General features: G+C 53.4%; 45 protein-coding genes, 5 tRNA genes and 3 rRNA genes (1 of these 53 cut by a window edge). 11 read left to right on the forward strand and 42 right to left on the reverse strand.

The window, feature by feature from the left end; genetic code table 11:
- Positions 1–24: 24 nt before the first annotated feature.
- The 14 genes from MY052_RS22780 to MY052_RS22845 all read right to left on the reverse strand — a co-directional run bounded on the left by MY052_RS22780 (position 25) and on the right by MY052_RS22845 (position 15,248).
- On the reverse strand, positions 25–975 hold the full coding sequence (locus MY052_RS22780; protein ID WP_248537912.1) for a sugar ABC transporter substrate-binding protein: 951 nt from the start codon (positions 973–975) through the stop codon (positions 25–27).
- Between the two features lie 211 nt (positions 976–1,186).
- A complete protein-coding gene (gene rpoC / locus MY052_RS22785) occupies positions 1,187–5,410 on the reverse strand; it encodes a DNA-directed RNA polymerase subunit beta' (RefSeq protein ID WP_123652729.1) in 4,224 nt (1,407 codons plus the stop codon).
- Between the two features lie 76 nt (positions 5,411–5,486).
- Entirely contained in the window at positions 5,487–9,515 is a 4,029-nt protein-coding gene (gene rpoB / locus MY052_RS22790; RefSeq protein WP_035895917.1) for a DNA-directed RNA polymerase subunit beta, read from the reverse strand.
- 318 nt (positions 9,516–9,833) lie between these two features.
- Positions 9,834–10,199: a 50S ribosomal protein L7/L12 gene (gene rplL, locus MY052_RS22795; protein ID WP_006176746.1), complete on the reverse strand. Its 366-nt coding sequence runs from the start codon at positions 10,197–10,199 to the stop codon at positions 9,834–9,836.
- A 66-nt stretch (positions 10,200–10,265) separates the two neighbouring features.
- Complete coding sequence (rplJ, locus tag MY052_RS22800) at positions 10,266–10,763, reverse strand: 50S ribosomal protein L10 (RefSeq protein WP_001207203.1); 498 nt, start codon at positions 10,761–10,763, stop codon at positions 10,266–10,268.
- Between the two features lie 289 nt (positions 10,764–11,052).
- Positions 11,053–11,757 carry a 50S ribosomal protein L1 gene (rplA, locus tag MY052_RS22805; protein ID WP_035895924.1) on the reverse strand — a complete coding sequence of 235 codons (705 nt, stop codon included), beginning with the start codon at positions 11,755–11,757 and terminating at the stop codon, positions 11,053–11,055.
- A 3-nt stretch (positions 11,758–11,760) separates the two neighbouring features.
- A complete protein-coding gene (gene rplK / locus MY052_RS22810; protein ID WP_012133815.1) occupies positions 11,761–12,189 on the reverse strand; it encodes a 50S ribosomal protein L11 in 429 nt (142 codons plus the stop codon).
- Between the two features lie 159 nt (positions 12,190–12,348).
- Complete coding sequence (nusG, locus tag MY052_RS22815; protein WP_002438628.1) at positions 12,349–12,894, reverse strand: transcription termination/antitermination protein NusG; 546 nt, start codon at positions 12,892–12,894, stop codon at positions 12,349–12,351.
- Between the two features lies 1 nt (position 12,895).
- Complete coding sequence (secE, locus tag MY052_RS22820; RefSeq protein ID WP_035895925.1) at positions 12,896–13,279, reverse strand: preprotein translocase subunit SecE; 384 nt, start codon at positions 13,277–13,279, stop codon at positions 12,896–12,898.
- A 222-nt stretch (positions 13,280–13,501) separates the two neighbouring features.
- Positions 13,502–14,686 carry an elongation factor Tu gene (gene tuf / locus MY052_RS22825; RefSeq protein ID WP_046491013.1) on the reverse strand — a complete coding sequence of 395 codons (1,185 nt, stop codon included), beginning with the start codon at positions 14,684–14,686 and terminating at the stop codon, positions 13,502–13,504.
- Positions 14,687–14,802: 116 nt separating this feature from the next.
- A tRNA-Thr gene (locus tag MY052_RS22830) sits at positions 14,803–14,878 on the reverse strand.
- 5 nt (positions 14,879–14,883) lie between these two features.
- Positions 14,884–14,958, reverse strand: a tRNA-Gly gene (locus MY052_RS22835).
- Between the two features lie 119 nt (positions 14,959–15,077).
- A tRNA-Tyr gene (locus MY052_RS22840) sits at positions 15,078–15,162 on the reverse strand.
- Between the two features lie 10 nt (positions 15,163–15,172).
- Positions 15,173–15,248, reverse strand: a tRNA-Thr gene (locus MY052_RS22845).
- A 413-nt stretch (positions 15,249–15,661) separates the two neighbouring features.
- Between MY052_RS22845 and coaA the strand changes: the two genes are divergently transcribed.
- A complete protein-coding gene (gene coaA / locus MY052_RS22850) occupies positions 15,662–16,612 on the forward strand; it encodes a type I pantothenate kinase (RefSeq protein ID WP_035897768.1) in 951 nt (316 codons plus the stop codon).
- 37 nt (positions 16,613–16,649) lie between these two features.
- Here coaA and birA read toward each other — a convergent pair whose 3' ends face one another.
- The 10 genes from birA to pepQ all read right to left on the reverse strand — a co-directional run bounded on the left by birA (position 16,650) and on the right by pepQ (position 28,342).
- Entirely contained in the window at positions 16,650–17,612 is a 963-nt protein-coding gene (gene birA / locus MY052_RS22855) for a bifunctional biotin--[acetyl-CoA-carboxylase] ligase/biotin operon repressor BirA (protein WP_035897764.1), read from the reverse strand.
- Positions 17,609–18,637 (reverse strand): UDP-N-acetylmuramate dehydrogenase, encoded by a 1,029-nt coding sequence (gene murB, locus MY052_RS22860; RefSeq protein ID WP_248537913.1) that lies wholly within the window; start codon positions 18,635–18,637, stop codon positions 17,609–17,611. Before murB ends, birA begins: the two co-directional genes overlap by 4 nt.
- A gap of 294 nt (positions 18,638–18,931) precedes the next feature.
- Positions 18,932–19,047: ribosomal RNA gene (gene rrf, locus MY052_RS22865) — 5S ribosomal RNA — on the reverse strand.
- Between the two features lie 94 nt (positions 19,048–19,141).
- Positions 19,142–22,049, reverse strand: a 23S ribosomal RNA gene (locus MY052_RS22870).
- A 219-nt stretch (positions 22,050–22,268) separates the two neighbouring features.
- Positions 22,269–22,344 (reverse strand) — tRNA-Glu (locus tag MY052_RS22875).
- An 85-nt stretch (positions 22,345–22,429) separates the two neighbouring features.
- A 16S ribosomal RNA gene (locus tag MY052_RS22880) occupies positions 22,430–23,969 on the reverse strand.
- The 16S, 23S and 5S rRNA genes sit together here with 1 tRNA gene alongside, the layout of an rRNA operon.
- A gap of 387 nt (positions 23,970–24,356) precedes the next feature.
- Complete coding sequence (gene hemG / locus MY052_RS22885) at positions 24,357–24,890, reverse strand: menaquinone-dependent protoporphyrinogen IX dehydrogenase (protein ID WP_248537914.1); 534 nt, start codon at positions 24,888–24,890, stop codon at positions 24,357–24,359.
- Positions 24,891–24,902: 12 nt separating this feature from the next.
- On the reverse strand, positions 24,903–26,354 hold the full coding sequence (gene trkH / locus MY052_RS22890) for a Trk system potassium transporter TrkH (RefSeq protein WP_035894436.1): 1,452 nt from the start codon (positions 26,352–26,354) through the stop codon (positions 24,903–24,905).
- A gap of 42 nt (positions 26,355–26,396) precedes the next feature.
- A complete protein-coding gene (locus MY052_RS22895) occupies positions 26,397–27,011 on the reverse strand; it encodes an IMPACT family protein (RefSeq protein WP_035894435.1) in 615 nt (204 codons plus the stop codon).
- A complete protein-coding gene (pepQ, locus tag MY052_RS22900) occupies positions 27,011–28,342 on the reverse strand; it encodes a Xaa-Pro dipeptidase (protein ID WP_248537915.1) in 1,332 nt (443 codons plus the stop codon). Before pepQ ends, MY052_RS22895 begins: the two co-directional genes overlap by 1 nt.
- Positions 28,343–28,533: 191 nt before the next feature.
- On the opposite strand from pepQ, the gene fadB reads away from it, so the two are divergent.
- Both fadB and fadA read left to right on the forward strand, forming a co-directional pair.
- Positions 28,534–30,723 (forward strand): fatty acid oxidation complex subunit alpha FadB, encoded by a 2,190-nt coding sequence (gene fadB, locus MY052_RS22905; protein ID WP_248537916.1) that lies wholly within the window; start codon positions 28,534–28,536, stop codon positions 30,721–30,723.
- A gap of 9 nt (positions 30,724–30,732) precedes the next feature.
- The gene (gene fadA / locus MY052_RS22910; protein WP_248537917.1) at positions 30,733–31,896 is read left to right on the forward strand and encodes an acetyl-CoA C-acyltransferase FadA; all 1,164 of its coding nucleotides are present in this window, start codon (positions 30,733–30,735) and stop codon (positions 31,894–31,896) included.
- A gap of 172 nt (positions 31,897–32,068) precedes the next feature.
- Here the strand turns inward: fadA and fre are convergent, their stop codons facing one another.
- Positions 32,069–32,770 carry an NAD(P)H-flavin reductase gene (gene fre / locus MY052_RS22915; protein ID WP_248537918.1) on the reverse strand — a complete coding sequence of 234 codons (702 nt, stop codon included), beginning with the start codon at positions 32,768–32,770 and terminating at the stop codon, positions 32,069–32,071.
- Between the two features lie 87 nt (positions 32,771–32,857).
- On the reverse strand, positions 32,858–34,336 hold the full coding sequence (gene ubiD / locus MY052_RS22920) for a 4-hydroxy-3-polyprenylbenzoate decarboxylase (RefSeq protein ID WP_035894430.1): 1,479 nt from the start codon (positions 34,334–34,336) through the stop codon (positions 32,858–32,860).
- Positions 34,337–34,499: 163 nt separating this feature from the next.
- Here ubiD and rfaH point away from each other — a divergent pair, with 163 nt between their 5' ends.
- Complete coding sequence (gene rfaH / locus MY052_RS22925) at positions 34,500–34,988, forward strand: transcription/translation regulatory transformer protein RfaH (protein ID WP_035894429.1); 489 nt, start codon at positions 34,500–34,502, stop codon at positions 34,986–34,988.
- Between the two features lies 1 nt (position 34,989).
- On the opposite strand, the gene tatD is transcribed toward rfaH, so the two are convergent.
- The 8 genes from tatD to rmuC form a co-directional block, all read right to left on the reverse strand.
- On the reverse strand, positions 34,990–35,784 hold the full coding sequence (gene tatD / locus MY052_RS22930; RefSeq protein WP_167540414.1) for a 3'-5' ssDNA/RNA exonuclease TatD: 795 nt from the start codon (positions 35,782–35,784) through the stop codon (positions 34,990–34,992).
- Between the two features lie 30 nt (positions 35,785–35,814).
- A complete protein-coding gene (gene tatC, locus MY052_RS22935) occupies positions 35,815–36,579 on the reverse strand; it encodes a Sec-independent protein translocase subunit TatC (protein WP_035894427.1) in 765 nt (254 codons plus the stop codon).
- A gap of 2 nt (positions 36,580–36,581) precedes the next feature.
- Complete coding sequence (gene tatB, locus MY052_RS22940) at positions 36,582–37,103, reverse strand: Sec-independent protein translocase protein TatB (RefSeq protein ID WP_035894426.1); 522 nt, start codon at positions 37,101–37,103, stop codon at positions 36,582–36,584.
- Between the two features lie 3 nt (positions 37,104–37,106).
- Entirely contained in the window at positions 37,107–37,361 is a 255-nt protein-coding gene (tatA, locus tag MY052_RS22945; RefSeq protein ID WP_035894425.1) for a Sec-independent protein translocase subunit TatA, read from the reverse strand.
- A gap of 201 nt (positions 37,362–37,562) precedes the next feature.
- Complete coding sequence (gene ubiB / locus MY052_RS22950) at positions 37,563–39,203, reverse strand: ubiquinone biosynthesis regulatory protein kinase UbiB (protein ID WP_202216786.1); 1,641 nt, start codon at positions 39,201–39,203, stop codon at positions 37,563–37,565.
- Complete coding sequence (gene ubiJ / locus MY052_RS22955; RefSeq protein ID WP_248537919.1) at positions 39,200–39,805, reverse strand: ubiquinone biosynthesis protein UbiJ; 606 nt, start codon at positions 39,803–39,805, stop codon at positions 39,200–39,202. Before ubiJ ends, ubiB begins: the two co-directional genes overlap by 4 nt.
- Positions 39,806–39,819: 14 nt before the next feature.
- Complete coding sequence (gene ubiE, locus MY052_RS22960) at positions 39,820–40,575, reverse strand: bifunctional demethylmenaquinone methyltransferase/2-methoxy-6-polyprenyl-1,4-benzoquinol methylase UbiE (protein WP_035894422.1); 756 nt, start codon at positions 40,573–40,575, stop codon at positions 39,820–39,822.
- A gap of 100 nt (positions 40,576–40,675) precedes the next feature.
- On the reverse strand, positions 40,676–42,085 hold the full coding sequence (gene rmuC / locus MY052_RS22965; RefSeq protein WP_035894421.1) for a DNA recombination protein RmuC: 1,410 nt from the start codon (positions 42,083–42,085) through the stop codon (positions 40,676–40,678).
- Between the two features lie 419 nt (positions 42,086–42,504).
- Here rmuC and MY052_RS22970 point away from each other — a divergent pair, with 419 nt between their 5' ends.
- Complete coding sequence (locus tag MY052_RS22970) at positions 42,505–42,942, forward strand: CZB domain-containing protein (RefSeq protein ID WP_248537920.1); 438 nt, start codon at positions 42,505–42,507, stop codon at positions 42,940–42,942.
- Positions 42,943–42,989: 47 nt separating this feature from the next.
- Here the strand turns inward: MY052_RS22970 and udp are convergent, their stop codons facing one another.
- Positions 42,990–43,751 carry a uridine phosphorylase gene (gene udp, locus MY052_RS22975; RefSeq protein ID WP_035894418.1) on the reverse strand — a complete coding sequence of 254 codons (762 nt, stop codon included), beginning with the start codon at positions 43,749–43,751 and terminating at the stop codon, positions 42,990–42,992.
- Positions 43,752–43,988: 237 nt separating this feature from the next.
- On the opposite strand from udp, the gene MY052_RS22980 reads away from it, so the two are divergent.
- Entirely contained in the window at positions 43,989–44,801 is an 813-nt protein-coding gene (locus MY052_RS22980; protein ID WP_248537921.1) for a dienelactone hydrolase family protein, read from the forward strand.
- A gap of 45 nt (positions 44,802–44,846) precedes the next feature.
- Here MY052_RS22980 and metE read toward each other — a convergent pair whose 3' ends face one another.
- Positions 44,847–47,108 (reverse strand): 5-methyltetrahydropteroyltriglutamate--homocysteine S-methyltransferase, encoded by a 2,262-nt coding sequence (metE, locus tag MY052_RS22985; protein ID WP_115074968.1) that lies wholly within the window; start codon positions 47,106–47,108, stop codon positions 44,847–44,849.
- A 235-nt stretch (positions 47,109–47,343) separates the two neighbouring features.
- Here metE and metR point away from each other — a divergent pair, with 235 nt between their 5' ends.
- Positions 47,344–48,297 (forward strand): HTH-type transcriptional regulator MetR, encoded by a 954-nt coding sequence (gene metR, locus MY052_RS22990; protein WP_035894415.1) that lies wholly within the window; start codon positions 47,344–47,346, stop codon positions 48,295–48,297.
- On the opposite strand, the gene MY052_RS22995 is transcribed toward metR, so the two are convergent.
- The 3 genes from MY052_RS22995 to pldB form a co-directional block, all read right to left on the reverse strand.
- Entirely contained in the window at positions 48,185–49,084 is a 900-nt protein-coding gene (locus MY052_RS22995; protein WP_248537922.1) for a carboxylate/amino acid/amine transporter, read from the reverse strand. The two genes, metR and MY052_RS22995, sit on opposite strands and share 113 nt — an antisense overlap.
- A gap of 85 nt (positions 49,085–49,169) precedes the next feature.
- Positions 49,170–49,970, reverse strand: a complete 801-nt coding sequence (gene yigL, locus MY052_RS23000; protein WP_035894413.1) for a sugar/pyridoxal phosphate phosphatase YigL — start codon at positions 49,968–49,970, stop codon at positions 49,170–49,172.
- A gap of 41 nt (positions 49,971–50,011) precedes the next feature.
- Complete coding sequence (gene pldB, locus MY052_RS23005; RefSeq protein ID WP_115074752.1) at positions 50,012–51,004, reverse strand: lysophospholipase L2; 993 nt, start codon at positions 51,002–51,004, stop codon at positions 50,012–50,014.
- Between the two features lie 109 nt (positions 51,005–51,113).
- On the opposite strand from pldB, the gene rhtB reads away from it, so the two are divergent.
- Both rhtB and MY052_RS23015 read left to right on the forward strand, forming a co-directional pair.
- Positions 51,114–51,734 carry a homoserine/homoserine lactone efflux protein gene (gene rhtB / locus MY052_RS23010; protein WP_035894409.1) on the forward strand — a complete coding sequence of 207 codons (621 nt, stop codon included), beginning with the start codon at positions 51,114–51,116 and terminating at the stop codon, positions 51,732–51,734.
- 153 nt (positions 51,735–51,887) lie between these two features.
- Positions 51,888–52,670 carry an Rpn family recombination-promoting nuclease/putative transposase gene (locus MY052_RS23015; protein ID WP_248537923.1) on the forward strand — a complete coding sequence of 261 codons (783 nt, stop codon included), beginning with the start codon at positions 51,888–51,890 and terminating at the stop codon, positions 52,668–52,670.
- A gap of 45 nt (positions 52,671–52,715) precedes the next feature.
- Here MY052_RS23015 and rhtC read toward each other — a convergent pair whose 3' ends face one another.
- The 3 genes from rhtC to pldA all read right to left on the reverse strand — a co-directional run bounded on the left by rhtC (position 52,716) and on the right by pldA (position 56,234).
- The gene (rhtC, locus tag MY052_RS23020; RefSeq protein WP_035894405.1) at positions 52,716–53,339 is read right to left on the reverse strand and encodes a threonine export protein RhtC; all 624 of its coding nucleotides are present in this window, start codon (positions 53,337–53,339) and stop codon (positions 52,716–52,718) included.
- Between the two features lie 81 nt (positions 53,340–53,420).
- A complete protein-coding gene (gene recQ / locus MY052_RS23025) occupies positions 53,421–55,250 on the reverse strand; it encodes an ATP-dependent DNA helicase RecQ (protein ID WP_248537924.1) in 1,830 nt (609 codons plus the stop codon).
- A 117-nt stretch (positions 55,251–55,367) separates the two neighbouring features.
- Positions 55,368–56,234 (reverse strand): phospholipase A, encoded by an 867-nt coding sequence (pldA, locus tag MY052_RS23030; protein ID WP_123651770.1) that lies wholly within the window; start codon positions 56,232–56,234, stop codon positions 55,368–55,370.
- A gap of 161 nt (positions 56,235–56,395) precedes the next feature.
- Between pldA and yigI the strand changes: the two genes are divergently transcribed.
- Together yigI and rarD are read left to right on the forward strand one after the other, a co-directional pair.
- Positions 56,396–56,863, forward strand: a complete 468-nt coding sequence (gene yigI / locus MY052_RS23035; protein ID WP_035894400.1) for an acyl-CoA thioesterase YigI — start codon at positions 56,396–56,398, stop codon at positions 56,861–56,863.
- Between the two features lie 50 nt (positions 56,864–56,913).
- Positions 56,914–57,671, forward strand: partial view of an EamA family transporter RarD gene (rarD, locus tag MY052_RS23040; protein WP_248537925.1) — the 5' portion only. It continues 136 nt past the right edge of the window; 758 of the gene's 894 nt are visible here — the first part of the coding sequence; the start codon lies at positions 56,914–56,916; the stop codon falls past the right edge of the window.

A 57,671-nucleotide genomic window follows, 5' to 3' on the forward strand; every position in this document is an offset into this window, starting at 1 on the left:
GCGCCCCGGGGAATAAGCGCCGGGTTACTGTTTCACAATCAGTTTGACCGGGGTTTCTACGCTGCCGGAAAGTTCGCTCTGTTTTTTACCGGCTTTCAGCGCATCCAGTGCAGTGTTGATACCAAAGACCGCCTGTTGAGAAGCAAACTGATCGGCGGTCGCCAGCACGCGGCCATCCTGCAGCATCGGCTTAATGGCTTCGATATTGTCATAGCCAACTACCTGAACCTGTCCACGTTTACCCGCGGCGCGAATGGCAGAGACCGCACCTAATGCCATGTTATCGTTGTCCGCCAGCAGCGCTTTGATATTTGGATATTCACTCAGCATGGCAGCGGCAATAGTGTTGGCGTTGTTCATCTCCCACTGACCGGACTGGACGGAAACCACCTTCATGCCACCAGCAGACATCGCGTCCTGGAAGCCTAGCGTACGCTGCTGGGAGTTGGTCGAGGTAGGGATCCCTTCGATAATACCCACCTCATCGCCCACCTTCAGGTGTTTTGCCAGATAGTCGCCGATATCTTTCGCACCTTTACGGTTGTTCGGCCCAACGAACGGCACGTTCAGCCCTTTATCTTTCAGCACCGTGGGGTCAAATTGGTTGTCGATATTAATCACCAGAATCCCGGCATCTACCGCCTTTTTCACCACCGGTACCAGTGCTTTAGAGTCAGAAGGCGCGATGATAATGGCGTCGGCTTTGGAGACAATCATCTGCTCTACAATCTGAATCTGATTCGCAGTATCCGTCTCATTTTTAATACCGTTGGACACGAGATCGAACTTGTCCGCGTTTTTCTTTTGGTAATCCTTGGCCCCGTTTTCCATGGTCAGGAAAAACTCATTCGCCAGTGACTTCATCACCAGCGCGACTTTCGGCTTATGCGCTGGCACATCAGCGGCAAAAGCAGGGGTAACGATCGCTGCCGACAGCGCTATGGCGATAGCGGTACCAACGAAGCGTGAAAACACTTTTTATTCATAATGTTATCCATTTTTATAGGTAGGGTTAGACGCACTACCCGATGGAGTATAGTCAAGCAAAATGCGGGTCAGAGTGAGGCACTGCACAATATTCCGGAGAGGTTTCCGGACGCAGTAAAGGTGGGGCAGTCGTAAAAACAGCAATAAAAAAGGCCAGTCCGAAGACTGGCCTTTCAACTTATCGCACTAGCGTGAACGATTAGTCGTTATCAGAACCACCCAGACCTGCGTTCAGCAGTTCTGCCAGGCTCGCGGTCGCTTCTTCTGCACTCACCTGAGGTGCTGCAGAAACTTCGCCCGCCGCACGGCGACGGATGCGATCCTGATGGTACGCATAACCGGTACCAGCCGGGATCAGACGACCCACGATAACGTTCTCTTTCAGGCCGCGCAGTTCGTCGCGTTTGCCTGCAACGGCTGCTTCGGTCAGGACACGCGTGGTCTCCTGGAACGATGCTGCAGAGATGAACGACTCGGTTGCCAGAGACGCTTTGGTGATACCCAGCAGATCGCGAGCGAAGGTTGCGCCCACTTTGCCGTTCGCTTCCAGATCGCGGTTAGCAATCTTAACGCGGGAGTATTCAACCTGTTCGCCTTCCAGGAAGTCGGAGCTACCAGCGCTTTCGATGGTGGCTTTACGCAGCATCTGACGAACGATAACTTCGATGTGTTTATCGTTAATCTTAACGCCCTGCAGACGGTATACGTCCTGAACTTCGTTAACAATGTAACGAGTTACAGCATGCACACCACGCAGACGCAGGATGTCGTGCGGCGCTTCTGGACCATCGGAAACCACATCACCACGTTCTACACGTTCACCTTCGAACACGTTGAGCTGACGCCATTTTGGAATCATCTCTTCGTACGGATCGCTACCGTCTACCGGGGTGATAACCAGACGACGTTTCCCTTTGGTTTCTTTACCGAAGGAAATGATGCCGCTGATTTCAGCCAGGATTGCTGGCTCTTTCGGACGACGAGCTTCGAACAGATCCGCAACGCGTGGCAGACCACCGGTGATGTCCTTGGTACCGCCGGATTCCTGAGGAACACGGGCCAGGGTGTCACCAGAACTGATCTGAACGCCATCTTCCAGCTGAACAATCGCTTTACCCGGCAGGAAGTACTGAGCAGGCATATCGGTGCCAGGGATCAGAACGTCGTTGCCCTGAGCATCAACAATTTTCAGTGCTGGACGCAGGTCTTTACCACCCGCGGTACGTTCAGCAGAATCCAGAACGACCAGAGAAGACAGACCGGTCAGTTCGTCAGTTTGACGAGTAATGGTCTGGCCGTCGATCATGTCAGTGAAGCGGATGAAACCACTTACTTCGGTGATAACCGGCATGGTGTGTGGATCCCAGTTTGCTACGGTTTCACCGCCGGCAACCTGCTCGCCATCACCTTTAGCCATAACGGAGCCGTAAGGCACTTTATAGCTTTCTTTGGTACGACCGAATTCGTCGATCAGTTTCAGCTCGGTGTTACGGGAAGTGATAACCAGTTTACCGCTGGAGTTCACAACCGACTTCGCGTTGCTGAGCTTGATGCTACCTTTGTTCTTAACCTGGATGCTGGATTCAGCAGCCGCACGAGATGCCGCACCACCGATGTGGAACGTACGCATCGTCAGCTGTGTACCAGGTTCACCGATGGACTGTGCAGCGATAACGCCGATAGCCTCACCTTTGTTGATGATGTGGCCACGCGCCAGGTCACGACCGTAGCAGTGCGCACATACACCAAAGTCGGTGTCACAGGATACAACGGAACGCACTTTGACGGAGTCAACGGAGTTCTCTTCCAACAGATCACACCACTGCTCGTTCAGCAGCGTGTTACGTGGAACCAGAATGTCCGCGGTGCCCGGCTTCAGAACGTCTTCAGCAGTCACACGACCCAGTACGCGATCGCGCAGTGGCTCTTTAACGTCACCACCCTCGATAACCGGGGTCATGGTGATGCCTTCCAGGGTGCCACAGTCGTCTTCAGTAACGACCAGGTCCTGTGCCACGTCAACCAGACGACGAGTCAGGTAACCGGAGTTCGCTGTTTTCAGTGCGGTATCCGCCAGACCTTTACGAGCACCGTGAGTGGAGATGAAGTACTGGAGTACGTTCAGACCTTCACGGAAGTTCGCGGTGATTGGCGTTTCGATGATGGAGCCATCTGGCTTAGCCATCAGACCACGCATACCAGCCAGCTGACGAATCTGTGCTGCAGAACCACGCGCACCGGAGTCGGCCATCATGTAGATGCTGTTGAAGGAAACCTGCTGCTCTTCTTTACCTTCACGGTTAATGACGGTTTCAGTTTGCAGGTTATCCATCATCGCTTTGGATACACGATCGTTCGCCGCAGCCCAGATATCGATAACTTTGTTGTAGCGTTCGCCAGCGGTTACCAGACCAGACTGGAACTGCTCCTGGATCTCAGCAACTTCAGCTTCCGCTTCGCTGATGATTTCGTATTTCTTCTCTGGGATAACCATGTCGTCGATACCAACAGAGGCGCCTGAGCGCGCTGCATAGGCAAAGCCGGTGTACATGGTCTGGTCAGCGAAGATTACGGTCGGCTTCAGGCCCAGAATGCGGTAACAGGTGTTCAGCATTTTGGAGATAGCTTTCTTGCCCAGCGCCTGGTTGACGATGGAGAAAGGCAGACCTTTCGGTACGATCATCCACAGAATAGCACGGCCAACGGTCGTGTCTTTCAGGCTGGTGTGCGCAACGAATTCGCCGTTTTCATCTTTTTCGTATTCGGTGATACGCACTTTAACGCGCGCATGCAGAGAGGCCAGACCTGCGCGATAGATACGCTCAGCTTCTTTAGGGCCAGTCAGCACCATGCCTTCGCCTTTGGCGTTAACACAGTCACGGGTCATGTAGTACAGACCCAATACAACGTCCTGAGAAGGAACGATGATTGGCTCGCCGTTCGCTGGTGACAGGATGTTGTTGGTAGACATCATCAGCGCACGCGCTTCCAGCTGGGCTTCCAGCGTCAGCGGTACGTGAACAGCCATCTGGTCACCATCGAAGTCGGCGTTATATGCCGCACAAACCAGCGGGTGCAGCTGAATAGCTTTACCTTCGATCAGTACTGGCTCAAACGCCTGGATGCCCAGACGGTGCAGTGTTGGTGCACGGTTCAGCATGACCGGGTGTTCGCGGATAACTTCGTCCAGGATATCCCAAACGACAGCTTCTTCGCGCTCAACCATTTTCTTAGCGGCTTTGATGGTGGTGGCCAGGCCACGCAGTTCCAGTTTGCCGTAGATGAATGGTTTGAACAGCTCCAATGCCATTTTCTTAGGCAGACCGCACTGATGCAGACGCAGGTATGGACCTACGGTGATTACAGAACGACCGGAGTAGTCAACACGCTTACCGAGCAGGTTCTGACGGAAACGACCCTGTTTACCTTTGATCATATCAGCCAAAGATTTCAGAGGACGTTTGTTAGAACCGGTGATTGCACGACCGCGACGACCGTTATCCAGCAGGGCGTCAACCGCTTCCTGCAGCATACGTTTTTCGTTGCGTACGATGATATCTGGCGCAGCCAGATCCAGCAGGCGCTTCAGACGGTTGTTACGGTTAATGACGCGACGATACAGATCGTTCAGGTCAGAAGTCGCGAAACGACCACCATCCAGCGGAACCAGCGGACGCAGATCTGGCGGCAGAACCGGCAGAACGGTCAGGATCATCCACTCTGGCTTGTTGCCAGACTGTACGAACGCTTCCAGCAGCTTGATACGCTTGGTCAGCTTTTTACGCTTGGTTTCGGAGTTGGTTTCGTTCAGCTCTTCGCGCAGAGTTTCACACTCTTGCTCCAGATCCATGCTCTTCAGCAGGGCCTGGATAGCTTCCGCACCCATCTTCGCGTCGAATTCGTCACCGAACTCTTCCAGCGCGTCCAGATACTGCTCTTCAGTCAGGATCTGTTGACGTTCCAGGTTGGTCATACCGCCTTCGATAACAACATAAGATTCGAAGTACAGTACGCGTTCGATATCGCGCAGTGGCATATCGAGCAGCAGACCGATACGGGACGGCAGCGATTTCAGGAACCAGATGTGGGCAGTTGGACATGCCAGCTCGATGTGGCCCATGCGCTCACGACGCACTTTGGTCTGGGTCACTTCAACGCCGCACTTCTCACAGATCACACCGCGGTGTTTCAGGCGCTTGTACTTACCGCACAGGCACTCGTAGTCTTTTACTGGCCCAAAGATACGGGCGCAGAAAAGGCCGTCACGCTCAGGTTTGAACGTACGGTAGTTAATGGTTTCCGGCTTTTTAACTTCACCGAAAGACCATGAACGGATCATGTCTGGCGAAGCCAGAGCAATTTTGATCGCATCAAACTCTTCGGTTTTAGTCTGCGCTTTCAGAAACTTTAATAAATCTTTCACGGATTTGCTCCCGTCGGAGTTAGCACAATCCACTGCCGGGAATGACCCCGGCAGCAGTGACCTGTTTGAGCGAGGATTACTCGTCTTCCAGTTCGATGTTGATGCCCAGCGAGCGGATTTCTTTCAACAGTACGTTGAAGGATTCCGGCATGCCCGGTTCCATCTGATGGTTGCCATCTACGATGTTCTTATACATCTTAGTACGGCCGTTCACGTCATCAGACTTAACGGTGAGCATTTCCTGCAGGGTGTAGGCGGCGCCGTATGCTTCCAGCGCCCACACTTCCATCTCCCCGAAGCGCTGACCACCGAACTGAGCCTTACCACCCAGCGGCTGCTGAGTAACCAGGCTGTAAGAACCGGTAGAACGCGCGTGCATCTTGTCGTCGACCAGGTGGTTCAGTTTCAGCATGTACATGTAACCTACGGTTACCTGACGCTCGAACTGTTCACCCGTACGGCCGTCGAACAGGGTAATCTGACCAGAAGATGGCAGACCGCCCAGTTGCAGCAGTTCTTTAATTTCCGCTTCTTTTGCACCGTCGAATACTGGCGTTGCGATTGGCATACCTTTCTTCAGGTTTTCAGCCAGACGCAGCACTTCATCATCGGTGAAGGTGTTCAGGTCAACTTTCTGACGAACATCAGAGCCCAGATCGTAAGCACGCTGGATGAACTCGCGCAGTTTCGCGACTTCTTGCTGCTGTTTCAGCATGGCGTTGATCTTATCGCCGATACCTTTCGCAGCCATACCCAGGTGAGTTTCAAGGATCTGACCGATGTTCATACGCGATGGTACGCCCAGCGGGTTCAGTACGATATCTACCGGCGTACCGTTAGCATCGTGTGGCATATCTTCGATCGGGTTGATCTTAGAAATTACACCCTTGTTACCGTGACGACCTGCCATTTTGTCACCAGGCTGGATACGGCGTTTAACGGCCAGGTATACCTTAACAATCTTCAGCACACCCGGTGCCAGATCGTCGCCTTGGGTGATTTTGCGGCGTTTCGCTTCGAGTTTTTTCTCGAACTCGTGTTTCAGCTCGTCGTACTGTTCAGCAAGCTGTTCCAGCTGATTCTGTTTCTCTTCGTCGGTCAGACCGAGTTCCAGCCAGCGATCGCGAGGCAGTTTGTCCAGCTTCTCAGCTTCGACACCACCGGCAACCAGCACAGCGTAGATACGGCTGAACAGGCCAGCTTCGAGGATCTGCAGTTCTTCAGACAGGTCTTTCTTAGCCTGCTTCAGCTGCATCTCTTCGATTTCCAGCGCACGTTTGTCTTTTTCTACGCCATCGCGAGTAAAGACCTGAACGTCGATAACAGTACCGGAAACGCTGTTTGGTACGCGCAGGGAAGAGTCTTTAACGTCAGACGCTTTCTCACCGAAGATAGCACGCAGCAGCTTCTCTTCTGGCGTCAGCTGGGTTTCACCTTTCGGCGTTACCTTACCAACCAGAATGTCGCCACCGGTGACTTCTGCACCAATGTAAACGATACCGGATTCATCCAGTTTGGAGAGCGCAGCTTCACCCACGTTAGGGATGTCAGCGGTGATCTCTTCAGGCCCCAGCTTGGTGTCACGGGACACACATGCCAGTTCCTGAATGTGGATGGTGGTGAAACGGTCTTCCTGAACAACACGCTCGGATACGAGGATGGAGTCTTCGAAGTTGTAACCGTTCCATGGCATGAATGCCACGCGCATGTTCTGACCCAGCGCCAGTTCACCCAGGTCGGTAGACGGGCCATCTGCCAGCACGTCGCCGCGCTCGATTGGCTCACCCAGAGACACGCAAGGCATCTGGTTAATACAGGTGTTCTGGTTAGAACGGGTGTATTTGGTCAGGTTGTAGATGTCGATACCCGCTTCGCCCGGATACATCTCGTCTTCGTTAACTTTGATAACGATACGGGATGCGTCGACGTACTGAACGGTACCGCCACGCTTAGCAACTGCAGTAACACCGGAGTCAACGGCAACAGCACGTTCCATACCGGTACCAACCAGCGGCTTATCAGCACGCAGAGTTGGAACGGCCTGACGTTGCATGTTCGCACCCATCAATGCACGGTTGGCGTCATCGTGTTCCAGGAACGGGATCAGGGACGCACCGACGGATACCACCTGCTGGGTGGATACGTCCATGTAGTCAACCTGGTCGCGGCTGAACAAGCTGGATTCGCCTTTGCTACGGCAAGTTACCAGGTCTTCTACAAAGTGGCCTTCGTCATCCAGGTTGGAGTTCGCCTGAGCGATAACGTAGTTGCCTTCTTCGATAGCAGACAGGTAATGAATTTCGTCGGTTACAACACCGTCGGTCACTTTACGGTACGGAGTCTCAAGGAAGCCGTATTCGTTAGTCTGTGCGTACACGGACAGGGAGTTGATCAGACCGATGTTTGGACCTTCAGGCGTTTCGATTGGACATACGCGACCGTAGTGAGTCGGGTGTACGTCTCGAACTTCGAAGCCTGCACGTTCACGGGTCAGACCGCCCGGGCCGAGTGCGGAGATACGACGTTTGTGCGTAATCTCAGACAGCGGGTTGTTCTGGTCCATAAACTGAGACAGCTGGCTGGAACCAAAGAACTCTTTCACTGCTGCAGAAATCGGCTTGGCGTTGATCATGTCCTGAGGCATCAGGGTATCCAGATCGCCCAGAGACAGACGCTCTTTCACCGCACGCTCAACACGAACCAGGCCAACGCGGAATTGGTTTTCCGCCATTTCGCCTACGGAACGGATACGACGGTTGCCGAGGTGGTCGATATCATCGACTTCGCCTTTACCGTTACGGATATCGATGAGCTTCTTCATCACTTCGATGATGTCGTCTTTGCTCAGGATACCGGAACCTTCGATCTCGTCACGCAGCAGAGAACGGTTGAACTTCATACGACCAACCGCAGACAGGTCATAGCGGTCTTCGGAGAAGAACAGGTTCTCGAACAGGCTTTCAGCAGCTTCACGAGTTGGCGGCTCACCAGGGCGCATCATGCGGTAGATTTCTACCAGCGCACTCAGACGATCGTTAGTTGGGTCGACGCGTACAGTTTCAGAAATGTATGCACCGTGGTCCAGATCGTTAGTGAACAGCGTTTCGATACGCTTGTGGCCAGACTGGCTCAGCTTAGCCAGCAGATCCAGGCTCAGCTCCATGTTGGCTGGGCAGATCAGCTCGCCAGTAGATTCGTCAACGTAGTCTTTAGAAGCGACTTTGCCAGCGATGTACTCAACCGGAACTTCGATATGTTTGATATCGTCTTTTTCCAGCTGGCGAATGTGGCGCGCAGTAATACGGCGGCCTTTTTCAACGTACACTTTACCGTTCGCTTCGATGTCGAAGGACGCGGTTTCGCCACGCAGACGTTCTGGAATCAGTTCCATCTGCAGCTTGTTGTCACGAATTTCGAAGACAACTTTCTCAAAGAACAGGTCAAGGATCTGCTCAGTGGTGTAGTTCAGCGCACGCAGAATAATGGTCGCAGGCAGTTTACGGCGACGGTCGATACGTACGAACAGGTTGTCCTTCGGATCGAATTCGAAGTCCAGCCAGGAACCACGGTAAGGAATGATGCGCGCGTTATACAGCACTTTACCCGAAGAGTGGGTTTTGCCTTTATCGGAGTCAAAGAAGACGCCTGGGCTACGGTGCAGCTGAGAAACGATAACACGCTCAGTACCGTTGATGACAAAGGTACCGTTGTCGGTCATGAGCGGAATTTCGCCCATGTAGACTTCTTGTTCTTTAATGTCTTTTACGGTGCCTTCCGGCGCTTCGCGCTCGTAGATCACCAGACGCAGTTTTACGCGCAGCGGTGCGGAATAGGTCACGCCACGGATCTGACATTCCTGAACGTCAAAGACAGGCTCGCCCAGACGGTAGCTGACGTATTGCAGCTCGGAGTTACCGCTGTAGCTTTTGATAGGGAATACGGAACGGAAAGCAGCTTCCAGACCATACTGACCTTCAGGATCTTGCTCGATAAACTTCTGGAACGAGTCAAGCTGGATAGAAAGGAGATATGGGACATCCAGAACTTGTGGACGTTTACCAAAATCCTTACGAATACGTTTTTTCTCGGTATAGGAGTAAACCATAGGGTTCCTCAGCTCGCTGACAAGTCGACGCATCTGTCCATTGGCAGACAGTTTGTGCAACACTATTTTGTTGACCGGAAAATGGAACACTTTCCGCAATACCTGTTGCTATCACGCTTAAACCATTTCATTGCGATTTACACAGAGCGAGCACCCTGTCGCAATATATTAAGTCGTCGATAGAAACGTGCATTGTCAGGACAACCAGTAGTCAAACAGTGTGAAATGCTACTGGCGCCATACAGCGCAAAATGGCTGGTGACTAAAAAGTCACCAGCCATCGGCCTGATTTCTCAGGCTTCAACTAGAAAAGTTGGCTTATTTAACTTCAACTTCAGCGCCAGCTTCTTCCAGAGATTTTTTCAGTGCTTCAGCGTCATCTTTGCTCACGCCTTCTTTCAGAGCGGCTGGAGCAGATTCTACTAGGTCTTTAGCTTCTTTCAGACCCAGGCCAGTTGCGCCACGTACTGCTTTGATTACAGCAACTTTGTTAGCGCCAGCAGCTTTCAGAATTACGTCGAATTCAGTTTTTTCTTCAGCAGCTTCAGCCGGGCCAGCAGCTACAGCTACAGCAGCAGCAGCGGAAACACCGAATTTTTCTTCCATTGCAGAAATCAGTTCTACAACGTCCATTACGGACATAGCTGCAACTGCTTCAATGATTTGATCTTTAGTGATAGACATTTAAATTGTTCCTGAAAATCAGAATAAGTTTATACGTAAGCAGATACTTTACAAAGAGGACTGCGATTAAGCAGCTTCTTTCGCATCGCGTACAGCAGCCAGAGTGCGAACCAGTTTGCCAGCCGAAGCTTCTTTCATGGTTGCCATCAGGCGTGCAATTGCTTCTTCGTAGGTCGGCAGAGTTGCCAGGCGATCGATCTGCGATGCCGGGATTAACTCACCTTCAAAGGCTGCGGCTTTGACCTCAAATTTTGCATTCGCTTTCGCGAACTCTTTGAACAGACGAGCAGCAGCGCCCGGGTGTTCCATAGAGTATGCAATCAGGGTCGGACCAACAAACGTGTCTTTCAGGCATTCAAACTGAGTACCTTCAACGACGCGGCGCAGCAGGGTGTTACGAACAACACGCATGTATACGCCAGCTTCACGACCTGCTTTACGCAGTTCAGTCATTTTATCTACAGTAACGCCACGGGAATCCGCAACTACTGCAGACAGCGCGCCTTTGGCTACTTCGCTGACTTCAGCAACAATCGCTTGTTTGTCTTGAAGATTTAAAGCCATTAGCTTTGCTCCTGGATGTTTGCCGGAACTCATGTCCCGGAACTCACTTCACTCTCCCCAATAGAGAGAGCGTCTTAATACGGTGAGCAGAAACAAGCCAGAGTATTAAAAATAATCTTAGCGTTCTGTCACCGTCTACGCAGGGCATTAAGTTTCTTACGAAACACCTGCGGTCTTCGACGGAGGCCTGGATAGGCCAGGCTCCAACGAACAAATCTTTTAGCCGCTAACTATTGTTAGCAAACGTGGGGGTAAGATTGTAGACAAAATCACCGCCCACGTAAAGGCATTAGTTTGCAGCAGCGCTCAGGCCAGCCTGGTCAACTGCAACACCTGCACCCATGGTGGTGGAGATGCTAACTTTCTTGATGTACACGCCTTTAGCCTGAGTTGGTTTTGCTTTTTTCAGCGCAACCAGCAGAGATTCCAGGTTTTCTTTCAGTTTGTCAGCGTCAAAGTCCACTTTACCGATGGTGGTGTGGATGATGCCGTTTTTGTCGTTACGGTAACGAACCTGACCAGCTTTAGCGTTCTTAACCGCTTCAGCAACGTTAGGAGTTACAGTACCAACTTTCGGGTTTGGCATCAGACCACGTGGGCCCAGAACCTGACCCAGCTGGCCAACAACGCGCATTGCATCTGGAGATGCGATAACAACGTCGAAGTTCATTTCGCCTTTTTTGATCAGGTCAGCCAGATCTTCCATACCTACCAGCTCTGCGCCAGCAGCTTTAGCTGCTTCAGCGTTAGGGCCCTGGGTAAATACGGCAACGCGAACGGAACGGCCAGTACCGTGCGGCAGTACAGTTGCACCACGTACGTTCTGGTCAGATTTACGAGCGTCGATACCGAGGTTAACGGCAACGTCAACGCTTTCGTTGAACTTAGCAGTGGCCAGCTCTTTCAGCAGAGCAATAGCTTCGTTGATGTCGTACTGCTTAGTAGCATCAACTTTGTCACGGATCACGCGCATACGCTTGGTCAGTTTAGCCATTTCTTAATCCTCCACTACCAGGCCCATGGAACGTGCAGTACCTTCGATTGAGCGAGTCATCGCTTCAATGTCGGCGCCAGTCATGTCGGCAGCTTTGGTCTGCGCGATTTCCTGCAGCTGAGCGCGGGAAATTTTACCAACTTTGTCTTTGTTCGGCTTACCGGAACCAGACTTAATACCAGCTGCTTTTTTCAGCAGAACTGCTGCTGGAGGCGTTTTGGTAATGAAGGTGAAAGAACGGTCAGCGTAAACGGTGATAACAACCGGAATTGGCAGACCTTTTTCGATGGAATCAGTTTTTGCGTTGAACGCTTTGCAGAATTCCATGATGTTCACACCCTGCTGACCCAGAGCTGGACCAACTGGTGGACTTGGGTTTGCCATACCAGCTGCAACCTGCAGCTTAACGTAGGCTTGGACTTTCTTAGCCATTCTAAAATCCTCTATGTGGGTGATAGCGCCTCTAAGAGGCTCCCCGTGATATAAAAATTCGTTTTACAGGCATGTGCCCATAAAAACAAAAGGCGCGAAATTGTATGTCAATTTCGCGCCCTATGCAACGATTAGATCGATGCTTTTTTGATCGCAGCCTTACGCTTTCTCTACCTGAGCAAAGTCCAGTTCTACCGGGGTCGCACGACCGAAGATAGAGACGGATACTTTCAGACGAGACTTCTCGTAATCCACTTCTTCAACTACACCGTTGAAGTCAGCGAATGGACCGTCGCTAACGCGAACCATTTCACCCGGTTCAAACAGCGTTTTAGGACGCGGCTTATCACCAACCTGCTGCAGGCGGTTCATAATCGCATCAACTTCTTTGTCGCTGATTGGTGCCGGACGGTCAGAGGTACCGCCGATAAAGCCCATTACGCGCGGAACGCTACGCACCAGGTGCCAGCTGGCGTCGTTCATCACCATCTGAACTAACACGTAGCCTGGGAAGAATTTGCGCTCGCTCTTGCGACGCTGGCCGCCACGAATTTCGACCACTTCTTCGGTCGGAACCATGACTTCGCCAAACAGCTCTTCCATATTGTGTAATTTGATATGCTCGCGCAGCGAAGTCGCTACACGGCCTTCAAAACCGGAAAACGCCTGAACGACGTACCAACGCTTTTTAGGTGCTTCAGACATCTTAGAACCTCAGGCCAGTGATAAAGGATACCAGGCGAACCAGAATACCATCCAGTCCCCACAGGATCAGTGACATTACCGCAGTGACCGCAGCAACGATCAGCGTAGTGTGCAGTGTTTCCTGGCGAGTCGGCCAAATCACCTTACGAACTTCCGTTCTCGCTTCACGCGCAAACGCAACGGTCGCTTTGCCTTTCGTCGTCAACAGCGCGACACCACCCGCTGCAGCAATAATAATTACTACGGCCAGCGCACGCAGCGGCAGCATCATGTCGCGATAGAGGTAGTTGCCCACGATTGCCACGATAAGCAATACGGCAACAGCTACCCACTTCATCGCTTCCAGGCCGCGCCCGCTCCCTTGAGCTTCGGTATTCGCACTCATAAACCAACCTGTCAGAAGTATTCTACAAACATTTCCACCCCGCGAGAGCGAGGCGATCCAAACCGAAAGTAAGTTTCGGACTAAACGCCCTCTACAGAGCCTGTCTCAGCAATGATTATGGCAAAAATAATCACTGATGAGCCAGGTTCTGGTTCGACAGCGTACAAAAAGGGCATCAAATGATGCCCTTTTATTGCGCATTGCGTCAAATGTTATCAGCAATTAGCTCATTACTTTGGCAACAACGCCCGCGCCAACGGTACGACCGCCTTCACGGATTGCGAAACGCAGACCGTCGTCCATCGCGATTGGGTGGATCAGAGTCACAACCATCTTGATGTTGTCGCCTGGCATTACCATCTCAACGCCTTCTGGCAGTTCGATGGTACCGGTCACGTCAGTAGTACGGAAGTAGAACTGTGGACGGTAGCCTTTGAAGAACGGAGTATGACGGCCGCCTTCGTCTTTGGACAGAATGTACACTTCAGATTCGAACTTGGTGTGCGGCTTGATAGAGCCTGGCTTAGCCAGAACCTGACCACGTTCGATTTCTTCACGTTTGATACCACGCAGCAGAACACCAACGTTCTCACCAGCACGGCCTTCGTCCAGCAGTTTGCGGAACATTTCAACGCCGGTACAGGTAGACTTAGCAGTCTCTTTGATACCAACGATTTCAACTTCTTCACCAACTTTGATGATACCGCGCTCTACACGACCGGTAACAACGGTACCACGACCGGAGATGGAGAATACGTCTTCGATTGGCAGCAGGAACGGCTTATCGATAGCACGTTCTGGTTCTGGGATGTAAGAATCCAGGAAGCCAGCCAGTTCGATGATTTTCGCTTCCCACTCTGCTTCGCCTTCCAGCGCTTTCAGAGCAGAACCACGGATGATTGGGGTATCATCACCTGGGAAGTCGTACTGGGACAGAAGTTCACGAACTTCCATTTCAACCAGTTCCAGCAGCTCTTCGTCATCAACCATGTCACATTTGTTCAGGAACACGATGATGTAAGGAACGCCTACCTGACGACCCAGCAGGATGTGCTCACGAGTCTGTGGCATAGGGCCATCAGTCGCAGCAACAACCAGGATCGCGCCGTCCATCTGCGCAGCACCGGTGATCATGTTTTTAACATAGTCGGCGTGGCCTGGGCAGTCTACGTGTGCGTAGTGGCGAGTCGGGGTGTCATATTCAACGTGGGAAGTGTTGATGGTGATACCACGAGCTTTTTCTTCTGGTGCGTTATCGATCTGGTCGAAAGCACGAGCAGCACCGCCGTAGGTTTTAGCCAGTACGGTAGTGATTGCAGCAGTCAGGGTAGTTTTACCATGGTCAACGTGGCCGATAGTACCGACGTTGACGTGCGGTTTGGTACGTTCAAATTTTTCTTTAGACATCGATAGTCCCTCTAATACACGGATAAATCGGTGATATCACCACATCAACCAGACTAAAAGCCTGACATGTTGAATGCATTAATTTAAACAGAGAGAAACGGGAGGGAGAAGAGAAGTGGTGCTGATACCCAGAGTCGAACTGGGGACCTCACCCTTACCAAGGGTGCGCTCTACCAACTGAGCCATATCAGCACGTCTGGAGCGGGCAGCGGGAATCGAACCCGCATCATCAGCTTGGAAGGCTGAGGTAATAGCCATTATACGATGCCCGCATCCTAAAACTCGGCTACCCAGTTCTTTCTGTGCCAAAAAAAAGAGATTGCTCTCTTTTCTTTGTTTGAGTTCGTCATTTTACCGACCAACTCTGGCTTCGCAATGCTTAGCCGGAAAGTGGTGGTGGGGGAAGGATTCGAACCTTCGAAGTCTGTGACGGCAGATTTACAGTCTGCTCCCTTTGGCCGCTCGGGAACCCCACCAGGTACTTGATGGTGCCGACTACCGGAATCGAACTGGTGACCTACTGATTACAAGTCAGTTGCTCTACCTACTGAGCTAAGTCGGCATCAAGTAGCGCGCATTCTATGGAGACCTGCGGCGACATGCAACTAAAAATTTGCATAAAATGTTCTATTGCTCATGTTTTGTGCGTTCACGCGTAAAAACTCAGCAAAATGGTATTTTCGTGAACAAAAATAGCGCAATTCTCTCTATTCTCTGCGGCTTGCTGTTGCCATTTCAGGTCTAGTAGCTCCCGACTAGCTGTCGTCATTAGCGGCTTCGCTTCTTTACTATTCCCTATCACTTACGCTCGCTGGTTGCATTGGCAACAAACTCTGGGGTTTTCTCACGAAAGCACCACTCATTTGGATTTTTTCTTCTTTTTATAATCCATCTGGTGTTAACCTCCTGCCCATTGTCCTGATTAACTGAATGTGAAGCGTCGCGTGTTATCAGCGCGGCAGCCAGAACATGCTTATGAGAAAACAAGAGCAAACGTTAATGACACCTTATCTACAGTTCGATCGTAGCCAGTGGGCGGCGCTTCGCGATTCCGTGCCAATGACCCTGACTGAAGGCGAAATTACACGCTTAAAAGGTATCAACGAAGATCTGTCGCTAGAGGAAGTGGCGGAGATCTATTTGCCTTTGTCCCGTTTACTGAACTTCTATATTAGTTCTAACCTGCGTCGCCAGGCGGTACTGGAACAGTTCCTTGGCACCAACGGCCAGCGTATTCCTTATATCATCAGCATCGCCGGCAGCGTGGCGGTAGGTAAAAGTACAACCGCTCGTGTTCTCCAGGCGCTTCTCAGCCGCTGGCCAGAGCATCGCCGCGTTGAGCTCATTACCACCGATGGCTTCCTGCACCCTAATGAGGTGTTGAAAGAGCGCGGGTTGATGAAGAAGAAAGGCTTCCCACAGTCTTATGATATGCATCGACTGGTGAAGTTTGTCTCTGACCTGAAGTCAGGAGTACCGGACGTGACGGCACCGGTTTATTCCCATCTTATTTATGATGTTATTCCTGATGGCGATAAAACGGTCACCCACCCAGATATACTCATTCTGGAGGGGCTCAATGTACTACAAAGCGGAATGGATTATCCTCACGACCCACACCATGTATTTGTATCCGATTTCGTTGATTTCTCTATTTATGTCGATGCTCCGGAGCAGTTATTACAATCCTGGTATATCAATCGTTTCCTGAAATTCCGCGAAGGTGCCTTCACCGATCCAGATTCTTATTTCCATAACTATGCACAGCTTTCTAAAGAAGAGGCAATTAACGTTGCGACTTCATTGTGGAATGAGATTAACCTCAGGAATTTAAACGAAAATATCCTACCAACGCGTGAGCGCGCAAGTCTGATCCTGACAAAAAGCGCCAACCACTCTGTTGAGCAAGTTCGTCTTCGGAAATAATCGAGATAAAAGAAAAGGGAGCCGCGGCTCCCTTTTTTTATTCTGCGCTACGTAGCGAAATTTCGCCGCCCATCCAGGGTTTAATCACCCCTTCCTGCTCCAGTAATAAAGCACCTTGAGTATCGATCCCACGGGAAATACCAAATATCTCTTTATCACCGATAATTAATTTCACTGGACGGTTAATAAAGTTATCTAATTTATCCCAACGGGACAGATATGGGGCTAATCCCTCCTGTTCAAAGAGGTGCAGCGCGTCATGTAATTCATTGATCAACCTCGCCGCCAGGACATTGCGATCGATAACGATCCCCGCCTCCTGTAGGTTAATCCACCCCTGATTAATGACATCGTTTTCGACGCGACGCATCACAAGGTTAATCCCAGCACCAATGACAATTTGCGCAGCATCACCGGTTTTACCGGTCAGTTCCACCAGAATGCCGGCCAGTTTGCGGTCGTTGAGATAGAGGTCATTTGGCCACTTCACCCGAACCTTCTCGGCGCCCAAACTTTGTAATACTTCGGCCATGACAATACCGATAACCAAACTTAGGCCAATCGCTGCGGCAGGCCCCTGCTCTAAGCGCCAGTACATGGACAAATAGAGGTTAGCGCCGAACGGTGAGAACCACTTACGACCGCGGCGGCCTCGGCCAGCCTGCTGATATTCAGCCACACAGGCATCACCGGATTTCAATTCACCAATGCGATCGAGCAAATATTGGTTGGTAGAGTCAATCACCGGCAGTACGGCCACATCCCCATAATCCACAGCACGTTGAATCCGCTCCGCTTCCAATAGCTGGATTGGCTCCGGCAGGCAGTAGCCCTTACCGGGAACGGTAAAGACATCAACACCCCAGTCGCGTAACGTCTGGATATGTTTGTTGATCGCCGCGCGGCTCATGCCAAGCTTCTCCCCCAGCTGCTCTCCGGAGTGGAAATCACCATCGGCTAGCAAGGAAATGAGCGTTAATGGCACCGTATTATCTTTCATTTGATTACCTCAACCGCATTTACTTCACCTGTTTGTCCAATAAAGCGGACTTCAGGCTCAAGCCAGACGTTAAATTTGTCGCCCACCTGCTGGCGGACATGGTGTGCTAGCTTGACCACATCGCAGCTCTGCGCGCTGCCGACGTTGACCAGTACCAGCGCTTGCTGTTGATGCACCGCAGCACCTCCCTCAATATGGCCTTTCAACTGGCACTGATCGATAAGCCAGCCAGCTGCTAGCTTAACGCTGCCATCGGCCTGAGGATAATGTGGCGCTTTCGGAAAGTTTACCAGCAGCGCTTGCGCATACTCAGCACTAACGACTGGATTCTTAAAGAAGCTGCCTGCGTTGCCGTTGACCTTGGGGTCGGGCAATTTAGTCATACGCATATGGCAAACAGAGTCGAATACTTCACGCGGGGTCACCGTTTCAGGGTCAAGACGCGTAAGATCTCCGTACGTTAACACGGGTTTCCACACTTTCGTGAGCCGGAATCCAACGGCAACAATAGCAAAGCGGTCCTGATAGGCGTGTTTGAAGATGCTGTCGCGGTAGCCGAATTGACAGTCCTTCGCACTAAGTCGTTTACGTTCACCGGTAGCAAGTTCGATGCAATCGACATATTCGCAGACTTGCTGCAGCTCAACACCATAGGCACCGATATTCTGAATCGGGGATGACCCGGCACAGCCAGGAATAAGCGCCAGATTTTCGAGGCCAGGCATGTTGTTATCCAGTGCATAGCGAACCAGATTATGCCAGTTCTCTCCCGCACCAACGTGCAGATGCCATGCATCAGCCGTTTCACTAACCTCAATACCCTTCAAGCGGTTAAGGATCACTGTCCCGGAATAATCTTCCAGAAACAGGACGTTACTTCCTTCACCCAGGATCATAACTGGCAGCCCTTCACGGGTAGATTGCTGCCAGGCGCTCAGTAATTGTTGTTCGTTTTCAGCGCATACGATGTGCTTTGCACAGTGGTCAATGCCGAAGGTATTCAAGGGTTTTAGGGAATGGGTCATAGCTGCTTTCCTGATGCTAAATCGCCGATAGTTTACCGTATCTGCTCGGGGAAGGCTTGCTGTTATATAGAGGGAGAAAATATCAACGTAGGTACAAACAATAGGTAGGATAAGGTGTTTTTCGCCGCCATCCGGCAGCGTGCATCCCCGGAGTCGGCGTGAACGCCTCGTCCGGGCTACCAGACGTGTTGCAGACCGGGCGAGCGCAGCGATCCCGGAAGCCTCACCGCGCTTTCCTTTTCCACACACGCAAAAAAGCCCATCCGTCAGGATGGGCTTCTTCACTTAATTGATGCCTGGCAGTTCCCTACTCTCGCATGGGGAGACCCCACACTACCATCGGCGCTACGGCGTTTCACTTCTGAGTTCGGCATGGGGTCAGGTGGGACCACCGCGCTACAGCCGCCAGGCAAATTCTGTTATCAGACCGCTTTTTGCGTTCTGATGTAATCTGTAATCAAGCTGAAATCAATGTCTCTTTCGCCAAAACATCTTCGGCGTTGTAAGGTTAAGCCTCACGGTTCATTAGTACTGGTTAGCTCAATGTATCGCTACACTTACACACCCAGCCTATCAACGTCGTCGTCTTCAACGTTCCTTCAGGACTCTTAAAGAGTCAGGGAGAACTCATCTTGGGGCAAGTTTCGTGCTTAGATGCTTTCAGCACTTATCTTTTCCGCATTTAGCTACCGGGCAATGCCATTGGCATGACAACCCGAACACCAGTGATGCGTCCACTCCGGTCCTCTCGTACTAGGAGCAGCCCCCCTCAATTCTCCAGCGCCCACGGCAGATAGGGACCGAACTGTCTCACGACGTTCTAAACCCAGCTCGCGTACCACTTTAAATGGCGAACAGCCATACCCTTGGGACCTACTTCAGCCCCAGGATGTGATGAGCCGACATCGAGGTGCCAAACACCGCCGTCGATATGAACTCTTGGGCGGTATCAGCCTGTTATCCCCGGAGTACCTTTTATCCGTTGAGCGATGGCCCTTCCATACAGAACCACCGGATCACTAAGACCTGCTTTCGCACCTGCTCGAGCCGTCACTCTCGCAGTCAAGCTAGCTTATGCCTTTGCACTAACCTCCTGATGTCCGACCAGGATTAGCTAACCTTCGTGCTCCTCCGTTACTCTTTAGGAGGAGACCGCCCCAGTCAAACTACCCACCAGACACTGTCCGCAACCCGGATTACGGGTCTACGTTAGAACACCAGCCATTAAAGGGTGGTATTTCAAGGTTGGCTCCACACGAACTGGCGTCCGCGCTTCAAAGCCTCCCACCTATCCTACACATCAAGGACCAGTGTTCAGTGTCAAGCTATAGTAAAGGTTCACGGGGTCTTTCCGTCTTGCCGCGGGTACACTGCATCTTCACAGCGAGTTCAATTTCACTGAGTCTCGGGTGGAGACAGCCTGGCCATCATTACGCCATTCGTGCAGGTCGGAACTTACCCGACAAGGAATTTCGCTACCTTAGGACCGTTATAGTTACGGCCGCCGTTTACCGGGGCTTCGATCAAGAGCTTCGCGTTGCCGCTAACCCCATCAATTAACCTTCCGGCACCGGGCAGGCGTCACACCGTATACGTCCACTTTCGTGTTTGCACAGTGCTGTGTTTTTAATAAACAGTTGCAGCCAGCTGGTATCTTCGACTGATTTCAGCTCCATGAGTAAATCACTTCACCTACATATCAGCGTGCCTTCTCCCGAAGTTACGGCACCATTTTGCCTAGTTCCTTCACCCGAGTTCTCTCAAGCGCCTTGGTATTCTCTACCTGACCACCTGTGTCGGTTTGGGGTACGATTTGATGTTACCTGATGCTTAGAGGCTTTTCCTGGAAGCAGGGCATTTGTTACTTCAGCACCGTAGTGCCTCGTCATCACACCTCAGCGTTAAAAGAAGTCCGGATTTACCTAAACTTCCCGCCTACATGCTTAAACCGGGACAACCGTCGCCCGGCTAACATAGCCTTCTCCGTCCCCCCTTCGCAGTAACACCAAGTACAGGAATATTAACCTGTTTCCCATCGACTACGCCTTTCGGCCTCGCCTTAGGGGTCGACTCACCCTGCCCCGATTAACGTTGGACAGGAACCCTTGGTCTTCCGGCGTGCGGGTTTTTCACCCGCATTATCGTTACTTATGTCAGCATTCGCACTTCTGATACCTCCAGCATCCCTCACAGGACACCTTCGCAGGCTTACAGAACGCTCCCCTACCCAACAACACATAGTGTCGCTGCCGCAGCTTCGGTGCACAGTTTAGCCCCGTTACATCTTCCGCGCAGGCCGACTCGACCAGTGAGCTATTACGCTTTCTTTAAATGATGGCTGCTTCTAAGCCAACATCCTGGCTGTCTGAGCCTTCCCACATCGTTTCCCACTTAACTGTGACTTTGGGACCTTAGCTGGCGGTCTGGGTTGTTTCCCTCTTCACGACGGACGTTAGCACCCGCCGTGTGTCTCCCGTGATAACATTCTTCGGTATTCGTAGTTTGCATCGGGTTGGTAAGTCGGGATGACCCCCTAGCCGAAACAGTGCTCTACCCCCGAAGATGAGTTCACGAGGCGCTACCTAAATAGCTTTCGGGGAGAACCAGCTATCTCCCGGTTTGATTGGCCTTTCACCCCCAGCCACAAGTCATCCGCTAATTTTTCAACATTAGTCGGTTCGGTCCTCCAGTTAGTGTTACCCAACCTTCAACCTGCCCATGGCTAGATCACCGGGTTTCGGGTCTATACCCTGCAACTTAACGCCCAGTTAAGACTCGGTTTCCCTGCGGCTCCCCTATTCGGTTAACCTTGCTACAGAATATAAGTCGCTGACCCATTATACAAAAGGTACGCAGTCACACCCCGAAGGATGCTCCCACTGCTTGTACGTACACGGTTTCAGGTTCTTTTTCACTCCCCTCGCCGGGGTTCTTTTCGCCTTTCCCTCACGGTACTGGTTCACTATCGGTCAGTCAGGAGTATTTAGCCTTGGAGGATGGTCCCCCCATATTCAGACAGGATACCACGTGTCCCGCCCTACTCATCGAGCTCACAACACATGCAATTTTGTGTACGGGGCTATCACCCTGTATCGCCGGCCTTTCCATACCGTTCCACTATCACACATGCTGATTCAGGCTCTGGGCTGCTCCCCGTTCGCTCGCCGCTACTGGGGGAATCTCGGTTGATTTCTTTTCCTCGGGGTACTTAGATGTTTCAGTTCCCCCGGTTCGCTTCATTACGCTATGTATTCACGTAATGATAGTGTGTCGAAACACACTGGGTTTCCCCATTCGGAAATCGTCGGTTATAACGGTTCATATCACCTTACCGACGCTTATCGCAGATTAGCACGTCCTTCATCGCCTCTGACTGCCAGGGCATCCACCGTGTACGCTTAGTCGCTTAACCTCACAACCCGAAGATGTTTCTTTCGATTCATCATCGTGCTGCAAAAATTTGAGAGACTCAAACACACCTCAGTCTGTTCTTATTACGGAGAACAGAATTCAGTGTGCTGTTTCAATTTTCAGCTTGATCCAGATTTTTAAAGAGCAAATATCTCAAACGTCACCCGAAGGTAAGTTTTGAGATATTGGGGTCGGCGACTTTCACTCACAAACCAGCAAGTGGCGTCCCCTAGGGGATTCGAACCCCTGTTACCGCCGTGAAAGGGCGGTGTCCTGGGCCTCTAGACGAAGGGGACACTGAAGTCTCAATCGCAAGACGCCTTGCTATTTACTTTTCATCAGACAATCTGTGTGAGCACTTCAAAGAACGCTTCTTTAAGGTAAGGAGGTGATCCAACCGCAGGTTCCCCTACGGTTACCTTGTTACGACTTCACCCCAGTCATGAATCACAAAGTGGTAAGCGCCCTCCCGAAGGTTAAGCTACCTACTTCTTTTGCAACCCACTCCCATGGTGTGACGGGCGGTGTGTACAAGGCCCGGGAACGTATTCACCGTAGCATTCTGATCTACGATTACTAGCGATTCCGACTTCATGGAGTCGAGTTGCAGACTCCAATCCGGACTACGACATACTTTATGAGGTCCGCTTGCTCTCGCGAGGTCGCTTCTCTTTGTATATGCCATTGTAGCACGTGTGTAGCCCTACTCGTAAGGGCCATGATGACTTGACGTCATCCCCACCTTCCTCCAGTTTATCACTGGCAGTCTCCTTTGAGTTCCCGGCCGAACCGCTGGCAACAAAGGATAAGGGTTGCGCTCGTTGCGGGACTTAACCCAACATTTCACAACACGAGCTGACGACAGCCATGCAGCACCTGTCTCAGAGTTCCCGAAGGCACCAAAGCATCTCTGCTAAGTTCTCTGGATGTCAAGAGTAGGTAAGGTTCTTCGCGTTGCATCGAATTAAACCACATGCTCCACCGCTTGTGCGGGCCCCCGTCAATTCATTTGAGTTTTAACCTTGCGGCCGTACTCCCCAGGCGGTCTATTTAACGCGTTAGCTCCGGAAGCCACTCCTCAAGGGAACAACCTCCAAATAGACATCGTTTACGGCGTGGACTACCAGGGTATCTAATCCTGTTTGCTCCCCACGCTTTCGCACCTGAGCGTCAGTCTTTGTCCAGGGGGCCGCCTTCGCCACCGGTATTCCTCCAGATCTCTACGCATTTCACCGCTACACCTGGAATTCTACCCCCCTCTACAAGACTCTAGCCTGCCAGTTTCGAATGCAGTTCCCAGGTTGAGCCCGGGGATTTCACATCCGACTTGACAGACCGCCTGCGTGCGCTTTACGCCCAGTAATTCCGATTAACGCTTGCACCCTCCGTATTACCGCGGCTGCTGGCACGGAGTTAGCCGGTGCTTCTTCTGCGAGTAACGTCAATCACTAAGGTTATTAACCTTAATGCCTTCCTCCTCGCTGAAAGTACTTTACAACCCGAAGGCCTTCTTCATACACGCGGCATGGCTGCATCAGGCTTGCGCCCATTGTGCAATATTCCCCACTGCTGCCTCCCGTAGGAGTCTGGACCGTGTCTCAGTTCCAGTGTGGCTGGTCATCCTCTCAGACCAGCTAGGGATCGTCGCCTTGGTGAGCCATTACCTCACCAACCAGCTAATCCCATCTGGGCACATCCGATGGTGTGAGGCCCGAAGGTCCCCCACTTTGGTCTTGCGACGTTATGCGGTATTAGCTACCGTTTCCAGTAGTTATCCCCCTCCATCGGGCAGTTTCCCAGACATTACTCACCCGTCCGCCACTCGTCACCCAAGAGCAAGCTCTCTGTGCTACCGTTCGACTTGCATGTGTTAGGCCTGCCGCCAGCGTTCAATCTGAGCCATGATCAAACTCTTCAATTTAAGTTTGATGCTCGTGAATTAAACTTCGTAATGAATTACGTGTTCACTCAGAGACTTGGTATTCATTTATCGTCTTGCGACGTTAAGAATCCGTATCTTCGAGTGCCCACACAGATTGTCTGATAAATTGTTAAAGAGCAGTGCAACACGGCTTTCGCTCACTGTCGCGAGGTGGCGTATATTACGCTTTCCTCTTTCAGAGTCAAGCGTTTAATTTCGCTTTTCTCTGTCGAAGTTCTCAGGAGAACCTCGCTGACCCGGCGGCTTGTTTGCCGTTGTTCCGTCTCAGTGGGGCCGCATTATAGGGAGTAATTGAGATCCCGCAAGCATAAATCTTAAAAAACTTTTCGTTCGCTCACTTTCCAGGCAATGCGTCGATTTAGCGCCCTATTTGGGCGAAAGTTGCGCTAATTCTTTGGCAAATCCGGCCACCTGCTCCCAGTCGGTATACACCACTTCTTTACTGGTATCCGTTTCCCCACCGGTCATCTTCATAATGAGGCGAATCATGAAGCGGTCAAACCAACGATAGCGAGGGTAACGTAGCGCGCCAGCGAACACGGCGCAGGCGTCTGGCTGCCATGGTGAACGCAGCAGGAACTTACGTGTATAGCTGTTGGTCTGCGGAGAACGCTTCTCTGGTTTGCGTGCTACCAGATTCACCGCAAAGAACGCGCTCGGAATCGCCTGCAGCGCCGTCGTGTTCTTCTTAACAAAACGATCGAGCGCAGAATGGAAATGGCCGTAACGAATAGAAGCGCCAATCACCACCCGGTCATACAGCTGCCAATCAATACTTTCCGTACGATTCAAGTCCACCATAGCGGTATCCACGCCCAGCTCACTGAGCTGCGAGCAAAGATAGGCCGCAATTTCGCGCGTCTGCCCATCACGGGTAGAAAAGAGCATTAATGTTTTCAACGCTGACTCCTGTTATTCGCGCCAGAATGTTGGGGTAAACAGCACCAGCAGCGTAAAGACCTCAAGACGACCAAACAGCATATTCGCAATCAGGATCCACTTCGCCACCGGATTCATGCTGGCAAAGTTATCCGCCACCACGCCGAGCCCAGGGCCGAGGTTGTTCAACGTCGCCACCACAGAGGCAAACGCAGAGAAGTCATCCACACCGGTCGCGATGATTGCCAGCATGCTAATAATAAAGACCAGCGCGTAGGCGGAGAAGAATCCCCATACCGCCTCAAGGATACGTTCCGGAAGCGCACGGTTACCCAGTTTAATGCTGTAGACCGCATTCGGGTGAACCAGGCGTTTCAGCTCGCGGTTCCCCTGTTTGAACAGCAGCAGGATACGAATGACCTTCAAACCACCACCCGTTGAACCTGCACAGCCACCGATAAAGGCGGAACATAAAAGAAGAACCGGCAGGAACAGCGGCCAGCGCGCGATGCTGTCGGTAGTAAAGCCCGCGGTCGTCGCCATCGAGACCACCTGGAAGAACGCCTGGTTAAGCGTCGTCACCGCCGAGCTATAGATGTCATGGAACCACAGCACCAGGGTGCAGATAATCACCAGCGTCAGTTGTACCCCGATAAACATGCGGAATTCCGGGTCACGCCAGTACACCTTCAGGCTGCGTCCACTTAATAAAGAGAAGTGCAGGCCGTAGTTACAGCCGGAGATCAGCAGGAAGATAGCAATAATGGTATTGATGGTGGGACTATTAAAGAAGCCAACGCTGGCGTCATGCGTGGAGAAGCCGCCGATGGCAATAGTCGCAAAGCTGTGGCCAATCGCATCAAACGCGGGCATCCCGGCAAACCACAGCGCCAGCGCACAGGCCACAGTTAATAGTACGTAAATGAGCCACAGCGTTTTCGCCGTTTCGGCAATTCGCGGGCGCATCTTGTTGTCCTTCAGCGGCCCCGGCATTTCCGCTCTATATAGCTGCATCCCACCTACGCCAAGAATAGGCAGGATTGCCACCGCCAGCACAATGATCCCCATCCCGCCAAACCACTGCAGCATTTGTCGATAGAAAAGGATGGCGTGGGGCAGCGAGTCCAGCCCCACCAGCGTGGTCGCCCCGGTGGTTGTTAAACCGGAGAACGATTCAAAGAACGCATCGGTGACCGTCAGGTTCGGCTGTTCAGAGAAGATAAACGGTAGCGCACCCACGCTGCCCAGCACCGTCCAGAACAGAACAACAATCAGGAAGCCTTCGCGCGATTTCAGTTCGCCCTTCTCCCGACGGTTCGGCCACCACAGCAGCGAACCAATCACCAGCGCGACAAAAAAGGTTTGAGTAAATGCGCGCCCGGCGCCATCGCGGTAAATCAGAGCCACCAATCCCGGGAGGATCATTGTCCCCGAGAATAAGATGACCAGAAGTCCAACAATTCGAGTAATGGCACGAAAATGCATTTCCGGCGCGTCCTTTGATAATCAAAAAAGTCAGGAGGGGGATTATTCGTCAATCGCCAACAATTGCAATGAACCACGACTAAAATCCGCCAGTCTTGCGGAAAAATCATGCACTTTTGCCTGCGGCAGCGCGATACGGAGCTGTACCGACGCCTGATAATCACTGGCAACAATCTGCCCGGCATACTGCCCAACCAGCGACTCAATGCCCGCAAGCTGTCCGTATTCACATAGCAGAGTATATTCGGTTAACGGCGTTTTGATCTGCGTTGTCAGCAGATTGAGCGCCTGCTGCACGCCACCGCCGTAGGCTTTTACCAGCCCACCGGTACCTAACAAGATACCACCGTAGTAGCGAACCACTACGGCGGTGATTTCACCGACACCGCTGCCCATCAGCTGAGCGAGCATCGGTTTACCGGCCGTACCCGCCGGTTCACCATCATCAGAGAAGCCAAGCTGCTGTGAATCATCCGGTCGACCCGCCACCCACGCCACGCAGTGGTGGCGGGCATCCGGGTGTTCAGCACGTACTGACTCAACGAACGCTTTCGCCGCCACCACCCCGTCGGTGTGCGCCAACAGGGTGATGAAACGACTCTTCTTTATCTCTTCAACGAAGGTGACCGGCTCGGCCGGTATTCGCCAGCTTTCCATTACGCCAGTTTCAGGTCACGCGTCATGTTTTCGATATTGTTCTCGTGAATAACCACGTTATCTTCAATACGAATGCCGCCAAACGGCTTCAGCACTTCAATTTTCTGCCAGTTGAAGTGCTTGCTGAACTGACCTTCACGCCACGGCGCGAGCAGAGACTCAATAAAGTAGATGCCCGGTTCGATGGTCAGCACCATGCCGGGTTGCAGCACGCGGGTGCAGCGCAGGTATGGATACTTAGACGGTGCTGCCAGATGCGTGCCGGTGTCATCCTGCATAAAGCCAGCGACGTCATGCACCTGCAGGCCAAGCGGGTGGCCAATACCGTGCGGCATAAACGGTCCAGTCAGGTCATTTTCGACCATCGCTTCTTCGCTCATATCGGTGACTATCTGATGCTTACGCAGCAGTTTGGCGATACGCTGATGGAACTGGATGTGGTAATCCACGTAGCTGGTGCCCGCCTTCATGGTGGCAATCAGCGCCAGCTGTTCAGTGTTCACATCTTTAATCAACTGAGCAAATTCATTGTCGCTGTGTGCCGCCCAGGTACGGGTAAGGTCAGCGGCATAGCCGTTATATTCCGCCCCAGCATCCAGCAGGAAGCTGCGGATTTCAGCTGGTGCGCGGTGATCCAGCTTGGTGTAGTGCAGCACCGACGCATGCTCGTTCAGCGCCACGATGTTGCCGTAAGGCACATCGGTGTCGCGATGACCGGTAGCCGTCAGATAGGCCTGGTTGATATCAAACTCGCTCATGCCGGAACGGAAGGCTTCCTCTGCCGCACGGTGGCCGTTGACCGCCATCTTCTGCGCTTCACGCATACACGCCAGCTCATAGTCAGTCTTATAGGCGCGATAATAGTGCAGGTAGTCAATCACCCCTTTCGGGTTGATGTTGCTCGCAGCAATGCCCAAGCCCAGCGCACGCTCCGGAACCGGACCAATATAGCCGATGTTGCCACGTGCAGCGGGCAGCTGGCTGCCAATGCCGTCCGCTTTTGGCAGCGCAATAACTTCAACCTCTTCTGTCCAGAACGAAGTCGGCAGCGGTTCGACGTTGTGCCAGTAATCAACCGGCAGGTAGAACCACAGCTTTGGTTTATTAACGCCATCCACCAGCAGCCAGCAGTTTGGCACCTGAGTCACCGGCACCCATGCTTTGAACTGCGGGTTGACCTTGAACGGGTACGCGTGGTCATCCAGAAAAACATTCATCAGCTCGCCAGAGTGGATAAGCAGCGCATCGAGTTTGAAACGGTCGAGTGCGTTACGTGCCCGCTCTTGTAAGGTAACGATATGATTTTTATAGAGTGCGGCCAGAGATTCCATGATTTACCCTTCTGATTTTTTTACCCTTTAGTCACCGCATATTAGCACACCTCTCCCACCCTGCGTGATTTCCGCCGGACGTGATCCGACCAGCAAATATTTAAAGTCTTATTTGCATTTATTTAACACAAAATACACACTCCTGATTATCTGGTATGACCAGATCACTTTGCTGGATTCAGGAGACTGACATGCTCTACAAAGGCGACACCCTGTACCTCAACTGGCTAGAAGATGGCATTGCCGAACTGGTGTTCGATGCCCCAGGCTCAGTTAACAAATTAGATACCGCAACCGTAGCCAGCCTCGGGCAGGCGCTCGACGTCCTCGAAAAACAAAAAGAGCTGAAGGGGCTGCTGCTTCGCTCTGAAAAGGCGGCCTTTATTGTCGGCGCGGATATCACCGAATTCCTTTCGCTGTTCCTGGTGCCAGAAGAACAGTTCAGCCAGTGGCTGCACTTCGCCAACAGCGTCTTCAACCGTCTGGAAGATTTGCCGGTCCCAACTATCTCTGCCGTCAACGGCTATGCGCTAGGCGGCGGCTGCGAATGCGTGCTGGCCACCGACTACCGTCTGGCAACGCCAGATCTGCGTATCGGTCTGCCGGAAACCAAGCTGGGCATCATGCCGGGCTTTGGCGGCTCTGTACGTATGCCGCGTCTGCTGGGTGCCGATAGTGCGCTGGAAATCATCGCCGCCGGTAAAGATGTCGGAGCCGATCAAGCGCTGAAGATTGGCCTGGTCGACGGCGTCGTGAAGCAGGAAAAACTAATCGATGGCGCGCTGGCGGTACTGCGTCAGGCGATTAACGGCGACCTCGACTGGAAGGCCAAGCGCCAGCCGAAACTTGAGCCGCTGAAGCTCAGCAAGATTGAAGCCACCATGAGTTTCTCTATTGCTAAAGCGATGGTGATGCAGACGGCGGGTAAACACTACCCCGCGCCAATCACGGCGGTAAAAACGATTGAAGCCGCCGCGCGCTTTGGCCGCGAAGAAGCGCTCAATCTGGAAAACAAAAGTTTTGTTCCACTGGCCCACTCTAATGAAGCCCGTGCGCTGGTCGGTATTTTCCTCAACGACCAATACGTAAAAGGTCAGGCGAAGAAACTGACCAAACACATCGAACCGCCAAAACATGCCGCCGTACTGGGTGCAGGCATCATGGGCGGTGGGATCGCTTACCAGTCTGCCTGGAAAGGCGTGCCGGTTATCATGAAGGATATAAATGAAAAATCGCTGACCCTCGGCATGACCGAAGCCAGCAAACTGCTCAACAAGCAGCTTGAACGCGGCAAAATCAACGGTCTGAAGCTGGCAAGCGTGATTTCAACTATTCAGCCGACGCTGGAGTATGCCGGTTTCGACCGCGTTGATGTGGTCGTTGAAGCCGTCGTGGAAAACCCGAAGGTGAAAAAAGCGGTACTGGCAGAAACCGAGCAGAAAGTGCGCCCGGATACCGTCCTGGCTTCTAACACCTCAACCATTCCTATCGGTGAACTGGCCGATGCGCTGGAGCGCCCGGAAAACTTCTGCGGCATGCACTTCTTCAACCCGGTGCACCGTATGCCGCTGGTTGAAATCATCCGCGGTAAGAAAACTTCAGAAAGCACCATTGCGAAAGTGGTCGCCTGGGCGAGCCAGATGGGCAAAACACCTATCGTGGTCAACGACTGCCCTGGCTTTTTCGTTAACCGCGTACTGTTCCCGTACTTTGCTGGTTTCAGCCAGTTGCTGCGCGACGGCGCGGACTTCCGCAAGGTGGATAAGGTCATGGAGAAACAGTTCGGTTGGCCGATGGGCCCAGCCTACCTGCTCGACGTGGTCGGGATTGATACCGCGCACCATGCGCAGGCGGTGATGGCGGCCGGTTTCCCTCAGCGTATGCAGAAAGATTATCGCGACGCTATCGATGCGTTGTTCGACGCCAGCCGCTACGGCCAGAAAAACGGCCTGGGCTTCTGGCGCTATAAAGAAGACAGCAAAGGCAAACCGAAGAAAGAAGAAGACGCGGCGGTCGATAGCCTGCTGGCAGACGTTAGCCAGCCGAAGCGCGACTTCAGCGACGACGAGATCATTGCCCGCATGATGATCCCAATGGTCAACGAAGTGGTGCGTTGCTTGGAAGAAGGCATTATCGCCAGCCCGGCAGAAGCCGACATGGCGCTGGTCTACGGCCTGGGCTTCCCTCCATTCCACGGCGGCGCGTTCCGCTGGCTGGATACGCTCGGCAGCGCGAAGTACCTTGATATGGCGCAGCAATATCAGCACCTCGGTCCGTTGTATGAAGTCCCGGCCGGCCTGCGCGACAAAGCGCGCCATAACGAAGCGTATTATCCTCCAGTTGAGCCAGCCAGTCCGGCTGGTGAGCTGAAAACGGCTTAAGGAGTCACGATGGAACAGGTTGTTATTGTTGATGCAATTCGTACCCCGATGGGCCGTTCCAAAGGCGGTGCGTTCCGTAACGTGCGCGCCGAGGATCTCTCCGCGCACCTGATGCGCAGCCTGCTGGCGCGTAACCCCGCGCTGGAAGCGGCCGCCATCGACGACATCTACTGGGGCTGCGTGCAGCAGACGCTGGAGCAAGGCTTTAACATCGCCCGTAACGCGTCGCTGCTGGCGGAAATCCCGCATTCAGTACCGGCAGTGACCGTGAACCGTCTGTGTGGTTCTTCCATGCAGGCGCTGCACGATGCGGCCCGCATGATCATGACCGGCGACGCACAGGTCTGTCTGGTTGGCGGCGTAGAGCATATGGGCCACGTGCCAATGAGCCACGGCGTCGATTTCCACCCGGGCATGAGCCGTAACGTGGCGAAAGCCGCAGGCATGATGGGACTCACGGCTGAAATGCTCTCCCGTATGCACGGTATCAGCCGTGAAATGCAGGACGCGTTTGCCGCTCGTTCCCACGCTCGCGCCTGGGCTGCAACACAATCTGGTGCCTTTAAGAATGAAATCATTCCGACCGGCGGCCATGATGCAGACGGCGTACTGAAGCAGTTTAACTATGATGAGGTCATTCGTCCGGAGACCACCGTTGAAGCGCTTTCAACGCTGAAACCGGCCTTCGACCCGGTGACGGGAACGGTAACGGCAGGCACCTCTTCTGCACTTTCCGACGGCGCTTCCGCCATGCTGGTGATGAGCGAAAGCCGCGCTCGCGAGCTGGGCTTAACGCCGCGCGCGCGTATCCGTTCGATGGCGGTGGTCGGCTGCGACCCATCCATTATGGGTTACGGCCCGGTTCCGGCCTCGAAGCTGGCGCTGAAGAAAGCCGGCCTGAGCGTGAACGATATCGATCTGTTTGAGATGAACGAAGCGTTTGCCGCGCAGATCCTGCCATGCATTAAGGATCTGGGGCTGATGGAGCAGATTGACCAGAAGATAAACCTTAACGGCGGCGCGATCGCGCTGGGCCACCCGCTCGGATGTTCCGGTACGCGTATTAGCACCACCCTGCTGAACCTGATGGAGCGCAAGGATGTCCAGTTTGGTCTGGCAACCATGTGCATCGGCTTAGGTCAGGGCATCGCGACGGTTATCGAGCGCGTATAAAAAAACGCGCCCCGTTAGTCGGGGCGCGCAGTATACCGTTATGGTTTGCCGGGCAAGCATAGCGCCCCGACAAACACGCCGGATGGCGACGCAAGCGTCGCACCTGTCGACAACACAACAAAGTTTAGTTGCCGTTCTTCCCGCCTGTCAGGGGCGGGTTTTTTATTGCTTATCAGATAAAGGCAAACGCATCGCCGAACAGGCGATCTTCGCGCGCCTGACGTTCGTTGCAGAACAGGTCACGGGCAATCTTCGCCATTTCAAAACGACCAGCGATATAAATATCGTGATCCGCCAGCGTGCCGTAATCTTGCAGCACCGCCGTCAGTACGGTACCAGAACGTCCGCGCCACTCTTCTTCCGGCTGCTCAACTACCGGCACCACGCGCAGGTTCGGATGATTTACCGACAGTGCTTCCAGCTCAGAGAGATCGTACAGATGCTTCTCTTCACGGCCACCCCAGTAAATCGCCACTTCGCGGTTCGGGTTTTGCGTCAACGCGGTCAGCAGAATTGAACGCACATAAGAGAAGCCGGTGCCGCCAGCAATCAGCACTAACGGACGATCGTCTTCTTCACGCAGCCAGGCTTCCCCGTGTGGGATATCGACAACCACTTCACGTTCTTTGAGGATGCGGTCCATTACCGCCATGGCGTACAGGTTCAGCTCTGACGCGCCGATATGCAGCTCAATAAACGCCTTTTCATCCGGCGTAGAAGCCATAGAGAACGGGCGCTTGTCACGTTCATCCATTACGACCATCAGGTACTGCCCGGCACGAAATGAGAAGTCAGCTTCGGGTACTAAACGAACGCGATATACCGTATCGGTAATGGCGTCCACCGAGGTCACTTTACAGCTTAAGGTTGTCATGCGCTCCCTCTGTCGGGTCTTTTCCTCATCACACTTCACGCTGCGGATGCGTTGTCTGCGGCGTGAAGGTCTCAAAGGAGATCATTATCATTTATCGTCGGAGAAAATGGCCAGCTCGTCCCAGATTTCATCGATACGCGCCGTAACGGCGGGATCTTTCTTAATAGGACGGCCCCATTCGCGCTGGGTTTCCCCAGGCCATTTATTGGTGGCATCCAGGCCCATTTTCGACCCCAGGCCGGAAACCGGCGAGGCGAAATCCAGATAATCAATCGGCGTGTTCTCGACCAGAACCGTATCCCGAGCGGGATCCATTCGGGTGGTAATCGCCCATATCACATCGTTCCAGTCACGTGCGTTGACGTCATCATCGCAGACAATCACGAATTTTGTGTACATAAATTGGCGTAAAAACGACCATACGCCCATCATTACGCGTTTTGCATGCCCCGCATACTGTTTTTTCATCGTCACCACGGCAAGGCGATAGGAACACCCTTCCGGCGGCAGGTAGAAATCAACAATCTCCGGGAACTGTTTTTGCAGGATTGGCACGAAGACTTCATTCAGCGCCACGCCCAGCACCGCGGGTTCATCCGGCGGACGACCGGTATACGTGGAGTGGTAGATAGCATCTTCACGCTGGGTAATATGCGTGACGGTGAAGACCGGGAAGCTATCCACTTCGTTGTAATAACCGGTATGGTCGCCATACGGGCCTTCCGGTGCCATCTCGCCAATCTCGATATACCCTTCCAGCACGATTTCCGCGCTGGCGGGCACTTCCAGATCGTTAGAAATACACTTCACCACTTCCGTTTTAGTACCGCGCAGCAGGCCCGCAAAAGCATACTCAGAGAGCGTATCCGGCACCGGCGTTACCGCGCCCAGAATGGTCGCCGGGTCAGCGCCAAGCGCAACGGATACCGGGAAGCGTTCGCCCGGATGCGCCGCACACCACTCCTGGAAGTCCAGCGCGCCGCCGCGATGCGACAGCCAGCGCATAATCAGTTTGTTTTTGCCAATCACCTGCTGGCGATAGATACCCAGGTTCTGCCGCTCTTTATGCGGGCCACGGGTCACCGTCAGACCCCAGGTAATCAGCGGCGCGGCATCTTCTGGCCAGCAGGTCATCACCGGAATGCGGGACAAATCAACGTCATCACCGGCGATAATCTTTTGCTGGCAAGGGGCGCCGCGCAGGCGTTTGGTTGGCATGTTCAACACCTGCTTAAACTGCGGCAGCTTGTCGAACAGGTCGCGGAAGCCTTTCGGCGGCTCCGGTTCTTTCAGAAAGGCTAAGAGCTTACCCACTTCGCGCAATGCGCTAACATCTTCCTGCCCCATCCCCATCGCGACTCGCCTAGGCGTGCCGAACAGGTTGCACAGCACTGGCATGTCGTAACCCTTTGGATTTTCAAACAGCAGCGCTGGACCACCGGCACGCAGCGTGCGATCGGCAATTTCGGTAATTTCCAGATGGGGATCAACCGGGAGGCTAATACGTTTTAGCTCGCCCTGCTGTTCGAGCAATGTCAGAAAGTCGCGTAGGTCATGGTATTTCATGGGGTAATTCTTGGCCTCCTGGTAAGCGCCTTAGTATACGGCGAATGGTCCTGTGATGCTGTATTTTTGTTAAATTAAAGTAAATCAAGGCAGTAATAATCAACATCGCGATTTAGCCGTACTTTTGTTATGCTTTCGCGCTAAACAGCGGAAATGAGTCATTATGCAAGCCTGGTACTTACTATACTGCAAACGCGGGCAACTTCAGCGTGCCCAGGAACATCTGGAACGACAGGCGGTCAACTGCCTGACGCCAATGATCACCCTGGAGAAAATGGTGCGAGGGAAACGCACGTCAGTCAGTGAGCCGCTGTTCCCGAACTATCTGTTTGTGGAATTTGACCCTGAGGTTATTCACACCACCACCATCAACGCCACCCGCGGCGTCAGCCATTTTGTTCGTTTTGGGATGAGCCCGGCAACGGTGCCGTCTTCGGTTATCCATCAGCTTTCCATTTATAAACCTGACGATATTACCGACCCGGAAACGCCGTACCCTGGCGACAGCGTGGTGATCACCGAAGGTGCGTTCGAAGGGCTGCAGGCAATCTTTGCCGAGCCGGACGGTGAAGCACGTTCAATGCTGCTGCTCAACCTGCTGAATAAACAGATTAAGCAGAGCGTTAAAAACACCGATTTCCGCAAAGCCTGACTTAAAAGTGGATATTAAACAGCCGTCTGGCGTTATTGTCCGTGACGGCTTCCAGCCATTGCGCCTCTTCACCGCGCCAATTCGCAACTCGCTCCAGAATATGCGTCACGTAGGCAGGTTCATTACGCCGTGAGGCTGGCTTTGGCATCATATCGCGCGGCAGCAGGTACGGTGCATCCGTTTCCAGCAGTAACCTGTCCGCCGGAATCATCGGCAGCAGTTCGCGAAGTTCGAGTCCACGACGCTCATCGCATACCCAGCCGGTAATGCCAATCGACAGCCCGCGATCCAGGCACGCCTGCGCTTCATGCCGCGTTCCGGTAAAGCAGTGCAGCACCGCGCCAGGTAGATGGTCGAGCCACGGTTCCAGCAGGGTGAGAAAACGGTCGTGCGCGTCGCGGCAGTGTAGAAACACCGGCATGCCGAGTTCAGCGGCCATTGCCAGCTGCGCGGTAAACGCCACTTCCTGTTCGGCTGGCGTAGAGAAGTTGCGATTAAAATCGAGACCACACTCGCCCACCGCCACCACCTCCGGCTTATTGACCAGCGTGTAGATGGCTTCAGCGACTTCCGCAGACCAGCTGCTGGCATCATGCGGATGCACGCCAGCGGTAGACCAGCAGCATTCAAAGCGTTCAGCCAGCCGCTGCGCTTCTTCGCTTTCGTGAAGGTTTGTGCCCGTTAGCAGCATGCCGTGTACACCGGCGGTGCGTGCTCGTGCGACCACTTCATCGCGATCGCGAGCAAACTGTGAACTGGTCAGATTGACCCCAATGTCAAACATCATCACTCCCATATGACAACCGCCCTGGCGGGCGGTTGGTGATTATTCTTCAGCTTGTTCTTCTTCCGCGTCTTCATCACGCGTTAGCCGCTTCCCAGCGTAGAAGCGAGAGAAGAAAACCCCCACTTCAAACAAACAGTACATCGGAATCGCCAGCAGCGTTTGCGAGAACACATCCGGCGGCGTTAGCAGCATGCCAACAACGAAGGCGCCAACCAGCACGTACGGGCGTTTTTTCCGTAGATCGTCCGGCGTGGTAACACCCACCCAGCAGAGCAGCACAATCGCCACCGGCACCTCGAACGACACGCCGAACGCAATGAACAGCGACATGACAAAATCGAGGTAGCTCTTAATATCGGTCGAGACCAGCACCCCTTCCGGCGCGGTATGCGTCAGGAAGCCAAATGCCAGCGGGAACACCACAAAGTAGGCGAACGCCATGCCGATGTAGAACAGTAGAGTACTGGAAACCAGCAGCGGCACGACCAATCGACGTTCATGCTTGTACAGCGCAGGTGCCACAAATGCCCAAACCTGATACAGGATGACCGGGGCGGACAGAATCAGCGAGACCATAAAGGTCAGCTTGATAGGCGTAAAGAACGGCGACGCCACGTCGGTGGCAATCATCGTCGCGCCAGCCGGCATCTGCTTAATCAGCGGGGCGGAGACCATCTGATAGATGTCATTGGCGAAGTAGACCAACGCCAGGAAAATCACGATGACCGCAATGATGCAGTTGAGCAGGCGCTTGCGTAGCTCAATCAAATGAGCGATCAGCGGTTGAGTATCTTCTACGCTCATGTTTACGGTTTATCACTCGATGCGGGGGATGAATCAGGAACAGCGGCCGCAGGGACTTTTTCTTTCTCTACAGGCTTTACTGCCTCGGCGTCAGGCGCAGGTGCCTCCGCTGACGACGCTTTAGGCTCGTCAACGTGCGGCTCAGCAACTTCCGGCTTCACAGCGTCCTTATCCTTCACCACCGGGTTATGGATGGTATTGGCCTCGTCGCTCGCCTTTTCAGGGTCGTTCGCCGTATAAGAACGCTTCATCGACTCTGCAGCTTCACGCAGCTCGTCCATGGAGGCCTTCAGTTCTGGCGTCAGGTTATCCAGACTCGCTTTCTCCACTTTTTTCAGGCTGTCCTGAAATTCCTGGAGTTTAAGCTCCTGCGTCAGCTCGTTTTGTACGGTTGTTGCCAGAGAGCGCAGCGCGCGGATCCAGCCAACAACCGTCTTCACTGCTACCGGTAAGCGTTTTGGCCCCAGCACAACAAGGCCTATAATAAACACCAGCAGCAGTTCACTGAAACCAATATCAAACACGAATTACACCTGCTCGTTGTCGTGGCGTTTCGCTTCGTCTTTCTTTGCACTTTCCTGCTTATCAGTGATTGATTTTGCAGTGAAATCTGCATCCTGGTCCGCTTTGTTTTTGGTGTCGTCTTCATCACTCATGGCTTTTTTAAAGCCTTTGATAGACGAACCTAAATCGGATCCCAGTGAGCTCAGCTTTTTAGTCCCGAAAAGCAGAACTACGATAACGACGATAATCAGCAACTGCCAAATACTAATACCACCCATACATGTCCCTCTGATATACACTTCATCCTTCAAGCTGCCTCTGCGTTGGCTGCGTTCGTTCACCCCAGTCACTTACTACAGTAAGCTCCTGAGGATTCACTCACTTGCCGCCTTGATGCAGCTTGAATGATTTTGTGCATAGATGATGAAATAATCAGCGCGCATTATACGTTATGCAGCGCTCTCTTAGCGACGCATAATTCAGCGCGTCTTCCGCCACCCGGCGAACCATACCACCAGCCCTCCGGCCATAAGCCATGCGGGTGTCAGGCCCCATTCCGGGCGATTAACGAGCAATATTGTACCGCTCAGGAGTAAAACCGCGCCTATACCAAAGAGATAACGCGATTGCCCCTGACGGGTATGATGCGTCGTCAGATTCTGCGAGAGTTTCTCAAGGCTCGCCTGAACCTGCTTACTCTGACGAAGGCTGTCATATACCAGCTCCGGCAGTTCCGGCATCTTTTCAATCCAGAACGGCGCTTTGTCCTTCAGGGCGCGAACCAGTGCCGGAATACCAACCTGGTCTTTCAGCCATGACTCAAGGAAAGGCTTCGCCGTCTTCCATAAATCTAACTGAGGATAGAGCTGACGTCCTACCCCTTCTACGTAAAGTAATGTCTTTTGTAGCAACACCAGCTGCGGCTGAACTTCCATATTGAAGCGTCGGGCGGTGTTAAACAGGTTCAGCAGCACGTGGCCGAAGGAGATCTCAGCCAGCGGTTTTTCAAAAATAGGCTCACAGACGGTGCGGATAGCAAACTCAAATTCTTCCACGTTGGTGTCCGCTGGAACCCAGCCTGAATCGACGTGCAGTTCTGCCACCTTACGGTAATCGCGGTTAAAGAAGGCAATAAAGTTTTCCGCCAGATAGCGCTTGTCGTCTTTGTTGAGCGAGCCAACGATACCGCAGTCGATGCCGATGTACTGCGGGTCTTCCGGGTGCTCATAGCTGACGAAAATATTCCCCGGGTGCATGTCCGCGTGGAAGAAGCTGTCGCGGAACACCTGGGTGAAGAAGACCTGCACGCCGCGTTCGGCCAGCAGTTTCATATTGGTATTCTGTTTTTCCAGTGTTTCTACGTCAGAGACCGGAATACCGTAGATGCGCTCCATCACCAGCATGTCAACGCGGCAGTAGTCGGAATAGACTTCCGGCACGTATAGCATCGGGCTGTTTTCGAAGTTACGGCGCAGCTGAATGGCGTTTGCCGCTTCGCGCAGCAGGTTCAGTTCGTCAATAAGCGTTTTTTCATAGTCACGCACCACTTCAAGCGGGCGCAGACGACGACCGTCCGGCAGCAGGCGAGGTACCCAGCGCGCCAGGCGATAGATAAGCTTCATGTCCGCTTTGATAATCGGCAAAATATCCGGGCGGATAACCTTAATGACCACCTCTTTGCCGTTCTCTTTCAGGCGAGCAGTGTGCACCTGGGCAATGGAGGCCGAAGCCAGCGGCTCGATGCTAAAATCATCAAACCAGCTTTCAACGGGAATATCGCCCATCGATTTTTCAATCTGCTGTTTCGCCAGCTTACCGTCGAACGGTGCCACGCGGTCTTGCAGCATGATGAGCTGGTCGGCAATTTGCGGAGGGAAAAGGTCGCGGCGGGTAGAGAGCATCTGCCCAAACTTGATCCATACCGGGCCAAGCTCCTGTAATGCCAGACGCAGACGTTCGCCTAACGATTTATCCTTATGGCGATTCGGCATCCAGAACAGCAGCCGCCGCCCAATGCGCAGCGGCAGTGTGATACGCATTTTGGGAATGAGCTCATCAAGCCCGTAACTCAAAAAGGTGCGGATGATAAAATACAGGCGCCGTAATTCTCCAGGCGTCATTTCCCCTCCAGTTTTTCCAACCGTTTCGTCAGCGCGGCAACATCACGTTCAACGGCCGTTGTTTCTTCCGCAAACCAGGCCACTTCCAGCGCGCCGGGAGCCAGTCGCCACTCTTCAGTCAGGGTTTCCGCCACATAGCGCTGCTGGCGTGCCAGCCCGTGCTGAATGAACTTCGCCCCACCGCGCAGCGCTTTGCTGATCCCCTCTGCCGCCACATCACCGGTATAGGGCGCCAGCACTTCTGCAGGAGAGAACTCCGCCAGATCCGCCAGCGAAACCAGGTTTTGCACTACCTGAAGATCGCCCTGCACTTCCAGGTCGTTATTGCGGATGAGCGCCGTGAGCTGCTGACGGTTGCGCAGTTGAGGCAATACGCTAACACGGGTAATAACGGTGCAATCCGCCTCGCCGTCCCACGCGCCGACGACGTCAACCTGACGCTCACTAAAAATCAGCACCAGCGGAGAAGAAAACTCTTTCAGCTCAATGCGTAATACTTTTCCGATAAGACGCTGACGGGCAGGTTTCAACGCCTTTTCACGCCATAGCAGCGCATTAATGGCGGTTTCAATACTGCCGGTCACTAAGGGTTTTAAAGGCATATGGCCCCCGCTTATCAGAATTTATAGCCGCGATGCAGCGCGACAATCCCGGCAGTCAGGTTGAAGTACTCAACGTTTTCCAACCCGGCATCCTGCATCATCCCTTTCAGGGTGTCCTGATCGGGGTGCATACGAATAGATTCCGCCAGATAGCGATAGCTTTCTGCATCGTTCGCCACCATTTCGCCAATACGCGGCAGAATGTGGAACGAGTAAGCATCGTAAGCTTTGCTCAGTGGGTCGATAACCGGCTTGGAGAACTCCAGCACCAGCAGGCGCCCACCAGGCTTCAGTACGCGATACATTGAACGCAGCGCTTTGTCTTTGTCGGTGACGTTACGCAGACCAAAAGAGATGGTGATGCAGTCAAAGGTATTATCCGGGAACGGCAGCGCTTCGGCGTTAGCCTGTACGTATTCCACATTACCCACTACGCCGATATTACGCAGCTTCTCACGCCCCATTTTGAGCATGGAGTCGTTGATATCTGCCAGCACCACGCGGCCGGTTTCACCGACCATACGCGAGAATTTTGCCGTCAGGTCACCGGTGCCGCCCGCCAGATCGAGGACCGTCTGTCCACGGCGCACGCCGCTGCAATCAATGGTAAAACGCTTCCAGAGACGATGAATACCGAATGACATCAGATCATTCATCACATCGTATTTTGCGGCGACAGAATGGAAGACATGCGCCACCATGTTTTCTTTCTGTGATTTGGCGATTGTTTGAAAGCCAAAGTGCGTCGTTTCTTGTGAATCCTCAACCATCTCTATGCCTGCTTATCAAGAAAATGTTCATGGAGTGTAACAGATTGGACGCAATTGCCCTACGATTCCACCCCGTTACCAAACCCGTGCGGCGAGCGTCTTAGCGACGTTCTGCGGCTAACGGATTGTCATCATTCGTATCTGTGTCGTCACGCAGACGAAAATCATCGTCCTGTGCCGTCGCCTGTTCAACCAGTTCCGGATTAATCTCGCGTTTTACCTCCACCCCGAGGTGGCGGAACGCTTCGGCCTGCGTTAGCAGGTTGCCGCGCCCGGTAGTGAGCTTTTTCATCGCCTGCCGGTAGTTTTCCTGCGCTTTATCGATACTCTGACCAATGGCCGACATGTCATCCACGAAAAGGCGCATTTTGTCATATAAGCGGCTCGCACGTTCAGCAATATGCTGCGCATTTCGGCTTTGATGCTCATAGCGCCAGAGATTGGCGATTGTCCGCAGCGCCACCAGCAGCGTGGTCGGGCTCACCAGCATGATATTGTTTTTGAGCGCTTCGCTGATAAGCTCGGGCTGGCGGTCCAGCGCCAGCAGGAATGCCGGTTCGACGGGAATAAACATCAGGACATAGTCCAGTGAACGCAGCCCCGGGAGCTGCTGGTAATCTTTGCGCCCCAGCATCCGAATGTGGTTACGCACTGCGGCAATATGCTCCTGCAGCGCGGCTTCGCGGGTGTAATCATCTTCGGCGTTAAAGTAGCGCTCGTAGGCCACCAGCGTCATTTTGGCATCCACCACCACGTCTTTGCGGTGCGGCAGGCGCACGATAACGTCAGGCTGCATACGGGAATTGGCATCGGTGTTGATACTCACCTGAGTTTCATATTCGTGCCCTTCACGCAGACCAGATGCCTCCAGCACACGCGTGAGCACCACTTCACCCCAGTTCCCCTGGGTTTTGTTGTCGCCTTTTAGCGCGCGGGTCAGGTTAACCGCTTCCTGCGCCATCTGGGCATTGAGCTGCTGGAGGTTGCGAATTTCATGCGCCAAGGTGTGACGCTCGCGCGCCTCCTGACCAAAACTTTCCTGAACCTGACGGCGAAAACCATCAAGCTGTTCACGAAGCGGCGTAAGGAGACCATGTAAGCTCTGGCGGTTTTGCTCCTCCACCCGACGGTTGCTCTGCTCAAAAATACGGTTCGCGAGATTTTCAAACTGCTCGCTCAGACGCTGTTCGCTGTTGAGCATCAAACGGTATTTTTCATCACCGTGCTGCCGCGTGGTCTCCAGCAGCGTAGTGACCTCTCGTAGATCAACTTCCAGCGACGAGTTGATTTCTCGCAGGCTGCGCAGTTCGTTGTTGAGCAGTTCGCACTCTTCACGCCAATGGGCGTTCTGGGCAATTTGCTGTTTTGCCGCGCTAAGCTCAGCGTACACATCACGCTCTTCAGCTAGTTGTTCGGCCCGCTGCTGCGCAACACGATAGCTTGCGGCCAGCCAGCCAATCGCTATGCCCGCCAGCGCGACCAACGCATAAATCACTACGGCAATATCCACAACGCCTCCTGCTTGAACCCGTTATCTGCACAAAATAGAATTGTGCTGTATAAACGTCCAGTTTTAAAGCGGTTTCCTGCGAGGCTCAGCGCAAAAATCATTATTAAATATTCATAAGGTAAATTAAAAAATAAGTAACTTTATTTTAAACAAATAAAATAGAGTAGAGAAATATATTTAATACGTTAAAACAAAAGCGTGTCACAAATTACCACTGCGTTTTTATTGCCTGATAAAAACATTCAAGATAATCTATCGAAAATTAGTTCTCACTCAGACACTGGCGCCACTAATATACAAAAAATCAATAAACATCTGATTCTTGTTTTTTTTCATTTTTACAGCTCTAATTTAAATAAACGCTGAATCACTGCTTTATTTTATCACCTCAATGAACACAATAACTAACGGAGAATATTATGGAATTTGGGACATGGATAAAAAAAAGAATTGCCGGGGAAGATGCCGTTCTTGGAGTCCCCAGGGAGAGGCAAAACTTAAATGGTCTGATACTCGAAGAGGCAATTGCCTATCATATTGCCTGGCGAGAACGTTGGTTAACTGCATTGCGTGAGAATAGAGGACACGATTTTGATATTACGCAGGTTTCCAGCGATGCAGTCTGCCAGGTAGGGAAATGGATATACAACGAAGGTGCATCATTCGCCAACTATCCTGAATACGAACACTTCCGCATTCTGCATGCAAAATTTCATCAATGCGCTGGGAATATCGTTGCGTTACATCAGAAAGGCCATTTTCTGGATGCCTTCGCCGCCGTCAGTAATGATCTAATGCCATTGTCTGAAGAAGTAGGACTGTCGCTTGGCGCATTGCTGGAAGCCTCACAGCGCTAAATACAAAAAAGGCCTCATAATGAGGCCTTCAATCATCTCAGACCTGATTACAGCAGGCGGCGTGCCGCTTCCACCACGATTTTCACCGCGTGGCTTTCAGTCTGCTTCATGGTCTCAGCATTTGGGATTTCCTGCTGGGTACGGTTAACGATAACCCCAGCAACCATCCCTGCGCGCAGACCCTGGCTTGAGCACATGGTCAGCAGCGTCGCGGACTCCATCTCGTAGTTCATCACGCCCATTGACTGCCACTCTTCCATGGAGCCTTTGAAGTTTCTTACTACGCGACCGGAGAAGGTGTCATAGCGTTCCTGACCCGGGTAGAAGGTGTCAGAAGAGGCGGTAACGCCCACATGAGTGGTCGCGCCTACTGATTTCGCCGCTTCTACCAGTGCAGTCGTACACGCGAAGTCAGCAACAGCTGGATATTCCATCGGTGCAAAATGTAGGCTCGCCCCGTCCAGACGAACGGAAGCCGTCGTGACCAGTACGTCACCGACGTTAATATTCGGCTGAATAGCGCCAGTGGTACCCACGCGCAGGAAAGTACGAATACCCAGTTGCGCCAGCTCTTCCACGGCGATAGAAGTGGATGGTCCACCGATGCCGGTAGAGCAAACGATCACTGACTTGCCGTCGAGCTCGGCACGCCAGGAAGTGAATTCACGGTGAGATGCCAGTTTTACCGGCTTTTCCATCAGCGCGGCGATCTTTTCCACACGTTCCGGGTCACCAGGGACGATGGCCAGCGTAGCCCCTTGAAGGTCACTTTTGGTGAGGCCGAGATGAAAAACATCAGACTTGGACATAAAGAACTCCTCTGTGGTTCAGTTTTGTCAGAAGAAGCAAAAATGTACTTTATAGAAGACCACAACATCTTTTCGTGACTACCATCACTAAGAATTAAAAATATTACATTAAATTCCACGCAATTAGTGATTCACATCACATTAACAAGTTATTGTTATCACCTGCTGCACAAAAATACGCCGCATTCAGGCACTGTGATTCAGCTATGAGTTCATTAAAAGGGTACGGAGAATGCCATGACAATCAACAAACAACCTGGATTTGCCCCTGCTGCTTCGCCTCATGCCTCAACCGCTGTTCATACCTCCGACGAGAGCATCTCAGCGGGAGAAACGTCTATTCCTTCACAAGGTGAGATGTTGCCGGCGTACCACGCGCGCCCCAAGCACAGCGACGCGCCGCTGCCGATAATCATCGTAGTGCAGGAGATTTTTGGTGTCCACGAACACATCCGTGATATTTGCCGCCGTCTGGCGCTGGAGGGTTATCTGGCGATCGCACCAGAGCTCTACTTCCGTCAGGGCGATCCTAATGATTACGCTGACATCCCTACACTGTTTGCTGGCCTGGTCTCAAAAGTTCCCGATGCGCAGGTTCTGGCCGACCTCGATCACGTTGCCAGTTGGGCTGCGCGTAACGGTGGTGACGCCAGCCGCTTGGGCATCACCGGCTTTTGCTGGGGTGGGCGCATTACGTGGCTCTATGCCGCGCACAACCCGCAGCTGAAAGCCGCCGTTGCCTGGTATGGCCGTCTGGTCGGTGATAAAACGCTGAACAACCCAAAAAACCCAATAGATGTCGCCGTCGATCTGAGCGCGCCGGTGCTGGGGCTGTACGGTGGAGAGGATACCGGGATCTCGCTGGAGTCCGTCGAAACCATGCGTCATGCCCTGCGCGCGGCCAATGCGAAAGCAGACATCGTGGTTTATCCAGAAGCCGGGCATGCGTTTAACGCTGATTATCGCCCAAGCTATCATGAAGAGTCGGCCAAAGACGGCTGGCAGCGCATGCTGGCATGGTTTGCGCAGTACAATGGGAAAAAAGGCTAAGCCTTATATAGAGCGAAACGGAGGCCAATGCCTCCGTTTCATTTTTTACGCCTGACGCAGGTTTTGCGCCGCTTTTACCATGTTCGCCAGCGCCGCGCGGGTTTCTGGCCAGCCGCGAGTTTTCAGACCACAGTCCGGGTTCACCCACAAACGTTCTGCCGGAATACGCTGCTCCGCTTTTTTCAGCAGGGCTTCAATCCATTCCACGCTCGGTACGTTTGGTGAGTGAATATCATAAACGCCCGGCCCGATTTCGTTCGGGTAGTCGAACTCTTCAAACGATTCCAGAAGCTCCATGTCTGAACGGGAGGTTTCAATGGTAATCACATCCGCATCCAGCGCCGCGATAGAATCCATGATGTCGTTGAATTCGCAGTAACACATGTGAGTGTGGATTTGAGTATCGTCTTTCGCCACCGCGGCGTTGATACGGAAGGCTTCCACGCCCCACTCAAGATAGGCCGCCCAGTCGCTACGACGTAACGGCAGACCTTCACGCAGCGCCGGTTCGTCAATCTGAATAATACCAATGCCGGCCGCTTCCAGATCCGCCACCTCATCACGCAGCGCCAAGGCAATCTGCTTAGCAATAGTTTCGCGGGTCACGTCTTCACGCGGGAAGGACCAGCAAAGAATCGTGACCGGGCCGGTCAGCATGCCTTTCACCGGCTTGTCGGTCAGAGACTGGGCGTACTTCGCCCACTCCACGGTGATCGCTTCCGGGCGGCTAACATCGCCGATGACAATCGGTGGCTTCACACAGCGGGAACCGTAGCTCTGTACCCAGCCGTTCTGGGTGAAGACGAAGCCATCGAGGTGTTCACCGAAATATTCCACCATGTCGTTACGCTCGGCTTCACCGTGCACCAGCACATCAAGGCCCAGACGCTCCTGCTCAATAATCGCCTGCTTGATATGTTCGGCGATCCCGGTGCGGTAGTGGTTGGCATCCAGGTTACCCTTTTTGAAGTCCAGACGCAGACTGCGGATTTCCGTGGTTTGCGGGAATGAGCCAATGGTTGTGGTTGGCCACGCGGGCAGGTTAAAGCGCGCACGCTGCGCTTCAGCGCGCTCCGGATAGGCGCTCGTGCGCTGGCTATCTTTGGCAGTAATCGCCGCCAAACGCTGTTCCACCGCCGCATTGTGTACGCGGGTTGAGTGACGACGAGCCTGAATCGGCGCGCTCCACTCGACCAGCGCCGCCGCGTTGCCGGTATTCAACGCATCGCGAAGCAGCGCCAGCTCACCGCATTTTTGCAGGGCGAAGGCGAACCAGCTCTTCACTTCCGCATCCAGACGGGTTTCAACGCTCAGGTCGATAGGGCTGTGCAGCAGGGAGCAGGAAGAGGCGACCCAGAGTTCACGTTTTCCAACCAGCGCTTTAATCTGCGCATACTTTTCGGTGAGATCGGCGCGCCAGACGTTACGACCATTAATCAGACCAGCGGAGAGCAGCCAATCCCCCGGCAGGCGCTGATGTAGCGCGTCAACGTCATCTTTACCGTGTACCAAATCAACATGCAGTCCCTGCACCGGCAGCGCGGCGATGGTGTCCAGATTCGGCGTCACGCCTTCGAAATAGGTGGTGAGCAGCAGCTTCACATGCCCCTGCAGCGCATCATAGGCTGGTTTAAAAGCGTTCAGCCACGCCTGCGGCAGTTCGAGAACCAGCGCTGGTTCATCAATCTGCACCCACTCAATACCGCGTTTAGCCAGCTCAGCCAGTACCTGCTGGTACACCGGCAGGATGTCGTTTAGCAGGGTCAGACGGTCAAACTGCTCACCTTTCACTTTCCCCAGCCACAGATAGGTTACCGGCCCGAGCAGGACAGGCTTCACGTTGTGGCCGAGCGCTAGCGCTTCGTCGACTTCATCCAGCAGTTGGGTCCAGGTCAGCTTGAACTGCTGGCCTTTGGTGAACTCGGGAACCATGTAGTGATAGTTGGTGTTAAACCATTTGGTCATTTCTGCCGCCGCCGCAGGTTCACCGGTCGGTGCGCGGCCACGGCCAATACGGAATAGGGTGTCGATATCGACAGAACCATCGTTGTTCTGATGGCGAGCCGGGACGTTGCCTAACAGCAGACTGGTGGTCAGTACATGATCGTACCAGGCGAAATCGCCCACCGGCAGCAGGTCGATACCCGCTTGCTTCTGCTGCTCCCAATGACGGGCACGCAGCTCGCGGCCAACGGCCAGCAGTTCTTCACGCGACGCGTTACCCGCCCAATAGCTCTCTTGCGCTTTTTTCAGCTCGCGACGCAGTCCAACGCGAGGGAAACCGAGGGTGTGGTTTTGAATAGTCATCATATGCCTCTCTTAATTGTTGAAATCCTTTGGATTTTCAATTTAGGGAAGGCGGCAAGTTTATGAATCACCGGGAGCTTACTTAAGTAAGTGACTGGGGTGAATAAACGCAGCCAACGCACCATAAATTTAAAAGACGAAGGATTTTAGCCGTCCAGATGTTTACACATCCATAATGTGAATGTACTGTATAATCCTCAAGCGCAAATTGTTCATGCCGAAGTGAAGGACTTTCATGATCGAAATTAAACATCTGAAAACGCTCCAGGCGTTGCGGAACAGTGGTTCTCTGGCAGCCGCCGCGGCGACGCTGCATCAGACCCAATCCGCCCTGTCTCACCAGTTCAGCGATCTGGAACAGCGCCTTGGCTTCCGGCTATTCGTACGTAAAAGCCAGCCGCTGCGCTTTACCCCGCAGGGTGAAATCCTGCTGCAGCTGGCGAACCAGGTGCTGCCGCAGATAGCCCAAGCGCTGCAGGCGTGCCATGAGCCGCAGCAGACTACCCTTCGCATCGCCATCGAATGTCATAGCTGTATTCAGTGGCTGACCCCTGCGCTGGAGAATTTCCGTAAACAGTGGCCGCAGGTTGAAATGGACTTTAAGTCCGGCGTGACCTTCGACCCGCAGCCTGCCCTCCAACAGGGCGAGCTGGATGTGGTGCTCACCTCTGACATCCTGCCGCGCAGCGGCCTGCACTATTCGCCGATGTTTGATTTTGAAGTGCGACTGGTCCTGTCGCCGGATCACCCGCTGGCAACCAAAGCGCGCATTACGCCGGAAGATTTGGCATCAGAAACGCTGCTGATTTACCCAGTACAGCGCCAGCGTCTGGATATCTGGCGTCATTTTCTGCAGCCTGCTGGCATAAGCCCACAGCTGAAAAGCGTTGATAACACGTTGCTGTTGGTGCAGATGGTTGCTGCACGGATGGGCATTGCCGCCCTGCCGCACTGGGTGGTGGAGAGTTTCGAGCGCCAGGGTCTGATTGTGACCAAAACCCTGGGCGAAGGGCTGTGGAGCCGACTGTACGCCGCCGTGCGCGATGGCGAGCAGCGTCAGCCGGTGACGGATGCGTTTATTCGCTCAGCGCGGAACCACGCTTGCGATCATCTGCCGTTCGTGAAGAACGCGGAGCGACCCAATGGCGATGCACCCACAGTGAGGCCAGTATCACCGCAGCCCCTGTAAGGAAGCTCGGCCAGTGAGGCTGTTGATGCCAGATAGCCAGGTTCACCAGCAGTCCTGCCGGGACATGCATATTGTTCATAATCCCTAAGGTGCCCGCATCCACCTGCGTGGCACCGTAGTTCCACATAAAGTAACCAATCCCCGAAGCCACCACGCCGAGGAACACCAGAATCCCCCACTGCGGGAGAGTCTGCGGCATTTTCTGCGCGTTGCCGAGCAGCATCCAGGCTACCGTCGCCACCAGAAACGCCCCAAGGTAAAACCAGGCAAAGGCGTTATGCTGCGGCATCGGTCGGGTTTCCATCAGTCGCTTATAGCCCACCATGCCAATCGCAAAGACGATATTGGAAAGCTGCACCAGGATAAGCCCCGTCCAGAAATGGTTGGTGATATGGTCATAGCGAATAATCCCCGCGCCAATCACTGCCAGCAGCGCGCTAAACGCGTAGCTCCAGCGCAGGCGGCGGCCGCTCATCAGGTCATAAATCAGCGTGATGTAGAGCGGCGTGAGGACGGTAAACAGCAGCAATTCAGACACGGTGAGGTAGAGATAAGCATGGAAGCTCAGCATGTACATGATGCCTAGCTGCATTGCGCCCACCAGCATGTACAAGCCAACGGTTTTCAGGCTGTGCCCGCGGGTGCGCAGAAACGGCAGGAAGACCAGCGTCGCCAGGCCTACGCGCACCAGCACCGCAAAGTAGCTGTCGACGTGCCCGGCAAGGTACTCGCCGTAGAAGCTAAAAGAGAAAGCCCACAGAATCGTGGTAATAATCAGGAGCGCCACAATGAATGTCTCATAGGAAGATGAGCATTCATTGTAGCGGAGTTGTTGGTTGACAACTGACCACTAAATAGTCAGTTGTTGATAATTAACGCAGATACATGTCTCGCAGGAAGTGCGGGACTGCGTCATCGGCGTTTGAGCCGATCACTTCAAGCTCCGGATGCAGGTCTTTCAGACGCTGGTGCGCGCCTTCCATAATGCAGCCTTTCCCCGCCATCGACAGCATTTCAGCGTCGTTCATCCCATCGCCAAAGGCGATGCAGTCTTTCAGGGTATAGCCCATCGCTTTCGCCACCGCTTCCAGCGCATGACCTTTCGACACGCCGCCCGCCATCACTTCCAGACAGGTGAGCGTGGAGAAGCTGACGTTGACGCGATCGCCCCAGCGCGCGTTAATTGCCTGTTCCAAAGGCAGCAGCGTTTCGTGGTCGTTGCAGGTGAAGAACACCTTGCTGACCCCTTCCGGCTCCAGCATACCTGGTTCATACAGGGTGTAGTTGAAGACCGCTTCTTTGAAGAAACGCATCTCTTCCGGGCGGTGGCGGTTCATAAACCATTCGTCTTCACGATAAACGTTGGTGACGATGTCCGGATTCGCATTCACGATGCCGAAAAGATCGGCGGCGATATCGCGGTCGAGGTTATGGGCAAAGACCTGTTTTCCGTCAGCATCGTGTACGCGCGCGCCGTTGGAGGTGATCATGTAGGATTTGATCCCCAGATTATCGCGAATCTGGCCCACATCGATGTAGTGGCGGCCAGTGGCGAAAACAAAATTCAGGCCGCGCTCGGTGAGCAGCTTCAGCGTTTCTTTCGCATACGGCGTTAAGTGGTGGTCAGGGGAGAGTAAGGTGCCATCTAAATCAGACGCAACAACCTGGTACATATTCGAATTTAACCTCTAAACAGTGCGGCGCTGGCGCCGAATTAACGATGTCGATGGAAAAAATCGACGATGGCAGTGAGTGCGACTGAGCGCATAGCGTCCTTTTCAAAAAGGATCTCATGATAGGCGCCCTGTATGACAAGCGGCTTACCGCCATCACAAGGATGGCCCGCTTCGGCGCGAAGCTCGCAATAACGATCGTGCATGCGATTATCAACGACGCGTTCTTCCTCTGCCTGAATCAGCAGAACAGGAAACGTCTCTTTTGCAGCACCGGCGAGGATTTGCTCCCCTGCCAGGATACCTTCTCTGACCCAGTGATACGTGGGGCCGCCCACGCGCAACCGGGGTTCATCGGCATAAAAACGAACGTTACGCCGATAGCGTTCGCGGCTATGGGTCAGGACATTAATACCAAACGGCAAGGCATGCCATCGGCCTGTTCCCATTGCATAACCTTCCCGAAGACGCTGATGGCCCTCAGCCCAATCGAGAAGTGGCCTGACTACCCATTCCGGCAGGCGCATAATAATACCGAACATTGGCGCACAAAGCGCGATGGCGTCACAGCCTTGCGGATTACGCTGCAAAAACTGCGTCGCGATAGCCCCGCCCATAGAGTGGGCGAGGATAAACCGACGCCGCCAGTGTCCCGGCAGCACCTGTTGCTGCCAGAATGCAGCCAGATCGTCGACATAGTCGCTGAATTTCGCCACGTGGCCGCGATGGGTATCGGACAACATACGTCCGGAACGTCCTTGACCACGGTGGTCAATAATCAGTACATCAAAGCCGCTATGGAAAAGATCGTACGCCAGTTCGGCATACTTTACGTAGCTTTCAATTCGCCCGGGGCAGACCACAATCACGCTGTCATGCGCAGGCGAACTGAACCGCACGAACCGTACCGGAACGCTATCAACGCCGATAAACTCTGCTTCCTCTCGCCCCCGCCAGAAATCCATCAGCGGGCCGGTCGTAAAGGCAGCAAACGCGTTTTCTCTTGTATTCCAATCCTTTTGCTGTCGAAACATCGGGCTTCCACCCCTGCTAACCGCTGAAAATCATTTTTTTGTGACGCATAACACAACGCCTGGACAATAGCGTATTGTGGCATAAAAACAGACAATCAGGGAGTTTCTCATGACCTTCGAATGGTGGTTCGCCTACCTGCTCACATCCATAATTCTTAGCCTTTCTCCGGGCTCAGGGGCGATCAACACGATGACCACCTCGATTAACCACGGCTATCGCGGAGCAGCAGCATCGATTGCCGGTCTTCAAACCGGCCTGGCGATACACATCGTGCTGGTTGGCGTAGGCCTCGGGACACTCTTCTCGCGCTCCCTGCTAGCCTTTGAGGTGCTGAAATGGGCGGGTGCCGCATACCTTATCTGGCTTGGTATTCAGCAATGGCGCGCCGCAGGCTCCATCGACCTGAAAACGCTGGCGAAGACGCAAAGCCGCGGCAAGCTGTTTCAGCGCGCGGTATTCGTCAACCTCACCAATCCAAAAAGCATTGTGTTTCTGGCCGCGCTATTCCCACAGTTTATCGTGCCCCATCAGCCGCAGATTATGCAGTACCTGATTCTTGGGGTGACGACTATCGTTGTCGATATCATCGTGATGATTGGCTATGCCACGCTCGCGCAGCGGATCTCGGCGTGGATTAAAGGGCCGAAGCAGATGAAAGCACTGAATAAGGTGTTTGGTTCGCTGTTTATGCTGGTAGGGGCGCTGCTGGCATCGGCTCGCCATGCATGAATCCGGCGCACAAAATTTTGTCGCGGGGATAACTCGCTGACAAAATCGCGCGAGCGGTTACGCATCCCGGAAAGAGAGCTCGAATTATCGCTAAGCGACAAATAGGCTCAGTGACAGAATGCCGCCAGACTTTTCATTCACGGATGATAAACGATGACGGAGACAGCCACACCGCATGATGCGGTCTTTAAAACCTTCCTTTCCTGCGCTGATACGGCGCGGGATTTTATTAGCCTTCATCTCCCCACTCAGCTTCTCCGACTCTGCAAGCTAGAGACGCTACGGCTGGAATCGGGGAGTTTTATCGAAGACGACCTGCGCCCCTACTACAGCGATATCATCTACTCTCTGAAAACCACCACCGGTCGCGGCTATGTTCACGTGCTTATCGAGCATCAAAGTACCCCGGATAAGCATATGGCCTTCAGGCTACTACGTTACGCCGTTGCCGCCATGCAGCGTCAACTCTACACCTCGCCTTTCCCGCTAGTGGATATTACAGTCATCCCCGATGATGAAATTATGCAACACCGCAGCATGGCGGCGCTGACCCTGGTGCAGAAGCATATTCGCCAGAGGGATATGGCGCTGCTACAGGACAAGCTAGCCAGTTTGTTTATTCTGGGACACACCAGCGGACAACAAATAACCGTACTGATAAACTACCTGATGCAGGCCGGACAAGCCCAGGATGTTCAAAAACTATTGTATGGATTGGCACAGCGCGTGCCGCAGCATGGAGAAAAGCTTATGACCATGGCAGAACAGTTAAAATTGATTGGCCGTCAGGAAGGGATTCAACAAGGTATTCAGGAAGGTAAACTTGCCACATTGCAGAATGTCGCACAAGCAATGCTGGCGAGGGGTCTTGATAGCAACATCATCACTGAGATCACCGGACTTTCCCATGATGAACTCCAGCAACTCCGCCACTAAACATCGCATAGCCCACTCGATGACAACACCGAGTGGGCCAATCACTTAGCGCGAAATAATCAGGTGAATGCCGAACCCTGCGAATAACGTGCCCGCCACGCCATCAATCCACTTCGCCGCACGCTGGTAGCCGCGACGCATAGCGGGCAGCGCAAACAGGCTCGCCACTACGGTAAACCAGGCCAGCGTTTCAAGGATAATCAACAGGAAGATCCCCCAGCGCTCGCCCGCGCCGACGTTATCGCCAACAAACAGCGAGAACACCGAACCAAAGTAGATAATCGCTTTTGGGTTAGCGAGGTTAGTCAGCAGGCCTTTCATAAAGCTGCGCCCGCCCTGAGCCAGTTCAACCTGCGGTTCTTCGGCTGAATCGACTTTCTCTTTCTTCAGCGCCCCGCGCAGCATCTGGTAGCCCATCCAACACAGGTACAGACCGCCGCCGACCATAATGATGGTGTGCAGCCACGCCATTTTTTCGATAATCAGGTGCAGACCGAGCAGCGCAACGCCAGCCCAGACCATCACGCCACAGGTGATCCCCAGTACGCCCATCATCGCCTCTTTGCGAGAGCGGCTAACGGCAGTCTGTGAGACAAAAAAGAAGTCCGGCCCCGGGCTCATCAAAGCAATGATGTGCACCAGCGCGACGGTCAGAAACAGCGTAATCATGATAGACCTACCAAACGGGGCGATAAATTCGCGGAAAATAGTACAGTGGGTAACTATCTTTGCACTTTTTCCACGAACTGACTACTCCTCATCGTCGCCGTCGACGTGAGCGCGGATAAGCGCCAGAAACTCACGGCCAAAACGCTCGAGCTTACGCGTGCCGACGCCGTTGACGCTGAGCATATCGCTCGGAGAGATAGGCATCTGTTCTGCCATTTCAATCAGCGTCGCGTCGTTGAAGACCACATAAGGCGGGATATTTTCTTCATCGGCAATGGCTTTACGCAACTTGCGCAGCTTGGCAAACAGCTGCTTGTCGTAATTGCCTACCGCCGCTTTCTGCATCACGCGCGGCTTCAGCGCCACGATACGCGGTACGGCAAGCTGCAACGGCGCTTCGCCGCGCAGCACCGGGCGGGATGCGTCGGTAAGCTGTAGCGCCGAATGTTGGGCGATATTCTGGGTGACAAAACCTAAGTGGATAAGCTGGCGAATGACGCTCACCCAATGTTCATGACTTTTGTCGCGCCCCATGCCATAGACTTTCAGTTTATCGTGTCCGAACTCGCGAATACGCTGGCTGTTCGCACCGCGAATCACCTCAACGACATAGCCCATGCCAAAGCGCTGGTTAACCCGGCCAATGGTTGAGAGCGCAATCTGCGCATCCTGAACGCCGTCGTACTGTTTAGGCGGGTCGAGGCAGATATCGCAGTTACCGCACGGCTCCTGACGACCTTCGCCAAAGTAGTTGAGCAGCACCAGGCGACGGCAGGTCTGCGCTTCAGCAAACGCCCCCATCGCATTGAGCTTATGCCGTTCAATATCCTGCAACATGCCCTCTGGCTTTTCTTCCAGACAGCGGCGCAGCCACGCCATATCTGCCGGGTCGTAAAACAGCATCGCTTCCGCCGGCAGGCCGTCCCGGCCAGCACGACCGGTCTCCTGATAGTAGGATTCGATATTGCGCGGAATGTCGAAGTGCACCACGAAACGGACGTTGGGCTTATTGATACCCATCCCGAAAGCCACGGTAGCGACGACAATTTGCAGGTCGTCGCGCTGGAATTTCTCCTGCACGTCGGCGCGCACGTTGTTTTCAAGCCCGGCGTGATAAGCCCCCGCGCTGATGCCACGGCTCTGCAAACGGGCTGTGGTGTCTTCCACCTTCGCACGGCTATTACAGTAAATAATGCCGGATTTACCGCGCTGCTCCTGCACGTAGCGCATCAATTGGTCGATGGGCTTAAACTTCTCCATCAGCATGTAGCGAATATTCGGGCGGTCGAAACTGCTGATTTGGATAAACGGATCGTTCAGCCCCAGCAAACGGACAATATCGCTACGCGTGGTGTCGTCGGCGGTAGCCGTCAGCGCCATAAACGGCAGCGCAGGGAAGCGCTGACGCAGTTGACCCAGGGCGGCATATTCCGGGCGGAAATCATGTCCCCACTGCGAGATGCAGTGTGCTTCATCGACCGCCAGCATCGCCGGATTCCAGTGCGCCAGATGCTCAAGGAAGTTATCCAGCATCAGGCGTTCCGGGGCGATATAGAGCAGGCGAATCTGCCCGGTACGGCAGCCGGCCATCACCTCTTGCTGCTGTTCACGGGTTTGAGTGGAGTTGATACAAGCCGCCGCCACGCCGTTCGCCAGCAGCTGATCGACCTGGTCCTTCATCAGCGAGATCAGCGGTGAAACCACCACCGTCAGGCCGTTAAGCACCAGCGCAGGAATTTGATAGCACAGCGATTTGCCGCCGCCGGTTGGCATCACGACCAGGCAGTCGCGCCCTTCCAGCACGGTATCGATAATGGTTTCCTGGCCAGGACGGAACTGCTGGTAGCCAAAGGTCTCTTGCAAAACCTGTTTAGCCAGCGATTCCTGATTTAAAACTTCCGCCTGTGCCACATTGACCCCATTACCGTTAAATAAAAACAGGCGCTATTTTCAGCGCCCGCGTGCCAAACTGCAACGTTTTAGACGAATTCCTTCGGCCATGCTCGCAACAAACCGCAGGAATTGCTCTTAAAACAGATCGTTAAGCATCACCCCGACCCCAACGCGAGTCTGGTTAAAGTTATAGTCGATAAGCGATTCGCCGTATCCACTATACACCTGAGTATAGAGGCGAACGTGCTTACTGATAGGATAGCTAACGCCAAGCTCAGCGCCGCCGTAGCCCGTGTTCCAGTTATATTGCCCCTGCGCGCTGAGCACGGCATCGCCCAGCTGATAGCCGATTTTAAGCCGGTAGTAGCCCATATATTTGGTGATATCCGGGTTATCGTCGGTATCACCAATCACGTACCAGGGCTTCACTTCAACCAGCCAATTGCCGTTCTGCGCCATTAAGCGCGTGTACAGACGGTTCCAGCTACGGGAAGTTGGGTCCGAGCGGCCGTTAGAATCGTGGTTGTAGCCCACTTCCACATCACGAAGCGTCCAGCCGGCGAAGCGGTAGTCGGTGGCAAAGCCGAGAAAGAGCTGCGGCTCATAGTTGGTCTCACGAAATGGCGCCGACTCGTCGCTGTTGGACATCTGCCACCAGGAGCGCTGAGTATATGAGGCTGCCAGCACCGAGTTATCACCCAAAATGCCGCGCCACAGCGGGAACGCCAGGCTAAGCTGGAATTTCACCTCGTCTTTCCGCGCATTCTCAGCCCAATCATAGGTTCGAATCGCCTCTTTATTAAGGTCGCTGGTCCAGGTGTAGAGCAGATAGTTGCTTTCGTAGGGATAAAGCGTGAACGGATTATCATGCTCTTGTAGGAGGTTGGCGATAATACTGCCGCGCACCGCGGGTACATCATGTACTTCTTTAATTGTCGCTTCCTGCGCCAGCGCCGCGACAGGCAGTAGCAGCGCCAGCAGCCCACTTAGTGAGATCCGCATCAATCAACTTCCCCTGAGATATATATAAATAATGGATAACAAATTGATACGTATTCTACCCGTTTACGTGGTTCTTGCTCATCAAACCTTTCCGAAAGTAGAAATCAACATCCAATAGGCATAAAATCAACATTTTATTAACAATGAAATGTAAGGTTACTATGTCTGCAGAACTCACCGCGGAAGCCGCACTCAAGCTGGTTGGCGAAATTTTTGTCTACCACATGCCGTTCAACCGGGCGTTGAATCTGGAGCTAGAGGTCTATGAGAAAGCGTTCGCACAGCTGAGTTTCAACAACCAGCCAATGATGGTCGGCAACTGGGCGCAAAGTATCCTACACGGCGGGGTGATCGCCTCGGCGCTGGACGTCGCGGCAGGCCTGGTATGTGTGGGCAGCACGCTGGCACGCCATGACACCATCAATGAAGATGAGCTGAGACAGCGGCTATCAAAAATGGGCACCATCGACCTGCGCGTCGACTATCTTCGCCCAGGGCGCGGCACGCGCTTTACCGCTTCCAGCACGCTGCTGCGCGCAGGCAATAAGGTTGCCGTTGCCCGCGTTGAATTGCACAACGAAGAGAAAACGCATATCGCCAGCGCCACGGCGACTTATATGGTGGGATAACCGCCAGAATCGCGTAAAATTGCGTTACTTTTTCGAAATGGATGTTTCACATGGATCCCAAACAAACGCGACAAGGCGTGCTTCTGGCCCTTGCCGCCTATTTCATCTGGGGCATCGCTCCAGCCTACTTCAAGCTGATTTACTACGTTCCAGCCGATGAAATCCTGACCCACCGTGTTATCTGGTCATTTTTCTTTATGGTGGCGCTCATCAGCATTAGCCGTCAGTGGTCGCAGGTCAAAACGCTGCTGAAGACCCCAAAGAAGATCTTCCTGCTCGCGCTATCGGCAGTATTAATCGGCGGCAACTGGCTGCTGTTTATCTGGTCGGTCAATAACCACCATATGCTGGAGGCGAGCCTCGGCTACTTCATCAACCCGTTGGTGAATATTCTGTTGGGGATGATTTTCCTCGGCGAGCGTTTTCGTCGGATGCAGTGGTTAGCCGTTGCGCTGGCGATTTGCGGCGTTCTGGTACAGCTCTGGACCTTTGGCTCGCTGCCAATCATTGCGCTGGGGCTGGCGTTTAGCTTTGCCTTCTACGGGCTGGTGCGTAAGAAAATTGCCGTCGATGCGCAGACTGGCATGCTGTTTGAGACGCTCTGGCTGCTTCCCGTGGCCGCAATTTATCTGTTCGGCATCGCCGATAGCGCCACCAGCCACATGGGCAGCAACTCATGGTCGCTGAATCTGCTGCTGATTGCCGCAGGCGTCGTGACGACTATCCCATTGCTGTGCTTTACCGGTGCGGCAACGCGCCTGCGTCTGTCAACGCTGGGCTTCTTCCAGTACATCGGCCCTACGCTGAT

The sequence above is a fragment of the Kluyvera ascorbata genome, assembly GCF_023195735.1.
Lineage (GTDB): Bacteria > Pseudomonadota > Gammaproteobacteria > Enterobacterales > Enterobacteriaceae > Kluyvera > Kluyvera ascorbata.

What these genes read in the sequence shown, in the direction of transcription:
- rpoB (WP_035895917.1), bottom strand. Translation starts at nt 9,515, where the DNA reads ATGGTTTACTCCTATACCGAGAAAAAACGTATTCGTAAGGATTTTGGT.
- rplL (WP_006176746.1), bottom strand. Translation starts at nt 10,199, where the DNA reads ATGTCTATCACTAAAGATCAAATCATTGAAGCAGTTGCAGCTATGTCC.
- rplJ (WP_001207203.1), bottom strand. Translation starts at nt 10,763, where the DNA reads ATGGCTTTAAATCTTCAAGACAAACAAGCGATTGTTGCTGAAGTCAGC.
- rplA (WP_035895924.1), bottom strand. Translation starts at nt 11,757, where the DNA reads ATGGCTAAACTGACCAAGCGTATGCGCGTGATCCGTGACAAAGTTGAT.
- rplK (WP_012133815.1), bottom strand. Translation starts at nt 12,189, where the DNA reads ATGGCTAAGAAAGTCCAAGCCTACGTTAAGCTGCAGGTTGCAGCTGGT.
- nusG (WP_002438628.1), bottom strand. Translation starts at nt 12,894, where the DNA reads ATGTCTGAAGCACCTAAAAAGCGTTGGTACGTCGTTCAGGCGTTTTCC.
- secE (WP_035895925.1), bottom strand. Translation starts at nt 13,279, where the DNA reads ATGAGTGCGAATACCGAAGCTCAAGGGAGCGGGCGCGGCCTGGAAGCG.
- tuf (WP_046491013.1), bottom strand. Translation starts at nt 14,686, where the DNA reads ATGTCTAAAGAAAAATTTGAACGTACCAAACCGCACGTCAACGTCGGT.
- coaA (WP_035897768.1), top strand. Translation starts at nt 15,662, where the DNA reads ATGAGAAAACAAGAGCAAACGTTAATGACACCTTATCTACAGTTCGAT.
- birA (WP_035897764.1), bottom strand. Translation starts at nt 17,612, where the DNA reads ATGAAAGATAATACGGTGCCATTAACGCTCATTTCCTTGCTAGCCGAT.
- murB (WP_248537913.1), bottom strand. Translation starts at nt 18,637, where the DNA reads ATGACCCATTCCCTAAAACCCTTGAATACCTTCGGCATTGACCACTGT.
- trkH (WP_035894436.1), bottom strand. Translation starts at nt 26,354, where the DNA reads ATGCATTTTCGTGCCATTACTCGAATTGTTGGACTTCTGGTCATCTTA.
- MY052_RS22895 (WP_035894435.1), bottom strand. Translation starts at nt 27,011, where the DNA reads ATGGAAAGCTGGCGAATACCGGCCGAGCCGGTCACCTTCGTTGAAGAG.
- pepQ (WP_248537915.1), bottom strand. Translation starts at nt 28,342, where the DNA reads ATGGAATCTCTGGCCGCACTCTATAAAAATCATATCGTTACCTTACAA.
- fadB (WP_248537916.1), top strand. Translation starts at nt 28,534, where the DNA reads ATGCTCTACAAAGGCGACACCCTGTACCTCAACTGGCTAGAAGATGGC.
- fadA (WP_248537917.1), top strand. Translation starts at nt 30,733, where the DNA reads ATGGAACAGGTTGTTATTGTTGATGCAATTCGTACCCCGATGGGCCGT.
- fre (WP_248537918.1), bottom strand. Translation starts at nt 32,770, where the DNA reads ATGACAACCTTAAGCTGTAAAGTGACCTCGGTGGACGCCATTACCGAT.
- ubiD (WP_035894430.1), bottom strand. Translation starts at nt 34,336, where the DNA reads ATGAAATACCATGACCTACGCGACTTTCTGACATTGCTCGAACAGCAG.
- rfaH (WP_035894429.1), top strand. Translation starts at nt 34,500, where the DNA reads ATGCAAGCCTGGTACTTACTATACTGCAAACGCGGGCAACTTCAGCGT.
- tatD (WP_167540414.1), bottom strand. Translation starts at nt 35,784, where the DNA reads ATGGGAGTGATGATGTTTGACATTGGGGTCAATCTGACCAGTTCACAG.
- tatC (WP_035894427.1), bottom strand. Translation starts at nt 36,579, where the DNA reads ATGAGCGTAGAAGATACTCAACCGCTGATCGCTCATTTGATTGAGCTA.
- tatA (WP_035894425.1), bottom strand. Translation starts at nt 37,361, where the DNA reads ATGGGTGGTATTAGTATTTGGCAGTTGCTGATTATCGTCGTTATCGTA.
- ubiB (WP_202216786.1), bottom strand. Translation starts at nt 39,203, where the DNA reads ATGACGCCTGGAGAATTACGGCGCCTGTATTTTATCATCCGCACCTTT.
- ubiJ (WP_248537919.1), bottom strand. Translation starts at nt 39,805, where the DNA reads ATGCCTTTAAAACCCTTAGTGACCGGCAGTATTGAAACCGCCATTAAT.
- ubiE (WP_035894422.1), bottom strand. Translation starts at nt 40,575, where the DNA reads ATGGTTGAGGATTCACAAGAAACGACGCACTTTGGCTTTCAAACAATC.
- MY052_RS22970 (WP_248537920.1), top strand. Translation starts at nt 42,505, where the DNA reads ATGGAATTTGGGACATGGATAAAAAAAAGAATTGCCGGGGAAGATGCC.
- udp (WP_035894418.1), bottom strand. Translation starts at nt 43,751, where the DNA reads ATGTCCAAGTCTGATGTTTTTCATCTCGGCCTCACCAAAAGTGACCTT.
- MY052_RS22980 (WP_248537921.1), top strand. Translation starts at nt 43,989, where the DNA reads ATGACAATCAACAAACAACCTGGATTTGCCCCTGCTGCTTCGCCTCAT.
- metE (WP_115074968.1), bottom strand. Translation starts at nt 47,108, where the DNA reads ATGACTATTCAAAACCACACCCTCGGTTTCCCTCGCGTTGGACTGCGT.
- metR (WP_035894415.1), top strand. Translation starts at nt 47,344, where the DNA reads ATGATCGAAATTAAACATCTGAAAACGCTCCAGGCGTTGCGGAACAGT.
- yigL (WP_035894413.1), bottom strand. Translation starts at nt 49,970, where the DNA reads ATGTACCAGGTTGTTGCGTCTGATTTAGATGGCACCTTACTCTCCCCT.
- pldB (WP_115074752.1), bottom strand. Translation starts at nt 51,004, where the DNA reads ATGTTTCGACAGCAAAAGGATTGGAATACAAGAGAAAACGCGTTTGCT.
- rhtB (WP_035894409.1), top strand. Translation starts at nt 51,114, where the DNA reads ATGACCTTCGAATGGTGGTTCGCCTACCTGCTCACATCCATAATTCTT.
- MY052_RS23015 (WP_248537923.1), top strand. Translation starts at nt 51,888, where the DNA reads ATGACGGAGACAGCCACACCGCATGATGCGGTCTTTAAAACCTTCCTT.
- rhtC (WP_035894405.1), bottom strand. Translation starts at nt 53,339, where the DNA reads ATGATTACGCTGTTTCTGACCGTCGCGCTGGTGCACATCATTGCTTTG.
- pldA (WP_123651770.1), bottom strand. Translation starts at nt 56,234, where the DNA reads ATGCGGATCTCACTAAGTGGGCTGCTGGCGCTGCTACTGCCTGTCGCG.
- yigI (WP_035894400.1), top strand. Translation starts at nt 56,396, where the DNA reads ATGTCTGCAGAACTCACCGCGGAAGCCGCACTCAAGCTGGTTGGCGAA.